The organism is Amycolatopsis sp. MJM2582, assembly GCF_000754115.1.
Classification (GTDB): Bacteria; Actinomycetota; Actinomycetes; order Mycobacteriales; family Pseudonocardiaceae; genus Amycolatopsis; species Amycolatopsis japonica.
Genome location: NZ_JPLW01000002.1, coordinates 1,054,822 through 1,111,725, shown reverse-complemented (window position 1 = coordinate 1,111,725; position 56,904 = coordinate 1,054,822). Strand labels below are relative to the sequence as shown.

The 56,904-nt window shown below is 68.3% G+C and carries 55 protein-coding genes and 1 pseudogene; 25 read left to right on the top strand and 31 right to left on the bottom strand.

What is annotated here, in order from left to right:
• Positions 1-396 precede the first annotated feature (396 nt).
• Complete coding sequence (locus ED92_RS15345) at positions 397-858, bottom strand: Lrp/AsnC family transcriptional regulator (protein ID WP_037338391.1); 462 nt, start codon at positions 856-858, stop codon at positions 397-399.
• An 82-nt stretch (positions 859-940) separates the two neighbouring features.
• On the opposite strand from ED92_RS15345, the gene ED92_RS15340 reads away from it, so the two are divergent.
• From ED92_RS15340 to ED92_RS15330, 4 genes are all read left to right on the top strand, one after another.
• Positions 941-1,552, top strand: coding sequence for a LysE family translocator (locus ED92_RS15340; RefSeq protein ID WP_037338388.1), 612 nt, complete (start codon positions 941-943; stop codon positions 1,550-1,552).
• Between the two features lie 99 nt (positions 1,553-1,651).
• Complete coding sequence (locus ED92_RS15335) at positions 1,652-2,569, top strand: hypothetical protein (protein WP_052120584.1); 918 nt, start codon at positions 1,652-1,654, stop codon at positions 2,567-2,569.
• Between the two features lie 64 nt (positions 2,570-2,633).
• Positions 2,634-3,053, top strand: a complete 420-nt coding sequence (locus tag ED92_RS41360; protein ID WP_052120583.1) for a hypothetical protein — start codon at positions 2,634-2,636, stop codon at positions 3,051-3,053.
• A gap of 103 nt (positions 3,054-3,156) precedes the next feature.
• Positions 3,157-3,618: a hypothetical protein gene (locus tag ED92_RS15330; RefSeq protein ID WP_037338385.1), complete on the top strand. Its 462-nt coding sequence runs from the start codon at positions 3,157-3,159 to the stop codon at positions 3,616-3,618.
• Here the strand turns inward: ED92_RS15330 and ED92_RS15325 are convergent.
• The gene (locus tag ED92_RS15325; protein WP_037338383.1) at positions 3,575-4,750 is read right to left on the bottom strand and encodes an ROK family transcriptional regulator; all 1,176 of its coding nucleotides are present in this window, start codon (positions 4,748-4,750) and stop codon (positions 3,575-3,577) included. The two genes, ED92_RS15330 and ED92_RS15325, sit on opposite strands and share 44 nt — an antisense overlap.
• Positions 4,751-4,842: 92 nt before the next feature.
• Here ED92_RS15325 and xylA point away from each other — a divergent pair, with 92 nt between their 5' ends.
• Positions 4,843-6,012 carry a xylose isomerase gene (gene xylA, locus ED92_RS15320; protein ID WP_037338380.1) on the top strand — a complete coding sequence of 390 codons (1,170 nt, stop codon included), beginning with the start codon at positions 4,843-4,845 and terminating at the stop codon, positions 6,010-6,012.
• Here xylA and ED92_RS15315 read toward each other — a convergent pair.
• Both ED92_RS15315 and ED92_RS15310 read right to left on the bottom strand, forming a co-directional pair.
• Positions 6,009-7,025, bottom strand: a complete 1,017-nt coding sequence (locus ED92_RS15315; protein WP_037338378.1) for an alpha/beta fold hydrolase — start codon at positions 7,023-7,025, stop codon at positions 6,009-6,011. The two genes, xylA and ED92_RS15315, sit on opposite strands and share 4 nt — an antisense overlap.
• Positions 7,026-7,121: 96 nt before the next feature.
• Positions 7,122-7,877 carry a thioesterase II family protein gene (locus ED92_RS15310; protein WP_037340070.1) on the bottom strand — a complete coding sequence of 252 codons (756 nt, stop codon included), beginning with the start codon at positions 7,875-7,877 and terminating at the stop codon, positions 7,122-7,124.
• Between the two features lie 162 nt (positions 7,878-8,039).
• On the opposite strand from ED92_RS15310, the gene ED92_RS15305 reads away from it, so the two are divergent.
• Positions 8,040-8,417, top strand: a complete 378-nt coding sequence (locus tag ED92_RS15305) for a hypothetical protein (protein WP_037338373.1) — start codon at positions 8,040-8,042, stop codon at positions 8,415-8,417.
• Here ED92_RS15305 and ED92_RS15300 read toward each other — a convergent pair.
• Positions 8,414-9,277 (bottom strand): alpha/beta fold hydrolase, encoded by an 864-nt coding sequence (locus ED92_RS15300; protein ID WP_037338370.1) that lies wholly within the window; start codon positions 9,275-9,277, stop codon positions 8,414-8,416. The two genes, ED92_RS15305 and ED92_RS15300, sit on opposite strands and share 4 nt — an antisense overlap.
• 57 nt (positions 9,278-9,334) lie before the next feature.
• On the opposite strand from ED92_RS15300, the gene ED92_RS15295 reads away from it, so the two are divergent.
• Entirely contained in the window at positions 9,335-10,162 is an 828-nt protein-coding gene (locus ED92_RS15295; protein WP_052120582.1) for a helix-turn-helix domain-containing protein, read from the top strand.
• On the opposite strand, the gene ED92_RS15290 is transcribed toward ED92_RS15295, so the two are convergent.
• Positions 10,133-10,825: a hypothetical protein gene (locus tag ED92_RS15290; protein ID WP_037338369.1), complete on the bottom strand. Its 693-nt coding sequence runs from the start codon at positions 10,823-10,825 to the stop codon at positions 10,133-10,135. The two genes, ED92_RS15295 and ED92_RS15290, sit on opposite strands and share 30 nt — an antisense overlap.
• A 99-nt stretch (positions 10,826-10,924) precedes the next feature.
• Here ED92_RS15290 and ED92_RS15285 point away from each other — a divergent pair, with 99 nt between their 5' ends.
• On the top strand, positions 10,925-11,773 hold the full coding sequence (locus tag ED92_RS15285; protein WP_037338367.1) for a fructosamine kinase family protein: 849 nt from the start codon (positions 10,925-10,927) through the stop codon (positions 11,771-11,773).
• Between the two features lies 1 nt (position 11,774).
• On the opposite strand, the gene ED92_RS15280 is transcribed toward ED92_RS15285, so the two are convergent.
• Complete coding sequence (locus ED92_RS15280) at positions 11,775-12,449, bottom strand: TetR/AcrR family transcriptional regulator (protein WP_037338366.1); 675 nt, start codon at positions 12,447-12,449, stop codon at positions 11,775-11,777.
• 92 nt (positions 12,450-12,541) lie between these two features.
• On the opposite strand from ED92_RS15280, the gene ED92_RS15275 reads away from it, so the two are divergent.
• On the top strand, positions 12,542-13,267 hold the full coding sequence (locus ED92_RS15275; RefSeq protein WP_037338364.1) for an SDR family oxidoreductase: 726 nt from the start codon (positions 12,542-12,544) through the stop codon (positions 13,265-13,267).
• A gap of 24 nt (positions 13,268-13,291) precedes the next feature.
• On the opposite strand, the gene ED92_RS15270 is transcribed toward ED92_RS15275, so the two are convergent.
• From ED92_RS15270 to ED92_RS15245, 7 genes and pseudogenes are all read right to left on the bottom strand, one after another.
• Complete coding sequence (locus ED92_RS15270; RefSeq protein ID WP_235213323.1) at positions 13,292-13,693, bottom strand: PH domain-containing protein; 402 nt, start codon at positions 13,691-13,693, stop codon at positions 13,292-13,294.
• A 63-nt stretch (positions 13,694-13,756) separates the two neighbouring features.
• Positions 13,757-13,894 (bottom strand): annotated as a pseudogene (locus ED92_RS43340) (DUF2510 domain-containing protein); the annotation flags it as partial.
• Positions 13,891-15,237, bottom strand: a complete 1,347-nt coding sequence (locus ED92_RS15265) for a DUF4041 domain-containing protein (protein ID WP_037338363.1) — start codon at positions 15,235-15,237, stop codon at positions 13,891-13,893. The gene ED92_RS15265 and the pseudogene ED92_RS43340, both read right to left, overlap by 4 nt.
• A 146-nt stretch (positions 15,238-15,383) precedes the next feature.
• Complete coding sequence (locus ED92_RS15260; protein WP_037338360.1) at positions 15,384-15,875, bottom strand: hypothetical protein; 492 nt, start codon at positions 15,873-15,875, stop codon at positions 15,384-15,386.
• Positions 15,876-15,950: 75 nt separating this feature from the next.
• Positions 15,951-16,214 carry an amphi-Trp domain-containing protein gene (locus ED92_RS15255; protein ID WP_016334492.1) on the bottom strand — a complete coding sequence of 88 codons (264 nt, stop codon included), beginning with the start codon at positions 16,212-16,214 and terminating at the stop codon, positions 15,951-15,953.
• 82 nt (positions 16,215-16,296) lie between these two features.
• Positions 16,297-16,893 (bottom strand): SUMF1/EgtB/PvdO family nonheme iron enzyme, encoded by a 597-nt coding sequence (locus ED92_RS15250; RefSeq protein WP_037338357.1) that lies wholly within the window; start codon positions 16,891-16,893, stop codon positions 16,297-16,299.
• Complete coding sequence (locus ED92_RS15245) at positions 16,884-18,044, bottom strand: Cmx/CmrA family chloramphenicol efflux MFS transporter (protein WP_037338355.1); 1,161 nt, start codon at positions 18,042-18,044, stop codon at positions 16,884-16,886. Before ED92_RS15245 ends, ED92_RS15250 begins: the two co-directional genes overlap by 10 nt.
• 375 nt (positions 18,045-18,419) lie before the next feature.
• On the opposite strand from ED92_RS15245, the gene ED92_RS15240 reads away from it, so the two are divergent.
• Positions 18,420-19,499 carry a dihydrodipicolinate reductase gene (locus ED92_RS15240; protein ID WP_037338352.1) on the top strand — a complete coding sequence of 360 codons (1,080 nt, stop codon included), beginning with the start codon at positions 18,420-18,422 and terminating at the stop codon, positions 19,497-19,499.
• Positions 19,496-19,975 (top strand): carboxymuconolactone decarboxylase family protein, encoded by a 480-nt coding sequence (locus ED92_RS15235; protein WP_037338350.1) that lies wholly within the window; start codon positions 19,496-19,498, stop codon positions 19,973-19,975. Before ED92_RS15240 ends, ED92_RS15235 begins: the two co-directional genes overlap by 4 nt.
• A gap of 42 nt (positions 19,976-20,017) precedes the next feature.
• Here ED92_RS15235 and ED92_RS15230 read toward each other — a convergent pair whose 3' ends face one another.
• Complete coding sequence (locus ED92_RS15230; RefSeq protein WP_037338347.1) at positions 20,018-21,559, bottom strand: GMC oxidoreductase; 1,542 nt, start codon at positions 21,557-21,559, stop codon at positions 20,018-20,020.
• 173 nt (positions 21,560-21,732) lie between these two features.
• On the opposite strand from ED92_RS15230, the gene ED92_RS15225 reads away from it, so the two are divergent.
• The 3 genes from ED92_RS15225 (at position 21,733) to ED92_RS15215 (ending at position 26,013) form a co-directional block, all read left to right on the top strand.
• Positions 21,733-22,098: an RNA-binding S4 domain-containing protein gene (locus ED92_RS15225; protein ID WP_007029562.1), complete on the top strand. Its 366-nt coding sequence runs from the start codon at positions 21,733-21,735 to the stop codon at positions 22,096-22,098.
• A gap of 121 nt (positions 22,099-22,219) precedes the next feature.
• Positions 22,220-24,562: a cellulose binding domain-containing protein gene (locus ED92_RS15220; protein WP_235213281.1), complete on the top strand. Its 2,343-nt coding sequence runs from the start codon at positions 22,220-22,222 to the stop codon at positions 24,560-24,562.
• The gene (locus ED92_RS15215; protein WP_081975801.1) at positions 24,559-26,013 is read left to right on the top strand and encodes a cellulose binding domain-containing protein; all 1,455 of its coding nucleotides are present in this window, start codon (positions 24,559-24,561) and stop codon (positions 26,011-26,013) included. Before ED92_RS15220 ends, ED92_RS15215 begins: the two co-directional genes overlap by 4 nt.
• A gap of 44 nt (positions 26,014-26,057) precedes the next feature.
• Here ED92_RS15215 and ED92_RS15210 read toward each other — a convergent pair whose 3' ends face one another.
• On the bottom strand, positions 26,058-26,798 hold the full coding sequence (locus tag ED92_RS15210; protein ID WP_037338339.1) for a class I SAM-dependent methyltransferase: 741 nt from the start codon (positions 26,796-26,798) through the stop codon (positions 26,058-26,060).
• Positions 26,799-26,911: 113 nt separating this feature from the next.
• Here ED92_RS15210 and ED92_RS15205 point away from each other — a divergent pair, with 113 nt between their 5' ends.
• Positions 26,912-27,484, top strand: coding sequence for a TetR/AcrR family transcriptional regulator (locus ED92_RS15205; RefSeq protein ID WP_037338336.1), 573 nt, complete (start codon positions 26,912-26,914; stop codon positions 27,482-27,484).
• 44 nt (positions 27,485-27,528) lie between these two features.
• Here ED92_RS15205 and ED92_RS15200 read toward each other — a convergent pair whose 3' ends face one another.
• From ED92_RS15200 to ED92_RS15185, 4 genes are all read right to left on the bottom strand, one after another.
• A complete protein-coding gene (locus tag ED92_RS15200; RefSeq protein WP_037338334.1) occupies positions 27,529-28,362 on the bottom strand; it encodes a bifunctional 5,10-methylenetetrahydrofolate dehydrogenase/5,10-methenyltetrahydrofolate cyclohydrolase in 834 nt (277 codons plus the stop codon).
• Entirely contained in the window at positions 28,359-28,982 is a 624-nt protein-coding gene (locus ED92_RS15195; protein ID WP_037338332.1) for a cyclodeaminase/cyclohydrolase family protein, read from the bottom strand. The genes ED92_RS15200 and ED92_RS15195 overlap by 4 nt, the downstream gene beginning before the upstream one ends.
• A 121-nt stretch (positions 28,983-29,103) precedes the next feature.
• Positions 29,104-29,928: a hypothetical protein gene (locus ED92_RS15190; protein WP_037338331.1), complete on the bottom strand. Its 825-nt coding sequence runs from the start codon at positions 29,926-29,928 to the stop codon at positions 29,104-29,106.
• Positions 29,929-30,007: 79 nt separating this feature from the next.
• Positions 30,008-30,982 (bottom strand): transcriptional regulator, encoded by a 975-nt coding sequence (locus tag ED92_RS15185; RefSeq protein ID WP_152610934.1) that lies wholly within the window; start codon positions 30,980-30,982, stop codon positions 30,008-30,010.
• 288 nt (positions 30,983-31,270) lie between these two features.
• Between ED92_RS15185 and ED92_RS15180 the strand changes: the two genes are divergently transcribed.
• The 4 genes from ED92_RS15180 (at position 31,271) to ED92_RS15165 (ending at position 38,351) form a co-directional block, all read left to right on the top strand.
• A complete protein-coding gene (locus ED92_RS15180) occupies positions 31,271-31,645 on the top strand; it encodes a hypothetical protein (protein WP_235213280.1) in 375 nt (124 codons plus the stop codon).
• Positions 31,646-31,722: 77 nt separating this feature from the next.
• On the top strand, positions 31,723-34,086 hold the full coding sequence (locus ED92_RS15175) for a LuxR C-terminal-related transcriptional regulator (RefSeq protein WP_063777593.1): 2,364 nt from the start codon (positions 31,723-31,725) through the stop codon (positions 34,084-34,086).
• Positions 34,087-34,210: 124 nt separating this feature from the next.
• Positions 34,211-36,544 carry a chitobiase/beta-hexosaminidase C-terminal domain-containing protein gene (locus tag ED92_RS15170; protein WP_037338327.1) on the top strand — a complete coding sequence of 778 codons (2,334 nt, stop codon included), beginning with the start codon at positions 34,211-34,213 and terminating at the stop codon, positions 36,542-36,544.
• Positions 36,545-37,025: 481 nt separating this feature from the next.
• Positions 37,026-38,351: an aldehyde dehydrogenase family protein gene (locus ED92_RS15165; protein WP_081975800.1), complete on the top strand. Its 1,326-nt coding sequence runs from the start codon at positions 37,026-37,028 to the stop codon at positions 38,349-38,351.
• Here the strand turns inward: ED92_RS15165 and ED92_RS15160 are convergent, their stop codons facing one another.
• Positions 38,352-39,020 carry a hypothetical protein gene (locus ED92_RS15160; RefSeq protein ID WP_037338323.1) on the bottom strand — a complete coding sequence of 223 codons (669 nt, stop codon included), beginning with the start codon at positions 39,018-39,020 and terminating at the stop codon, positions 38,352-38,354.
• A 167-nt stretch (positions 39,021-39,187) separates the two neighbouring features.
• On the opposite strand from ED92_RS15160, the gene ED92_RS15155 reads away from it, so the two are divergent.
• Together ED92_RS15155 and ED92_RS15150 are read left to right on the top strand one after the other, a co-directional pair.
• Positions 39,188-39,643, top strand: coding sequence for a DUF4383 domain-containing protein (locus ED92_RS15155; protein WP_037338321.1), 456 nt, complete (start codon positions 39,188-39,190; stop codon positions 39,641-39,643).
• Between the two features lie 33 nt (positions 39,644-39,676).
• Positions 39,677-40,558 (top strand): manganese catalase family protein, encoded by an 882-nt coding sequence (locus ED92_RS15150; protein WP_037338319.1) that lies wholly within the window; start codon positions 39,677-39,679, stop codon positions 40,556-40,558.
• Between the two features lie 257 nt (positions 40,559-40,815).
• On the opposite strand, the gene ED92_RS15145 is transcribed toward ED92_RS15150, so the two are convergent.
• The 5 genes from ED92_RS15145 to ED92_RS15125 form a co-directional block, all read right to left on the bottom strand.
• Entirely contained in the window at positions 40,816-41,031 is a 216-nt protein-coding gene (locus ED92_RS15145) for a hypothetical protein (protein ID WP_037338318.1), read from the bottom strand.
• The gene (locus tag ED92_RS15140) at positions 41,028-41,267 is read right to left on the bottom strand and encodes a glutaredoxin domain-containing protein (protein WP_037338316.1); all 240 of its coding nucleotides are present in this window, start codon (positions 41,265-41,267) and stop codon (positions 41,028-41,030) included. The genes ED92_RS15145 and ED92_RS15140 overlap by 4 nt, the downstream gene beginning before the upstream one ends.
• A 3-nt stretch (positions 41,268-41,270) precedes the next feature.
• Positions 41,271-44,159: a LuxR family transcriptional regulator gene (locus ED92_RS15135; RefSeq protein ID WP_037338314.1), complete on the bottom strand. Its 2,889-nt coding sequence runs from the start codon at positions 44,157-44,159 to the stop codon at positions 41,271-41,273.
• Between the two features lie 90 nt (positions 44,160-44,249).
• Complete coding sequence (locus ED92_RS15130; RefSeq protein ID WP_016334466.1) at positions 44,250-44,444, bottom strand: hypothetical protein; 195 nt, start codon at positions 44,442-44,444, stop codon at positions 44,250-44,252.
• 13 nt (positions 44,445-44,457) lie between these two features.
• Positions 44,458-47,328, bottom strand: coding sequence for a type 2 lanthipeptide synthetase LanM family protein (locus ED92_RS15125; protein ID WP_037338310.1), 2,871 nt, complete (start codon positions 47,326-47,328; stop codon positions 44,458-44,460).
• Between the two features lie 255 nt (positions 47,329-47,583).
• On the opposite strand from ED92_RS15125, the gene ED92_RS15120 reads away from it, so the two are divergent.
• Positions 47,584-48,816 carry an acetyl-CoA hydrolase/transferase family protein gene (locus ED92_RS15120; protein WP_037338308.1) on the top strand — a complete coding sequence of 411 codons (1,233 nt, stop codon included), beginning with the start codon at positions 47,584-47,586 and terminating at the stop codon, positions 48,814-48,816.
• 929 nt (positions 48,817-49,745) lie between these two features.
• On the opposite strand, the gene ED92_RS15115 is transcribed toward ED92_RS15120, so the two are convergent.
• Both ED92_RS15115 and ED92_RS43335 read right to left on the bottom strand, forming a co-directional pair.
• Positions 49,746-50,489, bottom strand: a complete 744-nt coding sequence (locus tag ED92_RS15115) for a hypothetical protein (RefSeq protein ID WP_235213279.1) — start codon at positions 50,487-50,489, stop codon at positions 49,746-49,748.
• Positions 50,490-50,690: 201 nt separating this feature from the next.
• Complete coding sequence (locus ED92_RS43335; protein WP_235213278.1) at positions 50,691-50,819, bottom strand: SMI1/KNR4 family protein; 129 nt, start codon at positions 50,817-50,819, stop codon at positions 50,691-50,693.
• A gap of 166 nt (positions 50,820-50,985) precedes the next feature.
• On the opposite strand from ED92_RS43335, the gene ED92_RS15105 reads away from it, so the two are divergent.
• Entirely contained in the window at positions 50,986-52,116 is a 1,131-nt protein-coding gene (locus ED92_RS15105) for a sensor histidine kinase (protein WP_052120578.1), read from the top strand.
• Positions 52,113-52,778: a response regulator transcription factor gene (locus tag ED92_RS15100; protein ID WP_200882707.1), complete on the top strand. Its 666-nt coding sequence runs from the start codon at positions 52,113-52,115 to the stop codon at positions 52,776-52,778. Before ED92_RS15105 ends, ED92_RS15100 begins: the two co-directional genes overlap by 4 nt.
• A gap of 36 nt (positions 52,779-52,814) precedes the next feature.
• Here the strand turns inward: ED92_RS15100 and ED92_RS15095 are convergent, their stop codons facing one another.
• Positions 52,815-53,948, bottom strand: a complete 1,134-nt coding sequence (locus ED92_RS15095; RefSeq protein ID WP_037338302.1) for a peptidoglycan-binding protein — start codon at positions 53,946-53,948, stop codon at positions 52,815-52,817.
• 32 nt (positions 53,949-53,980) lie between these two features.
• On the bottom strand, positions 53,981-54,979 hold the full coding sequence (locus ED92_RS15090; protein ID WP_052120574.1) for a peptidoglycan-binding protein: 999 nt from the start codon (positions 54,977-54,979) through the stop codon (positions 53,981-53,983).
• 250 nt (positions 54,980-55,229) lie between these two features.
• Between ED92_RS15090 and ED92_RS42770 the strand changes: the two genes are divergently transcribed.
• Positions 55,230-56,192 carry a helix-turn-helix transcriptional regulator gene (locus ED92_RS42770; RefSeq protein WP_037340052.1) on the top strand — a complete coding sequence of 321 codons (963 nt, stop codon included), beginning with the start codon at positions 55,230-55,232 and terminating at the stop codon, positions 56,190-56,192.
• Positions 56,193-56,243: 51 nt separating this feature from the next.
• Here the strand turns inward: ED92_RS42770 and ED92_RS15080 are convergent.
• Positions 56,244-56,904 (bottom strand): alkaline phosphatase (locus ED92_RS15080; protein ID WP_200882706.1); only part of this gene is annotated, 661 nt, incomplete at its 5' end.

Genomic DNA, 56,904 nt, shown 5'->3' with positions numbered 1-56,904 from the left:
GATCAGCGGCGGAACATCCGAGTGCGGCCTCCAGTCACGCGAGTCACGTCCCTGATCACGCCGCGTCTGGGTGCCCAAGTCCGTGAAGGCCTCCTTGAGGGACTTGTCTTGTTTACCCAGTGGTGTGGGTCGAGCCTGAGGGGTTCGGGGCGTGGAACGTCCTGGCTCCTCTACATGGATTCGTTGATGAAGGATTTGGGACGGTGAACGTCCCAAATCCTTCATGGACAACGCTCGACCCTGTCTGGAACGGAGCGAATCCCGCCTACGCACAGGTCAGACGTAGATCAACGAATACCGGTCCGTGAAGGCCTCCTTGAGGGACACTGGGTCCCTCAAGGAGGCCTTCACGGACTTCGGGCTAGCAGGTACAAAGAGGACGGTTCGCCCCGCCGCTCACGAGGCCGTGGTGGGCAGTGGCCGGTCGTTGACCACCTGCTTCATCACGAGCGTCGAGTTCAGCCGCTGCACCCCGGGCAACGCGGACAACACGTCGTCCTCAAGCCGCTGATACGCGGCGAGGTCGGCGGTGACGATGCGCAGCAGGTAGTCGGGATCGCCGAAAAGCCGCTGCGCGAGCAGGACGTTCGGGATCCGCGTGACGGCGTCTTCGAAGCTCAGCAACGTCTCGCGGTCCTCTTGCCGCATGGTGACGAACACGAGCGCCTCGAAGTTCAGCCCCAGCGCGGCGGGATCGACCACCGCCCGGTACGCGCTGATCGTGCCGTTCCGTTCGAGCGCGCGCAGCCGGCGGTGGCACGGCGACGCGCTCAACTGGACTCGCTCGGCCAGTTCGGTGAGCGTCAGACGCCCCTCTTCCTGGAGGATGGCAAGAATCTTGCGGTCGACAGCGTCCATGGGGAAGATTCTTCCACGCTTGCGGCCCAAAGGGACAGAAGTTGGAAGCACCTTCGGGCGGATCGCGAATAGCTTTTCGAACATGCCTCTCGGATCCGTTCTCGCCTTCTGGGGCGTCGCGGCATTGCTCATCGCGGTGCCCGGCGCCGACTGGGCTTTCGCGATCAGCGCCGGACTTCGTCGCCAGGTCCTGCCGGCCGCCGGCGGCATCGTTCTCGGCTACTTGGCCATGACGCTGGTGGTCGCCGCGGGACTGGGTGTCCTCGTCGCCTCGAAGCCGATCGCCTTGCTCGCGCTCACCGTCGCCGGTGGGCTCTACCTGATCTGGCTCGGCTTCAAGACGGTGCGCCATCCATCGACGCTGGGTAGCGCTCCCAAGGAAGTCGGGAGCAGGGGTGGCACGCTGCTGGAAGGGATGGCGGTCAGCGGACTGAACCCCAAGGGACTGCTGGTCTTCGTCGCGATGCTGCCGCAGTTCACCGACCCGGCCGCGCGCTGGCCGATCCCGGTCCAGCTGGCCGTGCTCGGGCTGACCTTCGTCGGCACCTGTGCGATGGTCTACCCCTGCGTCGGCGTGGGAGCACAGGCCCTGCTGCGCGCCCGCCCCGCCGTTTCCCGTGTCGTTTCCCGGATTTCCGGTGCCTCGATGATGGTGGTGGGAGCACTCCTGGTCGTCGAGCGACTGGTGGCGTGAGCCGAATGGTCCATTCCACCGGACAGGTCGCCGAACAAACCTGGCCGCACCGTTGGAAAATCTCATACCCTCCGAAGCAGGCCGAAGGGAGCTGACCTGATGCGGTGGACCTGGGTGCGTACCGCGGTGGCCTTGGTGGTCGCCGCGTCGATCGTCCAAACGAGTCAATCGGATACTGCCGAAGCGCAGGTGATCCCCGCCGCGGCCGGCCGGTCCGCGATCTACGGCGGGGGACCGTTCTATCAGGACGGTCAGGGTGTCATGGACGTCCTGCGGTCGTCGGGTTTCACCACGGTCATCCTGTGGAGCATCCATGTCCACGACAACGGCGATCTGTACTACAACGACCACCTCGTGGTGAAAGACGGCCAGTACGTCGGCGACGCGGGATGGCCGGCCCGGCTGCGGACGCTGAAGCAGGCACCGACCTCGGTCGATCGCATCGAGGTGTCCGTCGGTGCCTGGGGCACACCGGACTGGGAAGCCATCGACAACCTGATCACGCGCGACGGCACCGGCAGCGGCACCGTGCTCTACCGCAACTTCCTGGCGCTGAAGAACGCCACCGGCGCGGACGCGATCAACAACGACGACGAAGCGCATTACGACGTCGACTCCACCGTCACCTTCGCGCGAATGGCGAACGCGATGGGCTACCGGAACTTCACGCTCACTCCGTACACCGCGGTGTCGTACTGGCAAGGCGTGAAGAACGGACTCGGCGGCCTGGTCGATCGCGTGTACCTGCAGGCATACGCGGGTGGCAGCGGCAACGACCCGGCGACCTGGACGCGGTCACTCGGCATGCCGGTGGATCCGGGACTCTGGAGCAAGAACGGCTCCGGCTGCACAGCGGGGGATTCGCCCGCCCAGGTGGAGAGCAAGATGCGGGCCTGGAAGTCGTCCGCGGGGATTCCGGGCGGCTTCATGTGGCTGTACGACGACATCAAGAAGTGTTCGGCGCAAGGCACGGCCGCCGACTACGCGCGGGCGATCAACACCGCCACCACGAGCTGACGCTGTAACGCTCTCCGCGCTTCCGCCGAATACAGGCGGGTTCGATGGCGGAGGCGGAGGAATCGTGGCGCGTGTGCTGATCCTGTTCGCGGTCGCCGCAGTCTTTCTCGCGGCGCCTGCCTGCGCGCGTACGGAACCGGCGTCACGTCCCGCCGTCACTGTGACGACGAGCGTCGTGCCGGCGACGACCGACCCGCCGAGCACCGACGTGACCACGACGGTCGTGACGACGTCGGTCGCTGTCGTGCCGACCACGAGCAAGGCGCCCGTCAAGTCGAAGGCGGACCAGCGGAGAGCGGCGTGCCGCAAGGACGAGAATCAGTGCTACGAGCCAGGGACGAACACCAAATGCCAGACCGGCGGCTGCGTCAACGCCGGACGCGGAATGACGCAGCGCGACGTCGGGAAACAGCGCGACAAGTGGCTCCGCGAGCATCCGGGTTGGTGCCCCGCGGGCGAGACCGGAGCGGTGGCACCCTGTTGACCGACACACGCCATTCGGGTGATAACGGTTCGGCATTCGATGTATCTGCCGTACACCCCATTGACACCTTCCTGCGATCACGGCGACTGGGTGGAGGAATGCGGTGACGGTGGAGGACGCGGGTCAGGACTACCTGACGCGGCAGATCGGGGCGCTGCTCGAAGCGATTCGCGAGGAGGGGCCGGTCGGCGAGGGCAGACGCAGTTTCCGGATCGCCGGGCATCTCGCCGCGGAGGGCGGGTTCCACCTCGGCGACATCCTCGCCGCGACCGCGCAACTGCTGGCGGTCCACGCTTGGAACAACGGCTACCTCGCCGCGGCGGAGCTGCTGACGCGCCGCATGCGGGAGTTCGGCGCCGAATCGGCGGAGTTGGTGCGCTACCTCGTGCGGCTGGAGACCGGCTGCGAGCAGGGCTGGCTCCCGCACGCGGATCGCGACGAACTCATCGCCTACGCGCGGCGTGTCCAGCGCGCGGACATCGAGGAGCGCGCGCAGGCCATCGAAGCGTCGTTGCCCGGCGTCACCGATCCCGAGCGTCCTGATCGGATGGCGAGTGAGTCGTGAGATGGTGCTCGGGGTCCGCGAGGATACCGCGGATCACCGAGCCGGCGGCGCCGCGGACGGCGGCGCCCGTGCCCAGCGCCGAGCGGACGACGCGCACCGGCGACCACGCCGTGCTGGGCACGCGGCGTTCCAGCTCGGCGAGGAGTGGCTCACGCAGCCACGGCTCCAGCCGCGCGTAGGTTCCGCCTAGCACCACCGCCGGAACGTCCATCAGGTTGACCACAGTGGACAGTCCGACGCCGAGGTGTCCCGCGGCGACGGTCACCGCGGAAAGCGCGGCGGCGTCGCCGGATTCCAGCGAGGTAACCAGCTCGTCCACCGTTCCCGCGCCCGCGAGCCGCAGGATCTCTTCCTGACCGGCCATTCGTTCCAGGCAGCCGTTCGCGCCGCAGGAACACGGCGGGCCGTCGGGTGCCACGGGCAGGTGGCCGATCTCGCCGCCCGCGCCGCGGACGCCTTCGAACAGGGCGCGATCCAGCACGATGCCCGCCCCGATCCCGATCTCGCCCGACACGTGGACGAAATCCGGCAACGCCGAGCCGTGCCAGAGTTCGGCGAGCGCCGCGAAGTTCGCCTCGTTGGCGACGGTGAACGTCCCGCCGAGCCGGTCGGCGAGGTCGACGTCGCGCCAGCCCAGGTTGGGGGCGAGCCGCACGAGGCCGGATTCGACCAGGCCCGGCACCGCGATCCCGACGCCGCCGACCGGGACACCCAGCGCGTCCGCCTGCTTCCGGGCTTTACGCAGGAACGCCGACACGCGCTGGAAAACCCGCGGGGTCCGGTTGTCCGCATATCGGACTTCCTGCGCCCGGACGGCGCCGGTCAGATCGACGAGACAGGACGCCAGGTAGTCGACGCCGATCTCGATGCCGAGTCCGTGCGGGCCGGTGGGGGAGAGCGAAACGACGGTGCCACGCCGCCCGGGGCCGACGCGTTGCTCCGGTTCGCCTTCGGCCACGAGATCCGCCGCGATCAACCGGTCGACCACGCTCGACACGGTCGCCTTCGTGAGTCCGGTGGCGGCCGCCAGGCCCGCCCGGGACGTGCCGGGACCGTCCGCGATCGCCCCGAGGACGAGCGCGGCGTTGTGCTGCCGCACGGTGTGCTGTCCCGCCGGGCGCGTGCCGATCATCGCGCGATTGTATTCGTTCGATGCCTGAACGAAAGCCTTGACCCGCCGGGTCGGGCGTCGATAAGTTCAGGCATCAAACTAATGGAGGCGAGATGGCTCAGGCACCGACGCGTGAGGACAAGTTCAGCTTCGGGCTGTGGACCGTGGGCTGGCAGGCGAACGACATGTTCGGCCCGGCGAGCCGTCCGCCGCTCGACCCGGTCGAAGCCGTGCACCGCCTCTCGGACCTCGGCGCCTGGGGGATCACCTTCCACGACGACGACCTCGTCCCGTTCGGTTCGGCCGACGACGACCGCGCGCGGCAGCTGAAACGTTTCCAGGGCGCGCTCGCCGAGACCGGTCTCGTGGTCCCGATGGTGACCACGAACCTGTTCAGCCACCCCGTCTTCAAGGACGGCGGCCTGACCAGCAACGATCGTGACGTCCGCCGCTACGCGCTGCGGAAGGTGCTGCGGAATCTCGACGTCGCCGCCGAACTCGGCGCGTCGACGTTCGTGCTGTGGGGCGGCCGCGAAGGCAGCGAGACGGACGCCGCGAAGGACGTCCGCGCGGCGATGGACCGCTACCGCGAAGGCATCGACTTCCTCGCCCAGTACGTCCTCGACCAGGGCTACGGCCTCCGGCTCGCGCTCGAACCGAAGCCGAACGAACCGCGCGGCGACATCCTGTTGCCGACCATCGGCCACGCGCTCGCGTTCATCTCCACCCTCGACAACCACGAGATCGTCGGCGTGAACCCCGAGGTCGGGCACGAGCAGATGGCCGGGCTCAACATCGTCCACGGCATCGGGCAGGCGCTGTGGCAGGGCAAGCTGTTCCACATCGACCTCAACGGCCAGCGCGGCCCGCGGTTCGACCAGGACCTCGTGTTCGGCCACGGCGACGTGCTGTCGTCGTTCTTCCTGGTCGACCTGCTGGAGCACGGCGGCTACGACGGGCCGCGTCACTTCGACTACAAGCCGCTGCGCACGGAGAACATGGACGGCGTGTGGGCCAGCGCCGAGGCCAACATGGCCAGCTATCTGCTGTTCGCCGAGCGTTCCCGCGCGTTCCGGGCCGATCCCGAGGTGCGAGCCGCCCTGGACGCCGCCCTTGTACCCGAGTTGGCGACGCCGACGCTGAACGAGGGCGAGACGGCGGCGGATCTGCTGGCGGACCGGTCGGCGTTCGAGGACTTCGACCCGGAGAAGGCGGCGGAACGCGGTTACGGCTTCATCCGCCTGTCCCAGCTGGCCCTCGAACACCTCACCGGAGCCCGCTAGAAGCGGTCGACGTCGATGACGGCCTTGGCGAACTCCTCCGGTGCCTCCTGCGGCACGTTGTGGCCGATGCCGTTCAGGACGCGGTGCTCGTACTTGCCGGAGAACTTCGACCGGTAGGCCTTGCCGTCGGTGTTCGGGCCGTCGAAGTCGCTGCCGATCGTGATGGTGGGCACGGAAACCGCCGGTCCCTGCGCGAGCTTCTGTTCGAGGGCGTCGAGTTTCGGGTCGCCCTCGGCGAGACTCAGCCGCCACCGGTAGTTGTGGATCACGATGGCCACGTGGTCCGGGTTGTCGAAGCAGGCGGCCGAACGGTCGTAGGTCGCGTCGTCGAAGGTCCACTTCGGCGACGCGATCTTCCAGATCAGCTTGTTGAAGTCGTGCCGGTTCTTCGTGTAGCCGAGGATGCCGCGCTCGGTGGCGAAGTAATACTGATACCACCAGCCGAGCTCGGCGGTGGGCGAGAGCGGCTGCTTGTTCGTCTCCCGGTTGGTCACCAGGTAGCCGCTCACCGACACGAGCGCCTTGCATCGCTCGGGCCACAGCGCGGCGATGATCACGGCCGTGCGGGCGCCCCAGTCGAAGCCGCCGAGGACGGCCTTCTCGATCTTCAGCGCGTCCAGCAGCGCGACGATGTCGGCGGCGATCGCTGACTGCTGGCCGTTGCGGAACGTGTCCTTCGACAGGAACCGCGTCGGCCCGTAGCCGCGCAGGAACGGCACGATCACCCGGTACCCGGCCGCGACCAGGCGTGGGGTGACGTCGACGTAGCTGTGGATGTCGTAGGGCCAGCCGTGCAGGAGGACCACCACCGGGCCGTCGGCAGGGCCGGCTTCGGCATAACCGATGCTCAGCTCCCCGGCGTCGATCTGCTTGAGCGGGCCGAACGAGGTGTTCCCGCCGGTCGTGGCGGGCGCCGCCACCGGTGCCGCCGCGGGCTGGGCCGAGCAGCCCGCCACGGTGGCACCCGCTGTCGCGGCGATGACGGCCTGCGCGAACCTTCTCCTGCTGAGCATCCTGATTCCTCCCGCGAAACGCCTGGTACGGGACGAAATTAAGGGGACGGCTCCGGACGCGGCGACCGTCGGACGACGTCACCGGTGTAAGTCGCCCTAGGCCACCTCGGGGTGGGCGGTCACGAAGGCCGCTTCCAACCGGTGGATCCGAGCCCAGAACTCGGCTTCCCGGCCGGATTCGAGCACGCCCAGGTAGCCGCCGGGGACGACGCGGCCCACGAACGGCCCGGACGTCCACACCCGCCAGCCGACCGTGGCGTCGTCGCCCGAAGCGGACGCGGGATCGTCGGTGCCGCGGATCGCCGCGATCGGGCACGAGAGCTGGGTCCTGGCGGGCCCGCGGTAGGCGTTCAGCAGCTGGAGATCGCCGAGCAGCAGGTCCAGGGCGTACTCCCAGCTTTCGGGCGAATCGCGGTAGCCCGCGACGGGGGTGAGCCCGGTGCGGCCGAACACCCGTCCCATCGCCGAGGCGCCCGCCTTGGCGTTCTTGTCCGGTGAACGCCGTTGCGGGGCGCACGCGTCCACGACGATCAGCGCGCGAGGCGAAACACCCAGCCGTTGAGCCGTTTCCAATGCGACGAAGGCGCCCATGCCGAATCCGATCGTCACGGAACGGCTGAACCAGGCCGCCGGCATCGCGGCGGCCGACTGCGCGGCGAGTTCTTCGACAGTGGAAGCCGGTGGATCCGCGAGCCTTTCCCCGTGTCCGGGGTATTCGACGCCTCGAACGTCCGCATCGGCCGCGCCGGCGAGCGGGCCGAACGCGCGCAGCGTGCCGCCGGCGGGCGGAAACACCAGGTAGCCGCGGCCACGACTGTCTGATGTGGACAGTGAAACGAGTGTGGCCGTCATGATCCGAAAGATACGCGCCATTAACCCGAATGGGGTAACGGTTCGGATTCGACCAAGATCAAATTCACCCACGAGGGGGAGCTCTTCGGGAAAAGATGCCCGGCCGTGTCGTATCTGGCACTCCCTGTTCGACGTCTTGATAAGAGCCGGAAGGAGAAAGCGATGAACACCACGACACTGGCCTCGACCACGCGGCTGAACCCGGTGAGCCGCACCCTGCCGGTTCTGCTGGCGATGGAGGACGACGCGGAAGACGTCGGTCGCCTGTCCCCGGACGACCGGCTGACCTGTCACGTGCACGGCCGCTGGATCCACCAATGCGTGGCTTCGCCGCTGCACGTCAACCCGATCACACGGCACCGCTGGTGTCGTTCGTGCGCGACCGCGCTGACCGTCTCCATCGACGAACTGTCCGGCGACGTCACGATGTTCTGCCCGCGGTGTGGCCACGGCGAAAGCGCCGCCTCCGCCCGGTTGATCGCCGCGTGCCGGGCCAGCCTGGCCGCCGCGCGCCGCCGTTTCGGTGTGCGTGCCGCTTAACCGGCCCGGCCGAGGACGCGCTCGATGATCCGGTCGCGATCCGGCGGGCGGAGATAGAGATAGTGACCGGCGTCCGGCAGGATCTGGACGTCGGCATGGGGGATAAGGCTTTCGAGTCGTCTGGCGGCGGTGACCGGATCGTGCACGACGCTGCGTCCGCCGAACAGGGCGAACGTGGGCACTTCGATGGACCTTAGGGCGGCATCACTCGGGCGAACCTGGAACGGCACCCGGGCGCGATAGCACCGGATCCCGGCGAGGATCAGCCGGGCAGCGGGCTGGTCGAGGACGTCCTCCCCGGCGGTCCACGCGACGAACCGCCGCCACAGGCGATCGTTGTCGAGTACGGCCACGGGCAAGCCGTACCAGGACACGCGCCGGGAGAACGGCGCCGAAACGGTGGTGGCGTCCAGCAAGCCGATGGACGCGAGTCTTCCGGGCGCGTGGATCGCCTGGTTGACCGCGTGCCAGCCGCCGGTCGAACCGCCCACGAGATGCACATCGGTCAGTCCCAGGCGCTCGAAGACGTGGTCGAGAGCGCTCGCCCTGTCACGGATGTCCTTGAACGGGACCTTGTGCACGCTTCGGCCCGCTTCGCCGAGGGTGTCGATCGCATAGACCGGGTGCCGCTCAGCCAAAGCGGGGATCAGGGTCGCGAAACACGCGGAAGTGGCCATGAGTCCCGGCAGGAGGGCGATCGGGCTGCCGCCGTCGCCGTAGCGGTAGACCCGCGTGATGCCATGGTGCGTTTCGACGTCGAAGACCGCGTCCGGGTCCGGACACTCGGCGATGGCGCGGTCATAGGCGGCGAAGTAGTGCTTCTCGGCCGCCGGACTTTTGAAACTCCCGATTTTCCGCATGAGCGGAACGCTAGGCAAAGCCGCGTTTCCGGTCTTGAACGAAAGTAAGGTGAAGGCATGGGCGGGTGGGGTCTCGTGGTGCCGCGGCGGGATATCGCCCGCGCACCCGGCGAGCGGGTTCTCCGGTGGCCCCATCCCGCGCTGGCCGCCCACGTGGCGAGTTACGTCGCGCACGATCTTCCCGACGCGGGCGCGAACTCCTGGCAGATCACCCCGTTGTCCGTGCTCACCTGGGTGATCGACCTCGACGCCCCGGCCCGCGGTGCCGGGGTCCCCTCTTCGCCGGTGCTTGGGCTGCGAGACCGGCCGTTGCGTGTCGAACAGACCGGAGCTTCACGCGGGATCGTGGTCACCCTGACCCCGCTCGGTGCGTACGCGTTGTTCGGGATTCCGTTGCGGGAACTGACGAATTCAGTGGTCGCGGCATCCGAGACGCTGCCGGCCGGGTCGTTGACCGAACGGCTGGCCGAGGCGACGGACTGGGCGGAGAGGTTCCGGCTGCTCGACGAATATCTCGCGGCGAAGGTGGCTCGCGGCCCCGTGCTGGCCGCCCCGGTCCGGCACGCGTGGGACCGGCTTTCGGCGGGCCCGGTCCGCGTCGACGCTCTCGCGGACGAGATCGGCTGGAGCAGGCAGCATCTCAACGCCCGGTTCCGTGAACAGATCGGGCTGAACCCCCGCACGGCCGGGCGGATCGCCCGGCTCAATCGGGTGCTGGCGTTGATGAGCCGGGCGTCGTCCCTTCCGTGGGCCGAGGTCGCGCACCTGGGCGGCTACAGCGATCAGGCGCATCTCGTCCGGGAGTTCCGGGCGTTGACCGGATGCAGCCCGACCGAGGCCGGGAAACCGGCTGGGCTATTTGTTCCGCCACGTGACGGCGCGTGAATCGGCGCTTTCGTATGGCTGAGAGGTGTACGACAGCGAGGTGATCGGATCGGACGCGACCCCGAAGTGCAGACGGCAGGACTCGAAGACCGCGCCCTTGGTCGAGAAGTCCTTCGGCGCGAAATTCTGGTCCTCGCACCCGGTGACGTCGGCGTCGCCCATGCCCAGAAGCGAACCCGGCCAGCCGCCGCTCTTGGTCTTCGCGCTGAGGATCGGGGTGTACACCTCGGCCATGTTGGAGCCGTCGACGTTGGTGAGCTTTTCGCGGACGAAGAAGAAGTTCTTGCCCCGCAGCTTCGCCTTGTCCTCGTCCTTGAGCGGCAGGCCGTCGATGTCGGCGTCGGGCGCTTTGACCGATTCCACGGTGACCGTCAGCCCGATGACGCCCTTCGCGTAGTGACTGTAGAACGGGATGATCGCCTGCTCGCCGAATTTGAGCTTCGTACCCGGTTTGACCGCCTCGCCGGTGACCTCCAGGGTCGGCGTGGTGGTGAGATACGGCTTCGGCGTCGTCGTCGGTTCACTGGCCGACGTCTGTCCGGAAGTGGTGGTGGCGCCGGCACTCCGGGCCTGACCGACGTTCTGCGGTGCTGTGCAGCCGACCAGCGCGGCGCCGAGCATCGCGGTGACGACGGCATGACGAACTCTCGGACGTGTGGGCACGACCGATCTCCCCTCGGAAAAGTGAAAACACTTGGATTTCCCCCGAAGTGCACTTTAGCCAACGAGCGTTCACCCGATCGGTGGAGGTAGGTTGCGGACATGACCCAGGTTTCGCCGCCTGCCGAGGCCGCCACGAGGATCACCGGACGCGCTGTCTCCGAGCAGAGAAGCCTCTCGGGCGGGGTGACCGAAGTGGTGCTGGACAGCGGCGACACCGTGGTCGTCAAACGGGGCCATGCCCGGAACGCGATACCCGCGGAGGCCGCGGGCCTGCGATGGCTGGGGGAGCCCGGTGCCGTGCGGGTACCCGAGGTGCGCGGCCACGACGACGAGTGGCTGGTCACGGATCTGGTCGGCGGAGGGCGGCCGACGCATCACGCCGCGGAGCGGCTGGGGCGGGGGCTCGCGGCACTGCACGCGGCGGGCGCGCCCGCGTTCGGCGCGGCGCCGCCGGACGGCCCCGCCGACGCGTGGATCGGCCTGGCTCCGATGAAGAACACGCCAGGGGAGGACTGGTCGCGGTGGTACGCCGAGTATCGAGTCCTGCCCTATGTCCGTCGCGCGGTCGACGAGGGCACCTTGAACATTGACGAGGCCGCAGTCATCGAGCGAGCCTGCGCGCGGCTTCCGGAAGTGTCGGAACCTCCGGCGCGTCTGCACGGTGACCTGTGGAACGGCAATGTGCTGTGGGGCCCTGTCGAAGCCTCGCTCATCGATCCGGCGGCGCACGGCGGCCATCGCGAAACCGATCTCGCCATGCTGCAGTTGTTCGGCTGCCCGTTGCTCGACCGGGTGCTCGCCGCCTACCAGGAGGTCGCCCCGCTCGCCGACGGCTGGACCGACCGGATCGGTGCGCACCAGCTGTTCCCGCTCCTGGTCCACACCGTCCTTTTCGGACGGTCGTACGCCGGTCAGGCGGTCGCGGCGGCGAAGGCCGTCGGCCAGTAGGTCACCGGGCGAGGCGGTCGAGCCATTCGGCGAGCATCGCGTGCTCGGCGGGGGTCAGCGCGTCCCCGGGTTCCTTCTCCAGCGCGGCTTTGAGCGCGATCGCACGGCTGGGGATGTCCGACACCTCCTCCGCGCTGTCGGTGGTGATGGCCGCGATGACATGTTCGCGCGCGGCGACGATCAGGTCCGGGTCGCGTTGTTCGGGCGGGCTGGCGAGGAACGAGAGGATCACGCCCATCCCGGTCGCGTGCACCAGCTGCGCGGCCTGTTCGACCGGGACACGCAGCCTGCTGGCCTCGGCGATACGGCCGACGATCCGGCGGAGGATCGCGTCCGCCTCACGGCGGGCTTCGCGGACGCGGGGCTCGCCGTACATGAGCATGTAGAAGGCGGGCTGCTGCAGGCCGAACTCGACGTGCAGGTCCCAGCCCCGCCGCAGATCGCCCACCGGGTCGTCGGTCTCGCCGAGGGCGTGCTTCCCCTCCAAGTAGCTCTTGAAGCCATACGTGGCGACGGCGTCGAGCAGCCCGTCCTTGTCGCCGAAGGTCCGGTAGAGCGTGGGCGCCTGCACTCCGGCGGCGGCGCTGACCGCACGCGTCGACAACGCCTCGCGCCCGCCCTCCCGCAGAAGCTCCGCGGCCGCGCGGACCAACCGGTCTTTCGTCGTCAACGTCATGTATCGACGATAACACCCAGCCGGTAGCAGTGGTTCGGTATCAGTGATACCGTGATCTCGTTACCAATGGAAACGCCTGATGGGAGCAAGTCATGGCACGCGTAGCGATCGTCACCGGCGGGTCGCGGGGCATCGGCAGGGAATCCGCGGAGCGGCTCGCGTCGGACGGGTTCGCGGTCGTCGTCGTGTACGGCGGCAACAAGGACGAGGCGCAGGCCGCGGTCGACGCGATCACCGGCAGGGGTGGCCAGGCGATCGCGGCCCAGGCCGACGTCGCCGACGAGCAAGCCGTCGCGGCCGTTTTCGACACCGCGGAGAAGACCTTCGGCGGTGTCGACGTCGTGGTCCACGCGGCGGGCATCATGTATCTCGCGCCGGTGGCGGAGCTGGATCTCGACCGGCTGGACCGATTGCACCGCACCAACATCCGCGGCACCTTCGTGGTCGACCAGCAGGCCGCCCGCCGCGTACGCGACGGCGGCGCGATCATCAACTTCTCCACGTCGGTGCTCGGCCTCGCCCTGCCGGGATACGCCGCCTATGCCGCCACGAAGGGCGCCGTCGAAGCCGTCACCCTGGTCCTCGCCCGTGAACTGCGCGGCCGCGACATCACCGTGAACGCGGTCGCCCCCGGCCCGACCGCCACGGCGCTGTTCCTCGACGGCAAGGACGAGGCGACGATCGCGAGCATGGCGGCGCAGCCCCCGCTCGAACGCCTCGGCACCCCGTCCGACATCGCCGAGGTCGTCTCGTTCCTCGCCGGTCCGGCGCGGTGGGTCAACGGGCAGGTCCTTCGCGCCAACGGCGGCATCGTCTGACGCCCTCGTGAGTGGTGAAGACGGTTAGACGACGTCCAGTCGAGGTGCCGCGGCAGCGGACTGGGCGGCGTGGGCGATGGCATTGGCGTCGTTGAGGTTGTTGACCCGGACGGTGAAGGCGGGAACGGCCCGTTTGGTGAATTTCACCGTGTAGACCGAGAAGGTCTTGGCGGTCTGGGAGTAGAAGATGTGCTTCGTCTGATTCCAGTCGACCTCGAGGAATTGGCGGCGTACGACCCCGACGAAGAGGAACAGCAGCCGGCGATTCGTGCAGGCGAGCACGCCCTGGCCTTCGCCCTGTGCGGCGGTGAGCGCGAGTACCCGCTCTTCCGGCCGGAGGTAACCGGGGAGGAGGTTGACCTCCTTCATCGAGCCCACGAGGACTCCGCGCACGTTCTGCAACGCGGCGACGATGTCAGGGCGCATCGCCGGAACGGGAGCGGGTTGCGGCGCCTGTCGGGGCCGTTCGGCCACTGAAGGCGTGGGGGCCGGGCGAACGGCGGTGTGGAATGTCCAGCGGTGTCCGTCCCAGTAGCGCAGCAGGGCGTCGTCCAAAGGATCCGGAAACCACGAAGGAGGACGTTGAGGCGTTGGAGAGGGTGCGGGCGGTTGAGGTGCGTGTGTCATGTCAGGTCGCCGTCCGAAGACAGGTCACCGTCATCACCCGCGTCGGTGTTCGAGGCACCGGCCGGTGCGTGCGGAGAATCGGTGTCGCGTCGGGATGCTCGCCACTCGACGGCATCCGCGGTGTCCTTGTACTCGAGGATGTGGTCGTCACCGAGTTCGGTGAGGAGCTCCTTGACCCGCGCCGGTGTGGCGTAGAAGAACTCCCGGCGCGGGTTCACCATGTTGACGCGGTCCGCTGCCAGTCGCTGGTGTAGGGCCGTTTCGAGAGCGACGGCGTCTTCGGAGAAGAAGAGCCCGTGGACGTCGAACCGGAACGGAACGGACGCATCGCCGAGTTCTCGGACCCGGTCCATCGGTTCGAGCCGTCGGGTCATCCCGATCTTCACGACGTCGGGCCCGAACGCGCCCAGGTTCGAGATGACGTAGACATAGCCGGCGCGGATGTTGGCCGCCCGCTGCTCCACTCCGGCTAGGGCGTCGTCGACCGCCGCCAACTGCTCCTTCGCACGGATCTGGCCTTCGGTATCCCCCTTGGCCTCAAGTCGCGCGAGGACCGTGGCGTAGTGAGCACGCTCCTTGGCCAGCCGCGCACGCTCCCGCTCGACCTCCTTCATGACCTTCGCCTCTTCGCGCAGCCTGGCACGTTCTTCCCGCGCGGCTTCGCGTTCGACCTCGACCTTCATCAAGTAGTCGGCGGTCAGGTCGATCTCTTTGAGCCTGAGCCGGTGGTAGTCGCTGGAGATGACGATGCGCATCAGCGCGCCGAGCTTGCCGATCGTGTCCCGTGTGGTCGTCAGCCGGGTCTTGACGGATTCCACAGTGTGCGGCTTGACCACGCGGACCGCGTTGTCGGCTTCGGCGTTGTACGCCCGGAGCATCAACTTGGCCATGTCGCGGCCCAGTTTCTGGCCCTCTTTGACGGAGCCGTTGACCGCCCAATCGACCTGACAGGTCACTGCGTCGGTTTTCGCGGCGGTCTTGATCCGCGCCCGCAACTCGGTGAGCGCGTCCTTGTAGGCCAGCGCGTCTTCGAGCGGATGGGCGTATTCGTAGATGCCCACCTCCTGCAGCAACGCGAGTTCACGGGTCTCCACGAGCCGGGTCTGCAAGGACTCCAGCTCGGCCGCCAACTGCTGCCGGGCGGCCGTTTGCGTCGACTGTTCGGCCTTGGCCTGCTCGACCGTTGCTTTCAACCGGCGAAGGTCGGCTTCCAGCACGGCGGTCTCGGTGCCTCGAAGGTGGCCGACCCAATTCCTCAGTTCGGCGATCGTGGCGTGGGCCGCGGCGAGTTGCTGGTGAAGAGCGGCGACCTCCGCGCTCTGATTGTTGCCGAACAACGCCACGGTGCTTCCTCCCGGATCGGCGCCGGCCAAGATCGCCGGTTCCAGTGCTACTTCCGAATCTTGGAGAGAGCACGCGGTGTTACGCAGATCGGCGTGGGAGCCTCTGGTTCACTGAACCGGAGTAACGACTCTGGTCTGGTGGCGACTCACCACTCACGAGGTTCGGTGTCATCCACGCCGATCCCGCGAAGGTCGGCCGAAGTGAACACAGCGTCCGCCCGCTCGCCGAGCAGGATGCCGAGCACCAGTTCCATGGTGTCGACGTAGGACGCCCACAGCCTGTCTCGCAGTTCGTTGCTCCGGCTCATCGACGCGAGCACGGGCCCGTCCTGTCCGGCCCGTTCCAGCACCTTGACGAGCAGTCCGCCTTCGAGGAAGCCCGATGCCTTGACCCCCAGATGATTCCGGGCGGCACTGCTGAACAGCATGAACAGGACCGAGCCGTCGGCCCGGTCGGAGACGCCGTCCCAGGTCAGTTCGAGACCGAAGAGTGATTCCAGCCCTTTGAGCAGCCGTTCCCGATAAGCCTTGAGAGCGTCGTTGAACTCGCCCACGTCGTCGCTGAACCCGTGCGAGTAGTCAGGCTGGGCCGCGAGATACGCGAGGACGAACGCCCGGCGGTCATAACGCTTGATCACAGGCGAACGGTAACGAAGACAAGGGCGGGCCCGCCAACGAATACGGACCCGCCCTGTCCTTTGTGGACAGAAAGATCAGACGACGGTGCCCTCGGCGTCGTCGTCCGAGTCGGTCTCCTCGATCTTCCACTTCAGCTGGAACTCGACCTCTTCCTCACCGTCACCGCGCTCGTGCTCGATCGAGAACTGCGCACGCGCGGGGACGCGGAACCGCTCCCCGGCGATCTGGATGCGGAACGAGGTCTCGGACTCGAGCGCGTCGGCGAGCCTGCGCAGTTTCGCGACGACGTCGGCGGTGGAGTAGACGCGTTCGACGTCTCGGGGAGCGGTTCCGGTCACGGTTTCCTCCAGAGGTCCGACACCCTGGCCGGGTGTCCTGGCGTCATTCAATCGGGTGATCGACACCTGCGAGAGGCCGGGGTCACAGTGACCGGGCGAGCCGGAAGCCGACGTCGTCGACACGGAACGTGGGATGGCTGCGACGTCGCACCGAGGCCCGGCAGCTCCACTGCTCGTCGAACCAGCCACCGCCCTTCAGCACCCGGTACTCGCCGTACACCTCGGCGTCGTAGACGTCCCAGCACCACTCCCAGACATTGCCGAGCATGTCGTGCAGGCCCCACGCGTTGGGCGCCTTCCCGCCGACGTCGTGCACGGATTCCGCCGAGTTCTCCCGGTACCAGGCGATCTCGTCGAGCGGTCCGTAACGGGGGCCGGTCGTGCCGGCGCGGCAGGCGTGTTCCCATTCCGCTTCGGTGGGCAGGCGGTAGCCGTTCGCGGACCGGTCCCAGGTCGGCGAATCCAGCTCATAGACGGGAGTCAGCCCCTCGCGTTCGGACAAGGTGTTACAGAACAGGAGTGCGTCCTGCCAGGAGACGTCGACGAGGGGAAGCCGTCCGGTCTTCTGGGTGACCGGAACGGGGGCGAGCAGGAACGACGCGACATCGACGGTCCAGCTCCGCTGCGTCCGCCGGTCCGCCAGCGTCGCCCGGCCAGCCGGGACGGTGATCATTTCCATGGTCCGGCCGATGTTACCCAGCCCGCCTTCCGCAGAACGAACGGAAGCGGGACAAGTGCGATCGCCGCACTGATCCAGATGGCGTAGCGGTAGTCGGCCGTCGACTCCGTGACGAAACCGGCGAGCACCGGCCCGAGGAACGCGCCGACGTTGAGCGCGACCGTCGCGAACGAACCTCCGAGCGTCGGAGCTCCGGGAGTCACGTGCATGACCCGGGCCACGAGCGCGGAACCGCAGCCGAACGACAGTCCACCTTGGACGGTCGCCAGGACGAACAACGCGATCGGTTGCGCGCCGGTGGCCGCGAGTGCGGCCCAGCCCACCGGCAAGGCGCACAACGCGAGCACCAGACCGCGCCGGAGTTCGCCGTCTCCCGTCTGGCCCGCCACCGTGACACCGAGGAAAGCGCCGACGCCGAACGCCGCCAGGAGTCCGGAAACCGCTCCGCCGGGAAGGCGAGCGACGTCCGTCGCGATGACCGCGAGGAAGGCGAACGTCGCGAAGGTCGCGCCATTGACCAACGCGGCCAAGAGCATCGCCTGGCGGACAGGAGGTGTCTTCAGTTCGCGCGCTTCACGCTTGATCGAGACCTCGGGCGGAGTCGCCGCACTGGTGGGTGCCGAACGGAACACCAGCACCAGTGCGGGAAGGCACAACGCGGCCACCGCCCAGAACGCGGAGCGCCAGCCGGCGAGATCGCCGAGCACGGCGCCCGCGGGAACTCCGGCCACACACGACAACGTGATGCCCGCCAACAGGATCGCGGTCGCCCGCGCCTGTTTCCCTTGTGGCGCCAGAGCGGTCGCGACCGGCATCGCCACGGCGAGGAATCCCGCGTTGACCACCGCCGCGACGACCCGGGTGCCGAACAGCAGCGGGAAGCTCGTCGTGACCGCGCCGATGACGTGCACGACGACGAAAGCGGCCAGGAACCCGGCCAACGCCCGGCGCCGGGGCCAGCGCGCGCTGAGCACGGCCATCGCGGGAGCGCCGACGATCATTCCGACGGCGTAGGCCGAGGTCAGCGTGGCGGCCGCGCCCACCGGTACGTGCAGCTCGCCGGCGATCCCCGTTACGAGACCGGAGGCCATGAATTCAGAGGTGCCTTGCGCGAAAACGGCAAGGCCGAGGACATAGACGAACAGGGGCAACGGACGACTCCCATGGGAAAGGTGAGCAGGAGGAGCCGTGCGCTGGACAGGGTGGAACCCGGCCGGACGCACGGAACAGCGCTCCGGTCACCGGGAGGCGAGAGGACCTAACGGCAGGACACGACGACTCGCCGCCGGATGACCGGCGGCGGGGTTCTGTCCGACTCGGGGCTCGTCACGAGAGCGCACATTACACAGACGTCGCGCGACCGGTCCAACGGGTATTGCCGGACGCGGGGAAAACGGTGCTCGTTCCGCGTACCGGAACGGTTTCGTTGCCCGCTCGAATGAACCCGAGTAATGCGGTTTGACCTGCGGTTTTCGTGATTGTTTCGGTACTGGGAACCGCACTTGGATTCGGTTAACCTCGACTTCATGATTCCCACGGTTGTCTGGGGTACGGGCAACATCGGCCGTGCCTCCATCCGGGCCGTCGACGCGCATCCGGCGCTGGAACTCACCGGAGTGCTCGTGTACGATCCCGCGAAGGTCGGCTGTGACGCGGCCGCGCTCGCGGGGATCGACGGCGAACTGGGTGTGGCGGCGACCGATGACGTCGAAGCCGTCATGGCGGCGGGGCCACGGGCGGTGGTGTACGCGGCGTCCGGTGACATCCGGCCCGCCGAAGCGCTGGCCGACATCGTCCGCGCGGTCCAGGCAGGGGCGGTCGTGGTGACGCCCGCGCTCTACGCGCTGTACGACCAGCGCAACGCGCCGGACGAGCTACGTGAGCCGGTGCTCGCGGCGATCGCCGAGGGCGGCGGTTCGCTGTTCGTCTCCGGGGTGGATCCCGGCTGGGGCAACGACATCCTGCCGTTGCTGATCAGCGGGCTCGGCACCACCGTGGACGCGGTCCGCTGCCAGGAGATCTTCGACTACTCCACCTACGACCAGCCGGATTCCGTCCGCTATCTGGTCGGGATGGGGCAGCCGATGGACTATCAGCCGCCGATGCTGGCCCCGTCGGTGCCCACGATGGTGTGGGGCGGGCAGGTGCGGCTCATCGCCCGCGGTCTGGGCGTCGAACTGGACGAGATCCGCGAGACGCTCGAGCGCCGCCCGCTCGAGGAAACCGTGACCACGCGGGCGATGGGCGAGTTCGAGGCGCGTACGCAGGGCGCCGTCCGGTTCGAGGTGCAGGGGATCGTGGACGGCGAACCCCGCATCGTCGTCGAGCACGTCACCCGGATCCACGCCTCGTGCGCGCCGGACTGGCCGATGCCGCCCAGCGGCGACGGCGCGCACAAGGTGATCATCGAAGGCCGTCCCAGGATCGAGGTCTCCGTCGAGGCCACCGACGAGGGCGAGAACCGGTCCGCCGGCGGCAACGCGACCGCGGTCGGCAGGCTGGTCGGTGCCATCGACTGGCTCGTGGACGCGAAACCGGGCCTTTACGACGCACTCGACGTCCCCTTGCGACCGGCTACCGGCAAGCTCGGAAGGAGCGCGCGATGAACATCGACATTCCCGAGGGTAAGGACCCCATCGGCTACGTGTGGGGCGAGATGGTGCCCGGGATCGGCGTCGCGGCGTCGAATCTCTCGCTCGCGGTGTACTCGCACACCACACTGGGGCTGCGCGAGTTCGAGGCGGCCCGGCTGCGGATCGCGCAGATCAACGGCTGCGTGTTCTGCCTGGACTGGCGGACCGAACGCGACGGGGTGAAGGTCGAGGAGGAGTTCGCGGACGCGGTCACCGAGTGGCGCACCACCGACGCGTTCGACGAGCGGACCCGGCTGGCCGCCGAGTACGCCGAACGCTACGCGCTCGACCACCACGGTATCGACGACGAATTCTGGAAGCGGATGGCCGAGTATTACAGCCAGAAGGAGATCGTCGAACTGAGCATGAGCATCGGTTCTTGGCTCGCCTTCGGACGGCTGAACCACGTTCTGGGCATCGACACCGTCTGCGTTCTTCCGAAGATATGAGAATAGGCCGGGGTGGCGGCCCCGGCCTATTAGGGATCGTCGTCACAGATCGGTGGCGACGATCTTTTCGATGTTCCTTTCCGCCAATGCGGTAATGGTGACGAACGGGTTCACCGACGTATTGCCCGGAATCAACGCGCCGTCGATCACGTAAAGGCCCGGATAGCCGTGGAGCCTGCCGTAATTGTCGGTCGCCTTGCCGAGTACCGCGCCGCCGAGCGGGTGGTAGGTGAGGTGGTCGCCCCAGATCTTGTACGTGCCGAAGAGGTCGGTCCGGTAGATCGTGCCTTCCTTCGCGTTGATCTTGTCGAAGATCGTCTTCGCCATCTCGATCGAGGGCTGTTTCCAGGCGGTCTGCCAGTTCAGGTCGACCTTGTTCGCGCTCGGGTTCCAGGAGAACGTCGCGCGGTTGAGGTTCTTGGTGATCGACAGGTAGAACGAGGCGTAGGTCTCGATACCGGTCGGCAGCGGCGCGACCTCGGCGAACGCCCCGCCCGCCGCCCAGTTGTCGATCCCCGCGGTGGGGATGGACGACTGCAGGGCCCCGGTGGCGTCCCACATGTGGTTCGCCCGGCCGCACATGACGTTTCCGTTGTCGCCCCAGCCTTTTCCGACCTCGTTGTTGAGGTTGGGCAGGGCGCCGGTCGCCTTCAGCTTGACCAGGAGTTTGCTCGTGCCGACGCTGCCTGCGGCGAAGAAGACCTTGTCCGCGGTGACCGACTTCGTCGCCGTCACCGTGCCTCCGGTGTCGAGTTGTTCCATCGTCACGGTGTATCCGCCGCCGGACGCGGGCGTGACCGACGTGACGCGGTGCAGCGCCGAGATCGTCACCCGCCCGGTCGCCTTGATCCGCGGGAGATAGGTCTGCTGCAACGACTTCTTGCCCGCATTGTTGCCGTAGAGGATCTCCCCGGCCAGCGCGGACCTCGGAACGGTGCCCGCCTGTTCCTTCTTCATGTAGTCCCAGTCGTACACGTCCGGGACGAACAGGAACGGGAAACCCGACCGCTGCGCGTGTTTCCGGCCGACTCGCGCGTACTGGTAGCACTCGGCGGTCTCGAACCAGTCCGGGTCGATGGTGGCCACACCGAGACCCGCGTTGGCGCGCGGGTAGTAGACGCCGTACATCTCGTCCGCGTTGACCGTCGGTAGAACCGACCCGAAGTTCTCGCGCTTCGGCGTGACGGCCATCCCGCCGTTGACCAGTGAGCCGCCGCCGACACCCCGGCCCTGGTAGACGGTGATGCCACTGAACTCTTCGGCGTCGAGGATCCCGGTGTGGCGCGGGACGTCCTTGTCGAGCGGGAAGCCGAGGAAGTTGCTCAACGGCTGCTTGGTCCTCGTCCGCAGCCAGAAGGAGCGATAGTCGGGCTTGGTGGTGTTGGCGAAGATCTTGCCGTCCGTGCCCGGGGTGTCCCAGGCCATGCCGAGTTCGACGAGGTGGACGTCGACGCCGGCTTCGGCGAGCCGGAGTGCGGCGACACAGCCGCCGTATCCGGAGCCGATGACGAGTGCCGGGATTCGGGCGGCGTCGGCGATCGAACTTTTCGCGGAAGCCGTCCCACCGAGGGCGGCGGCCCCCAAGATAGAACCAGTTCCAGCAATAAAGAGGCGACGCGATAACTGTCCGGAAGCGCTTCTCCACATGGTTTCGTCGCTCACGTGATCTTCCTCACCGTTGAGGGATTTAGAACAAGTTATACCTGCGTCTATACCGAGTGGCAATAACGTCGGCCGATAGGCCACTATGTACTGCTGTGGAGTCCACTCGAGTTGATCGTTGGCTGTGGGCCGTCCGGCTGACCAAGACGCGTCCGGACGCCGCAGCGGCCTGCCGTGGCGGCCATGTCCGCGTGAACGGCAAACCCGCCAAACCGGCGACCACCGTCGTGGCGGGCGACGAGGTCCGTGCGCGGGTTCACGACACGACGCGGATCTTGGAAGTCACGCGGGTGATCCAGAAGCGGGTCGGTGCCGCCGACGCGGCGACCTGTTTCATCGACCGGACTCCGGCCCCGCCGCCCGAGGCCGCCGTGCCGGTCGCGCGGCGGGAGCGCGGCGCGGGGCGTCCGACCAAACGGGAACGTCGCGTGCTCGATCGCTTCCGCTCAGGAGAGCGCTGACCGTTCACATACGTGGACGTGATTCACATCCGTTGACGGACGCCAGGGACGTGAACTATAAAGACGGGGTCCGGGTGTACACGCCGCAACACCTTCCGTCAGTCCGTCACGGAGGTTTCGGGTGTCCCGAAAAAGTCCTCTTCGTCGTGCCGTCCTACCGGCGGTCGCCGCCGTGGTCGCCACCGTCGCGCTCCTGCAGGTACCGCCCCCGGCGGCGGACGCGGCGCCGGGACCAGGCGCGCTGACCGGCCTCGACCTCGGCGCGGCCAATCGCCGCGCGCCGGTCGCCGGCCTCTACGACTGGTCCAAAGCCGGATATCGCGGTGGCGCCGCGCTACCCGGCGCCGGTGAAGTGAATCCGAACGCCGCCTGCCAGGTCACCGCGGCCGAGCTGGCGAGCCAGTACAACGTCAAACCGGACGACGGCGCCGACGACACGAACGGGATCCAGGCTGCGATCGACGAGATCAAGAGCGCGTGCTCGCCGTCCGGGAGCTACACGAAGCTGAGCACGATTACCTTCCCGGCCGGCCGGTTCGACGTCACGCACGAGATCCACGTCGACGCCGACTACCTGATCCTGCGCGGCGCGGGCAAGGACACCACGAAGTTCGTCTACAAGCCGGACGCGAACACCCTGTACGACGCCCTCACCCCGGACGGTTCCGACTGGGACGAGGATGGGATGACCTCGGGTGCGGGCAAGGGCGGCTGGCTGTGGCCCGGCCGCGGGCTGTTCCGCGTCCAGTCCAGGGGAGTGCACACGTCCTACGCGAGCGACTACGCCGCCGCGCCCGCGAACCGCAAGGACATCTTCGAGGGCACGATCAACGTCCACTGGAAGGCCGGGGTGAAGCTGCGGGGCAAGCCGGGTGACACGGCGTTCGCCGCGCGGACGGGGGACAAGGTCGTCCACCTGGCGAGCAGCGGCGCGCTGACCTCGCTCGCCGCCGGCAACCTGGTCAACATCCGGGCGGCCAACTCGCAGAAGTTCTACGAGCAGCAGCAGGCGACGCCGACCACGTTCCCCTTGCTGAACATGCACATGCGCCAGCAGATCTTCACGATCGCCGCGCTCGACACCACGGCACGCACCATCACCCTCGACAAACCGCTCGAGTACGACGTCCCGGTGAACTCCACTTCGGACGGTTCGGCCCCGATCGACGGCGCCACCTACGACTCGAAGGCGGCGCCGCTGGTCGACCCGGTGCTCGGCGTCGGGTTCGAGGACCTCGGGTTCACCCAGGACATGCCGGGCCTGAACCCCGCGGACGCGAACAACAACTACGGCAACATGGCGCCCGCCGCGGAGATGCACGGGATCGTGTTCAAATGGGCGGCGAACTCCTGGGTCCGCGGTATCCGCGCGGACATGACCGGTTCGCACCCGATCGTCACCGAGGAGGCCAAGAACCTCCAGATCGTCGACAACGAGCTCAACGGTTCGTGGAACAAGGGCAAGGGCGGCAACGGCTACTTCCGCGGCTCCCGCGTCTGGGATTCGCTCTACGCGGGCAACACCTCGACCCTGCTGCGGCATTTCACCTTCCAGTGGTCCGCGGCGGGCAACGTGGTGATCGGCAACTCGTTCGACTCCGACCTGAACCTCCACGGCGGCTGGGAACGCAACAACCTCTTCGAGCTCAACACGGTCAAGGTCCCGTATGCGCACCGGTCCGGGAACTGCCGCGCCAACTGCGGCGAGGAGGGCGGCGGCGGTGCCGACGACTCGAACTGGTTCCCGATCTGGTGGGGCGCGGGCAAGAAGGCCGTCAAGTGGTCGGGCGGCTCCGGCTACCGCAACGTGTTCTTCAACAACGCCATGACCAAACAGCTCGCGGACAACGGCCCGTATAACGACTTCTACGCCGACCGTCACCGCGTCTACTCCTTCGGGTGGGACGGCACGGCCTACAAGCACCTCGACGTCGGCGGGACTCCGATCGCCGACTGGGCGAAGAACGAGCAGCGGGATTACACCGGTGGGCACGGGGTGGATGCGTCCAAGACGGATGCCGCGTCGTCGCTGTTCCTGAAGTCCGTCGACGGGACGCCGCCGTCTTCTCCGACCAGCCAGAGCCCGACCAGCCAGAGCCCCACGACGACCACGACCACGTCCGCCACGACGACGACACAGAATCCCACTGCCTGCCTGAACGCGACCTTCACCCGCAAATCGGTGTGGGACAGCGGCTACGGCGCCGGCTTCACGATCAGCAACACGTGCTCGGCCTCCGTGGGTTCGTGGGCGGTCGAGTTCGACCTGCCCGCCGGGACGACGATCACGAGTTCCTGGAGTTCGGTGCTGACCAAGAGCGGGCAGCACTACCGATTCGGGAACGCCACGTACAACGGGAGCGTCCAACCCGGCGGCACGGCGACATTCGGCTTCAACACCGCCGGTCAGGGGCTGCCACTCGCCTGCTCGATCGCCGGAACCAAATGCGGAGGCACGGAATGACGAGGAAACGACTGCTCGCCGCGATCGCGGCCACGGCGTCGGCGGCGGGACTGTTCGGCGCCGTCGTCACGGCCGAAGCCGCCGCCCCGAGCCTGACCGCGACGTTCGCCCAAAGCTCGGCCTGGGACAGCGGATACGGCGGAAAGTACACGTTGACCAACGCCGGCGACGCGAACAGTACACAGTGGACGATCGAGTTCGATCTGCCCGAGGGCACCGCGATCACCACGTCGTGGAGCTCGGTGCTCACCAGGAGCGGGCAGCACTACAAGGTCACCAACGCCGCCTTCAACGGCACGATCAAACCCGGCGCCACGGCGTCCTTCGGGTTCAACACCACGGGCCTGGGCCTGCCGACCGGATGCACGGTCAACGGCAGCCCGTGCGGGGGAGGAGTTCCGACCACGACGACCGCTCCGCCGTCGCCGACCAGCACGAGCACTTCGCCGACGACCACCACGACCAGCGTGCCGTCCGGGGACGTCGTCGACGTCGGCACCGCCGCGGAACTGCAAGCCGCGCTGGCCGGGGCGATCCCCGGCCGGACCATCCGGCTGGCGCCGGGAACGTATCGGGGTTCGTTCGTCGCGACGAAACCCGGCACGGCGGACGCACCGATCACGGTGACCGGACCGTCGACGGCGGTCCTGATCAACGACGGCCCGTCCGGTGAGGCACCGTCCTGCCCGGCCCCGACGGCGGGCTGGGATTCCGGGTACGGGTTCTGGCTGTACGGCGCGCCGTATTGGCACCTCCAGGGCTTCACCGTGCAGGAAGCCAAGAAGGGGATCGTGGCCGACAACTCGCACCACACGGTGATCGAAGGGGTGCGGGTGCACCGGATCGACGAGGAGGCCGTGCACTTCCGCCGTTCCTCGGCCGACAGCGTCATCCGTGACTCGACGATCAGCCACACCGGGCTCGTGCAGGCCGGGTACGGCGAGGGCGTCTACCTCGGCTCGGCGAACTCGAACTGGGCCTGCCACGGGAACTCCGGTGGGGTCGACCGAAGCGACCGGATCCAGGTGCTCAATAACCACATCGGACCGTACGTGGCCGCGGAGGGCATCGATGTCAAGGAGGGCACCGAAGGCGGCGTGATCCGCGGCAACACCTTCGACGGTCAAGGGATTTCCGGGCAGAACTCGGCCGATTCCTGGATCGACGTCAAGGGATTCGGATACGTCATCGAGGGGAACACCGGCACCTTCGCCTCGCCGGGAACCTTCGCGAACGGCTACGAGACGCACAATCCCGCCACCACCCTGTCGTTCCCGAACGGCTGCGGGAACGTCTGGCGGGACAACAAGTCCGATCTCGGCGGCGTCGGCCAGTACGCCATCAAGATCACGTCGGCGTCGAAATGCTCGGAACGGCCGAACGTCGTCTACGCGTCCAACACCGTGTCCAGGGCGGTGAACGGGCTGACCAACGTCCCCGTCACGCCTTGACGGACGCCGGTGACGGGAGCGGCGCGGCTCCCGTCACCGGCGGGTCAGTCCCGGACAGCGGTGATCGCGACGGTGGCGTAGCGCGCGGTGAACCGGCCGCCCATCCTGTCGACCGCCGCCCCGACTTCAGCGAGGATCTCTTGTCGCACTGTGGATTCGACCCAGGTCAGCGAGCCGAACGTCGGCAGCTGGTCCAGCCATTCGTCACGGGTGTAGACCCGGTCCCAGTCGTAACGGCTTCGTTCCGGCTCGCCGAACCCGCCCGCTTCGCGCAGACCGTCGGCGACCTTCACGATGAGTGGCCCGTACGGGTCAGAGGGCTGTTTCGGCACGCTCTTGAGGTCGATCGGGGCGTCCGGCACGAGCCGCCGGTAAGCGTCCGCCAAGGCGTCCGCGACCTCTTCCGGCGGTTCGGGTACGTGCCAGAACGCGGCGAAGAGTCCGCCGGGCCGTAGGACTTCGGCGGCCTTGGCGGCGCCGGCCACGGGGTCGACCCAATGCCAGGCCTGTCCGGAGACGAGCAGGTCGAATCGGCGTCCGGCGGGCTCCCAATCCTCGAACCTCGCGACTTCGACGTCGATTCCGCTCTGCCGGGCGAAGTCTGCCATCCTCGCGTCCGGCTCGACGCCCAGCACGTGACAGCCCGCGGCGTGGAACTGTCGCGCTTCGATGCCGGTGCCGACACCGACGTCGAGGGTCTCGCGGCCGGGCGCGGCGGCGATGAGGTGTTCGACGAGTTCCGGGGGATAGGCGGGCCGGGTCCGGTCGTAGCGTTCGACGTCCACGCCGAAGGATTCCGCGGCCTGTCGATGGCGATGAGGCTCTTGCCCCGAAGGTAGAGTGGGCATGCGCCCACCTTAAGTGGGCACTTGCCCACTCGTCAACGCAAGGGAGCCGAATGCCGACAGGAGTGGCTTTGCGCGCCGTCCGCGCGCAGTTGTTCGACGCCGCCGAACGCGTCCTGCTGCGGGACGGGCCGAGCGGGCTCACCAGCCGGGCGGTGACCACGGAGGCGGACTGCGCGAAAGGCGTACTGCACCGGCATTTCGACGATTTCGACGGTTTTCTCGCCGAGTTCGTGCTGGACCGGATCGAGAAGCTCGACGAGAAGGGGCTGAGGGAGTCCGTCGGCACCGGGACGGTGGTGGACAACCTCACCACGGCGCTCACGGCGGTGTTCGAGTCGGTCGCGGTCGCGATCGTCCCGCTCGTGATCTTCCGTGACGAGCTTCGTGCCCGGTTACGCCGAGAATGGCCCGCCGGGGTTCCGGTGCTGACCCAGGCCGCCGTCATGATCGGCGGCTACCTCGAGGCGGAGCGGGATCTGGGCCGGGTCGCCGAGGACGCCGACGTCGAGACTTTGGCCGCCACGCTCATCGGTGCCACGCATCTGCTGTACGCGGACCGCACCGCGCCCGCACCGGAGATCGCGCAGGTGCGGAAGGTGGTGGAGACGGTGATCGGGACCTGAAAAGGCGGCGAGTCCTCAGAGGACTCGCCGCCTCCCTCGGTGGATCAGGACTGCGCGGCGGTGACGGTGTGCCGCAGCAACAGCGACGTCGTGACGGGGCCGACGCCACCGGGGACCGGCGTGATCGAACCCGCGATCTCCTCGACCGCGGCCTGGTCGACGTCGCCGACGAGGCCGCCTTCGGGAGTCGGGTTCGTGCCGACGTCGATCACCACGGCACCGGGTTTGACGTGGTCCGCGCCGATGAAATGCGCGCGGCCGACGGCCACGACCAGGACGTCCGCGGCCTTGGTGACCGCCGCGAGGTCCTTGGTGCGCGAGTGGCAGACGGTCACCGTCGCGTGCTCGCCGAGCAGCAGCAGCGCGGCGGGCTTGCCGACGATGGTCGAACGGCCCACGACGGCGACCTGGGCGCCGGACAGGGCGACCTGTTCGCGCTTCAGGATCTCCAGCACCGCGGCGGCGGTGGCGGGAGCGTAGGTCGGGAGGCCGGCGGTGAGGCGGCCGAGGCTGACCGGGTTGGCGCCGTCGACGTCCTTGCGCGGGTCGATATGCGCGCCGACGTCGTCGAGCGTCACGCCTTCGGGCAGCGGAGTCTGGCAGATGATGCCGTGGACCGACGGGTCCGCGGACAGTTCGTCGAGCTCGCGGGTGACGTCCGCACCGGTCGGCTTCTCGAGCTGGACCACGCGGCAGTCGACGCCGACCTTCTTCGCGGCACGCTCGATCGAGCGCACGTACCAGGCGGTGGCGTCGTCGTCGGTCGGCACGAGCACGGCCAGCGTCGGGGCGGTGCCCGATTCGCGGAGCTTGGCGGCGGTCTCGGTGACCTCGGCGGTGATGGCGGCGGCGATCGCGCGCCCGTCGATCAGGGTCATCGGGCGAGCCTTTCGCGAACCTGGGCGATCAGGGCGTCGGCGCGCCCGGCCGCGGGGGTGTACTCGGTGAGGCGGGCCTCGGTCTCCTTGCGGAGCTGCTCGTCGGACATGGACGCGAGGTTGACCTCGACGTTGACCACTCCCGATTCAAGCGCGGACTTCGCGGACGAGGCCGCGACCGCGATGTCGGAGATGACGTTGGTGTTGGCGCCTTCGAGGATCGAGGCGGCGACGTCGATGACCTCGGCGGCGAGGGCGGCCGTGCGCAGCGGCACCTCGGCGGCGCCGACCAGCGCGGCCTGGATCGCGGCCGTGCGGGCCTGCTTCTCCTCGTCGGTGGCCTTGGGGAGCTTGTACGCGGCAACCACGGCGTCGAACGCGGCGGCGTCGTCGGCGGCGAGGCCGAGAGCCCGCGCGCGGAGGTCTTCGGCCTTGGCGAGCGCCTCGGTCATGGTGGCCTCGTGCTCGGCGTACTTCGGCTTGCCGATGGTCAGGTTGCACACCATGGAGACCAGGGCGGCACCGACCGCGGCGTTCATCGCGGCACCCGCGCCACCACCGGGCGTCGAGGCCTTCGATGCCAGCTCGTCGAGCCACTGACCGACCGGTTGAGCCTCCACGCGATGTTCCCTTCCCGCTGGTTTTGCCGTCGCGTCGAAGCCTACCCGTGCGTGCCCGGACAGCCCGAAGGCCACCTTCGCGACGATCAATGTCGGCGAAGGTGGCCTTCGGTGAAGGTGTTCAGGAACGCAGGTACTCCTCCCAAGTGAGCTTCGGCGACACGGCGGGGCCGTCGTCGGCACCGCGACCGGCGAGGCCGTTGTAGCCGAGGTAGTAGTCGCCCGCCTGGTGCTGCGCGCCGGACGACAGGTCCGGATCGGACAGTGCGATGGCGTGGATGTGGTAAGCGAAGCCCTGGTCCGGGGTCCGGACCCAAGCCGCGAAGCCGACCTGGCGCAGCTTCCGCGCGACGTCGGTCCGCGTGGTCGAGGACATGCCCTCGACACCGATGTCGAGCGCGCCGCCACCGTCGTGCGTCCCGGCCGAAGCACCGACGCCGCCGGGGTTGTACGAGCCCTGCGTGATGGTGAGCTGCCTGCCGAGCAGACCTTCGGCCTTCACCAGCATCGCCTTGGTCCGGGTGTTCATCGTCTTGCCGTGGTAGGTCAGGCGGCTACCCGCCGAGACCACCGCGGTGACGGTGTAACGGTTCTCGCCCAGCTTCTCGAGCGACGTCTTTCCCGGCAGGCCGGAGGCGTCGATCCCGGTGTAGCCCAGCGACTTCTGGTAGCTGGAGTACGCCGTGATCGTCGATGTGCCGAAATGGCCGTCGACGTATTGCTGGTCGAGCAACCCCTTGGCGGCCAGCGCCTGCTCCACCAGCAGCACACTGTCCTTGGCGCCGGGGGTCAGCGCGCTGTCCGCCCGGCGCGGGTCGATCTGCGCGGCCTTGAGCACCGCTTCCATGCTGGCCGTCGGCAACGCGGTCACTTCGGCGCCGGCCGGTGCGGCCACGCCGAAGGAGAGCGCGGTCGCTGTCGCGAGCACGGCTACCTTGGTCAACAATTCCTGCCTCCTGAACGGATCCGGTTGGTCCGGGCAGCATGGGCAGCGGGAGTACAAGGTCCGTACAAACGGATCTTCTTCAGGTTTGGTCGCGGCCGGTGACGAACAAGGTCACCGCCTCGGACAAAGTCCGGCAAGCCGGGTCATCGGGGTGTTTGGCGGCTTCTCGCTCGAGTGGGCGCAGCCGGTCTTTCGTGCGGACCGATTTGACCGTTTCGGCGCTTTCGATCGCTTGGATGCCGACGGACAGCGCCTGGTCGCCGTCCCCGCCGAGAACGTGTCCCGTGGCCAGCATGGCCAGGCACAGGGAACGGCTGCGCGCCATTTCCGGACCGTATCCGCGTACGGCGTCGGTGAGCGCGGCGATCGCCTGTCCGACATGGCGGCCACCCCGGCGCAAAGCCAGGTCGGTGTGCACCGAGCCCGCCATCGCGGAAACGTCGACCTCGGTGAAGAACCTCGCCCAGTCGGGTGACTCGGTGTCACCCTTCTCGGCGAATTCCTCGCCTGCTTGATCCATCAGCCCGATGGCGAGGTTCGCGTCGCCCTTCTTGGCGTAGGCCCAGCCCTGGTTCGCGCTCAGGATGCTCGCGGCCAGCTTCGAACCGGCTCGCTTCGCGGCGAGCCTGCCCAGCTCGAATTGCGCGAGGGCTTCGTCCATCACTCCGTAATGCAGATCGATCCGGCCTCGCCGGTAATGGATGTTCGCGATCAATTCGGCGTTTTCGCCGTCGGCGGCGAGCTCTAGCGCGACATCGAGATGATGGTGCGCGGCGCCGACGTGACCGCTGTCGAAACACGTCCATCCGGCGAGGTTGTGCAGATCCGCGACCGCGGAGAAAAGCCTGGCCCGCAACGGTTCGGAGATCGGCATCGCGAGCATTCGATGACCGCGCCGGATCCGGACCACGACCGCGTCGCGGCACATTCCGCCCCCGCATTGGTAGTCGACGGCGCGGAGCGCTTTCGTCTGTTTTTCCAGCGCCTCGACATCATGGTCCCGCACCCGGTCCGGAATGAGGTGGCGGCGGGAGGCGGCTTCAGGATCTGTCATGGTCGTTAACCCCTGACGTAACCCCAGCGCGATTTCGTGGCTCAAAGCGTAGCTCGGCCGAAGCGCCGCCGCGACTGTCTCACCTCGAAACTCAAAGTGCGCTCAGGTAAGAAGACAGGTAGTTGTACGGGTGTCGTCCAGGCGGAACGAGAGCAACCTGGTAGGACTTCCAGTGGATGCCGAAAGGTCGAGACCCACATGGTGCTAAGTGCTACACCGCCTTCGCGAGCCCGTCTCCGGTTGGTCTCCTCGGAGGACGCGCGTACGCCACCCCGGGCGGGTGGTCGTGTGGACCGGTACGGCGAGCTCGCCGACCGCCGGCTGGCCGCGATCCTCGCCGCCGAAGACGTGGCGGAGGAACACGGGTTGAGCGCACACGCGCGCACGACCTGCTACGTGCACCGGTGCTGGGTACACCAGTGCATCTCCGATCCGTTGCACGTGCTGGTCGTCACCGGCCATCGCTGGTGCCGGCGCTGCGACCGCACGGTCGACGTCGAGATCGACGAGACCTTTCCCGGATCGGTCGAACTCTCCTGCGACGGCTGTGGTGTCCCGCCGGACACGGTCGCGAACCGCGAGGTGCTCTTCGCTTGCCGGACCAGCCTCGTGGCCATGCACGGAGGCGAAGTGTCGACGCTTTATGTGGTGCCGGACCACTGAATCCGGACTGGGCTGACCGAGCGAACGGGCCACCGGCCTCGTTGACCGCCGGTCGCGGGCGTCCGTAGGGTTCTGGGGTGGGCACCGCGGCCGCAGCAGGCCGGCCGGGCAGCCTCCCCGCCGGGACCACGAGTTTCGTAGGTCGGAAAAGGGACGTCGCCGAGGTCAAAAGACTGCTGTCCAAGGCGAGGCTCGTGACCCTGACCGGGGTCGGCGGCGTCGGCAAGACGACGCTGGCCCTGCACGCCGCCGCCGAACTGCGCCGGGCCTTCCCCGACGGTGTCTGGTTCGTCGAACTCGCGGATCTGACCGACCCTGATTTGCTGGCTCACACGGTGCTGGAGGCGCTGGGAGTCCGCGACGACACGGGCCGTGACCAGGTGGACGTGCTCGCGGATCACCTGCGGGAGCGCCGGATCCTGGTGATCCTGGACAACTGCGAGCACCTGATCGAGGTCTGTGCGGCGTCGGTGGATCGGCTGCTGAGGGTGTCGCCGGGACTCCGTTTCCTCGTCACCAGCAGGGAACGGCTCGGAATCCGGGGAGAGCACCTCTGGCAGGTCGCGCCGTTGTCGCTGCCCGAGCCCCGGATCCCGCTGCGATCGGGGGCGTGGCGTGGCTATCCGGCGATGGCGTTGTTCGCCGAACGGGCGGCCGCGGTCGAGCCGGGCTTCGTCGTCACCGACGAAAACCAGGCTTTGGTCGCGAACGTGTGCCGGATGCTCGCGGGCATACCGCTGGCGATCGAACTGGCCGCGGTCCGGGTCCGGGCGCTGTCGCTCGACGACCTGGCGAACCGGCTGGCGGACAACTTCCACCTGCTCGCCAAGGGGGAACGCGGCGGACTGCCCAGGCACCAGACGCTGCTGGCGGCGGTGGAATGGAGCCACGACCTGTGCGGAGCCGCCGAGCGGATCCTCTGGGCTCGGGCGTCGGTCTTCGGGGGTGGGTTCAGCTTGTCCGCGGCCGAATCCGTCTGCGCCGGGGAGGGGCTGTCCGCTCGGTCGGTGCTCGGGCACCTGGCCGGGCTGGTGGACAAGTCGGTCCTGCTCGTCGAACGCGACGGCGACCGGACGCGGTACCGGCTGCTGGAGCCGCTTCGTCAGTTCGGCAGGGCGAAGCTGCACAGAATGGGTGATGAGGACACGGTCCTGCGCCGTCATCGGGACTACTACCTCGCGCAAGCCGAGCGGAGCGAGCGGGACTGGTTCGGGCCGAAGCAGGCGGAGATCTGCGCGCGGACCAAACTGGAGCACGCGAACCTGCGTGCCGCACTCGACTACTGCCTCGCCACGCCGTCCGAAGGCAGGACCGGGTTGAAGCTCGCGGGCACGCTGTGGTTCTACTGGGCGGGCTGCGGTGTGCTGGGGGAGGGGAGGCACTGGCTCGACCACGCGCTCGAAGCCGTCCGCGAAGGCGGCAAAGACCGACTGAAAGCTTTGTGGGTCAACGGATACGTGTCAACGCTGCAGGGTGACGTCGCGCGTGCGGTGACTCTGTTGGGGGAGTGCCGCACCGAAGCGGGCAGGGTCGGGGACGAGGCGGCGCTCGCCTACGCGATCCACCGCCTGGGTTGCAACGCGCTGGTCGGCGACGACGTCGGCTACGCGAAGGACCTGTTCCAGGACGCCCGGATCCGCTATCGACGGCTGGGCGAGATGAACGGCAACGTGATGCTGGCCGGAATCGAGATGGCGATCGCGTCGATATTCCTCGGCGAGTTGGAGGAGGCCGCGGAGCTGTGTGAAGAGGCGCGCGCGATCGGCGCCGCGCATGGCGAGGAATGGGCCTACGCCTACGCGATCTACGTGCTGGCGCTCGTGGCGCTGAACCGGGGCGAGCTCGAGCCGGCGATCGGTTACGCGCGCACCTGCCTGAGGATCAAGCGCACCTTCAACGATCTGCTCGGCATGGTGTTGTCGATCGAGGTGCTCGCGTGGATCGAGTCGTCGCTGCGGCATTGGGTGCGTGCGGCGACCCTGCTCGGCTGCGCCGGGCGGATCTGGCAATCGGTCGGCTACCCGATGTTCGGCTCGAAGTATTTCGGTGCCCCGCACGGTGACTGTGAGGCGCGGACCCGCGAAGCGCTCGGTGACAGCCGGTACGCGGCCATGTCGCGGCACGGGAGCGAGTTCACGTTGGAAGAGGCCGTCGCCTTCGCGCTCGACGAAGCCGAGGGCACGGAGAGCGGTCCCGCCGCCGAGGTCGAGACGGTGCTCACCGACCGAGAGCACGAGGTCGCGCTCTTGATCACCGACGGCCTGTCCAATCGGGAGATCGCCGATCGCCTGGTGATCTCCCGCCGCACCGCCGAGGGCCACGTCCAGCGCATCCTGCGGAAGCTGGACTTCGATTCCCGTGCGCAGATCGCGGCCTGGGTGACCCGAACGGCGGTGCGAGGCGATCGGAACGGCGGTACTTCGAGGGGCCGTCCGGCGTAGTCAGTGGTTTGGACCACCAGTGTTACTGAAGCGTGATCTGGACATATCGCACGGACGGCTACTTTGTTGTGGCGCGCAACGAATTGCTTCGCCCGTGGATTTCCAACGCCGGAGGTGTCACGACGTGAACCGGATCTTTGTGCAGCCCGAACGGCGGAAAGGGTTCCGGGGCGCGCTCGCCCTCGGCCTTTCCGCACTCCTGATCGCGGCGGGAATCGGCGGTGCCACCGCCGCGGCCGCCGACTACAGCCAGAGCGCCGCGTCGTTGAACGCGACCCAGGCGCAGTTCTCCTTCACGCCGGCGAGCCCCGCGCGCTACGTCGACATCCACTACACCGGCGTTCCGGGAGTGGGGCAGCAGAACGTCCGCATGACCGACAACGGGGGCACGTGGCGGCACACCGTCGGCTCGCTGTCGGCCGGCACGGTGCTCGACTACTGGTTCACCTACGAGAAGAACGGGCCGCAGTACGACACCCCGCACTTCACGTACACCCACGGCGGCAGCGGCACGACGGTCGCGTCACCGACCTTCGATCCGCCGGGCGGCAGTTACCCGAGCGCCCGTTCGGTGACGCTGTCGAGCGCGACCTCCGGCGCGACGATCCGATACACAGTGGACGGTTCCACGCCGACGGCGTCGTCCACTTTGTACACCGGGCCGATCACGGTCTCCGCGTCCTCGACGATCTCCGCGATCGCCCTCAAAGCTGGCTCGGCGAGCTCCCCGGTGGCGTCGGCGAGCTACACGATCGGATCGACACAGGCGACCTGCCCGGCTCAGGCCGAGGTGCCGGACTTCGGCCCGAACGTGCGGATCTTCGACCCGGGGATGTCCGCGGCGTCGATCCAGTCCCGGCTCGACGCGGACTTCAACGCGCAGAAGGACACCCTGACCGCGCAGTTCACCGAGCGCCGGTACGCGCACCTGTTCAAGCCCGGTGTGTACAACGGCATCCACGACAACGTCGGCTACTACACCTCGGTCGCGGGCCTCGGGCAGAACCCGGGCGACGTGGTGATCAACGGTGACGTGACCGTCGACGCGTTCAACGAGTCGGACAAGGGTGTGGCGCTGCAGAACTTCTGGCGCTCGGCGGAGAACCTCGCCGTCGTCCCGAGCAGCGGCTCGACCCGCTGGGCCGTCGCGCAGGCCGCGCCGTTCCGCCGGATGGACATCCGAGGAGGACTCCAGCTCTACCCGGCCAGCTACGGGTTCGCGAGCGGCGGCTACACCGCCGACACCAAGGTCTCCGGACAGGCCGCGTCGATCTCGCAGCAGCAGTGGTACACCCGGGACAGCAGCTACGGCAGCTGGGACGGCGGTGTCTGGAACATGGTCTTCTCCGGAACGAGCGGCGCTCCCGCGAACACCTTCCCGAACCCGCCGGAGACGACGCTCGGCACCACTCCGGTGTCCCGCGACGTCCCGTACCTCTACCTCGACGGCTCCGGCAAGTACCGGGTGTTCCTGCCCTCCTTGCGTACCAACGCTTCCGGACCGAGCTGGGCCAACGGCGGTACCCAGGGTTCTTCGCTGCCGATGAGCCAGTTCTACGTCGTGAAGGCGGGGGACACGGCGTCGTCGATCAACACCGCGCTTTCCCAGGGCTGCAACCTGTTCTTCACGCCGGGCGTCTATCACCTGAACCAGACGCTGAACGTGACCAAGGCGAACACCGTTGTCCTCGGTGTCGGCTACCCGACGCTGGTGCCGGACAACGGCGTCGACGCCATGAAGGTCGCCGACGTGGACGGCGTCCGGCTCAAGGGGCTGCTGTTCGACGCGGGAACGACCAACTCGCAGTCGCTGCTCACGGTCGGACAGGCGGGCTCGACCGCGAACCACGCGGCGAACCCGACGACCTTGCAGGACGTGTTCTTCCGGATCGGCGGCCAGATCGCGGGGAAGGCGTCGAACAGCCTGATCGTCAACAGCCGTGACACGATCATCGACCACATCTGGGCCTGGCGGGCCGACCACGGCAACGCGGGCACCTACGGCTGGACGATCAACACCGGCGACACCGGCGTGATCGTCAACGGCGACAACGTGCTGGCGACCGGCCTGTTCGTCGAGCATTACCAGAAGTACCAGGTGATCTGGAACGGCCAGAACGGCAGGACGATCTTCTTTCAGAACGAGATCCCGTACGACGTTCCGGACCAGGCGGGCTGGAAGAGTCCCAACGGGCTCAACGGATACGCGGCCTACAAGGTGGGGGACACCGTGACCACGCACGAGGCGTGGGGCCTGGGCAGCTACTGCTTCTTCAACGACAACCCGTCGGTGAACCTGTATCACGCGTTCGAGGTGCCGAACCGCTCCGGCGTCCGGTTCCACAATCTGGTGACGGTCTCGTTGAACTACAAGGGGACCATCACCCACGTGATCAACGACGCCGGGGCGGTGACGCCGCCGGACACGCGGCCGAGCAACCTGGTGAGCTACCCGTAACTCCCGGGCGCGGCACCGCACTCACGTGAGTCACGCCTTCGCGCACGCCGCGCCTGTGGTCCAGTCCGTGAAGGCCTCCTTGAGGGACTCAGAGTCCCTCAAGGAGGCCTTCATGTACTTGGGAAGGTGTGAAGGTCGAGTTTCCTCGGCTGAGCCGAGGGAAGGAGGCCTTCACGCGCCGTCGTGGTGATTGCTGTGGTTGCTGGTGTAGGCGGGCTGCAGGTGGCGGTCTCTGAAGGTAGTGAAGGCCTCCTTCACTACCTTCAGGGTAGGTAAGGAGGCCTTCACGGACTTTCGACCAGCAGGAACAGAGTCGTGGCACCGCACTCATGTGATCGAAGACGGAACTCGCGTGATCAAAGGCGGAACACCCGAGTGCGGCCTCCAATCACGCGAGTCACGTCCCTGATCACGCGAGTCACGCTTTCGGCTTCTTGTATAACGCCCTATACCGCCCAGCGCTGGGCATCCGTCAGCATCCATGGTTAGGCTCAAAGCCATGACCAGCAGCGATGCCTCCGCCGTCGTCGAAGAACTGCGCACCCTCTTCCGTTCCGGCGTCACGAAACCGGTGGAGTGGCGGCGGACGCAGCTCGCGGGCCTGCGGAAGCTCCTGTCCGAGCAGTCGGACGTCTTCCTCAAGGCGCTCTACGCCGACCTGCGCAAGAACGCCGCCGAGGCGAAGCGCGCGGAGATCGCGCTCGTGCGGAACGAGATCGATCACACGCTGGAGAATCTCGACTCCTGGCTGAACCCGGAGCCCGCCGGCCTGCCGTATCCGCTGCGACCGGCCGACGGCCGCGTCGTTCGCGAGCCGCTCGGCGTCGCGCTGATCATCGGGCCGTGGAACTACCCGCTGCAACTGGTGCTCGCGCCGCTGGTCGGCGCGCTGGCGGCGGGCAACTGCGCGGTCGTCAAGCCGAGTGAGCTGTCGCCGAACACCTCGGCCGCGATCGCGGAGCATCTGCCGAACTACGTCGAGGGCGTCCGTGTCGTCGAAGGCGCGATCCCCGAGACGACGGCGTTGCTGGAGCAGAAGTTCGACACCATCTTCTACACCGGCAACGGGACGGTCGGGCGGATCGTCATGGCCGCGGCGGCGAAGCATCTCACGCCGGTCACGCTGGAGCTGGGCGGGAAGAGCCCGGCGATCGTCGAGCCGGGGGCGGACCTCGCCGTGACCGCCCAGCGGCTGGCCTACGGCAAGTTCGCCAACGCGGGTCAGACCTGCGTCGCGCCCGACTACGTCCTCGCGATCGGCGACACCGGCCCGAAGCTGGCGGAACACCTGGCCGAGACCGTCCGAGCGATGTTCGGCGACGACCCGGCCACCAGCGAAGCCTACGGCCGGATCATCTCGACCCGGCACCATGACCGGCTCGCCGCCTTGCTCGACAACGGAACCGTGGTCGTCGGCGGTCAGGCCGACCGCGACGAGAAGTACATCGCGCCGACCGTGCTCACCGATGTCCCACCGGACGCCCCGGTGATGCGGGACGAGATCTTCGGCCCGATCCTGCCGATCATCGATGTACCAGACGTCGACGCCGCGCTGGCGTTCGTCAACGAACGCGACAAGCCGCTGGCGCTGTACGCCTTCACCGAATCGGAGGAAACCAAGCGCAGGATCGAGACGGAGACCTCGTCGGGCGGGCTCGTGTTCGGCGCGGCGATCATCCACCTCGCGGCGCCGGAACTGCCGTTCGGCGGGGTGGGGGAGAGCGGAATGGGCCGCTATCACGGGCGTTATTCGATCGAGAACTTCAGCCACGTGAAGGCGGTGCTGGACAAGCCGCTCGCGGGATGATCAGCGTCCTTCGCGGCTGCCCTCGTAGGCGTGCTCGCGCAACCCGGTGAGCCAGCGGGGCCGCAGCTCCCAGCCGGGGGGAGCGTTCAGCATCGGATCGAAGGCGGGGCGCGGGGCGTCTTCGTTCACCTCATGGAGGGTGAGCGTCGCGCAGGGCTTCCGGTGCCCGTTCGCGCGGACGGTCTCGACGAGGTAGGTCACCGGTCCTTCCTTCACCAGTCGGCTCAAGGCGTCGAGTGATGCCTCGGCACGCCGCGGCGTTTCCGCGCGGGCCGACAGCCAGACCAGTTCACCGTTCACGCGATAGGGCAACAACGAGCTGAAGCGGCCGGTGGTCCAGGATCGCGCCGGCCGCGGCACCACCCGGACAGCCGAAGTGGTCAAGGTGAGGTCCCACGGATCGCCGTCGGCGGCGGGAACGCGGACCGCCAGCCCCAGCGCGTCGGGTATACGACCCGGGAGACCGGCACCTTTGGACATTCGCACGGTGACGGTCACCGGTTCCGGCGGCAGCGCGAGGTCGTCGCGGCTCAAAGCGTGAAGCTCGCCTTTGAGCAGTAGGCCGTTCGGGTGGAACGCTCGCGCTCCGCGCAGTGCGGAGAGGGCGTGGAAGCCGGCCCGGAAAAGCCTGCCGAACGGCCCTGCCTGCGATGCGTCGTGCTCGGCCACGATTTTCGTCCTCCTTGCCAGATGAGTACCTGGCGGTGGCTACCCCGGCGGCCCTGGATTACACGGGAATTCCCACGAATTCGAAAACACCGATTCCCCGGTGTGACCGGCTCCGGCACGGGTACTCGACGTTCCAGAAGCTCATTCCACCTGGATCGGAGGAAATCATGACTGCATCGCCGGCCACCGTTCGGCGGGCTCCGCGCCAGCTCATCGCTCTCGGCGTGGGCGCGGTCTTCCTGCTCGTCGGCATTCTCGGCTTCATTCCCGGCATCACGACGAACTACGAGCAGCTGAGCGGGGCCGGACACGAGTCCGGCGCCTTGCTGCTGGGCGTGTTCCAGGTGTCGATCCTGCACAACATCGTCCATCTGGCGTTCGGCGTCGCGGGCATTCTGCTGGCCCGGACGGCGAGCGGCGCGAAGGCGTTCCTCGTCGGCGGCGGGGTGATCTACCTCGTGCTGTGGCTGTACGGACTGCTGATCGACCATGGGTCGGCTGCGAATTTCGTGCCCGTCAACAGCGCGGACAACTGGCTGCACCTCGGACTGGCCGTCGGGATGATCGCACTCGGGCTCATTCCGCTTTCCGGTTCGAAGGCGCCGATCGCCGACTCCCGCTGATCCGTTCTTTCCCCAAGTATTCGGAGGTAATCAGTGTTCCGTCACACCAAATCGCTCCAGTTCGAGGCCAAGCCGGAAAAGCCGGACGCTTTGTACGCGCGAAAGCTGCAGGAACTCATCGGCGGCGCCTACGGCGAAATGACCGTGACCATGCAGTACCTCTTCCAAGGCTGGAATTGCCGGATCGAGGGCAAGTACAAGGATTTGATCATGGACACGGCGACCGAGGAGATCGGGCACGTCGAGATGCTCGCGACGATGGTCGCCCGGCTGCTGGAAGGGGCACCCGCCACCACGGTGGCCGAGGCGGCGAAGGATCCAGCCACCGCGGCCATCCTGGGCGGGATGGACCCGCAGCAGGCGATCATCTCCGGTGGCGGGGCCACCCCGAGCGACAGCCAGGGCTACCCCTGGAACGGCCGCTACGTCGTCGCGTCGGGCAACCTGCTGGCCGACTTCCGGGCGAACGTCGCGGCCGAGGCGCAGGGCCGGTTGCAGACGGCCCGGCTGTACAACATGACCGACGACCCGGGCGTGAAGGCCATGCTGCAGTTCAACCTCGCCCGCGACACGGTGCACCAGAAGCAGTGGCTCGCTGCGATCGAGGAGCTCAAGGCCGACGGCCTGGAAAGCGACATCGCGCCGACGGCGTTGTTCGACGAAGAGAACCAGGACCACAACAACACCGTGTGGCATCTGTCCGATGGGCCGGACGGCGCGAAGGGCGGCTGGAGCTTCGGCGAAGACGGGATCGAGTACCTGATGGATCCGGAGCCGCTCGGCGGTCCGGGCACCGCTCCGAAGCCCGATCCCGCGCTGTTCGGCACCTATGCGCCGCTGCAGGACGCCGTCGGGACGGTCAAGGGCAAGGCCAAGGACGCGAAGAAGAAGGCCACGAAGTCACGGAAGAGCTAATCCCGTTCGCGATGGGGCTCACGGTCCGTGGAGTGCTGGAGATGTCGCGAAAGCCACTTTCGCAACCCCCGCGGCGACGGCCGAGGCCGAGTCTCGACCGTAGGCACCTAAGACCTCCACTCACGAGGCGTGCCCCCTGTAGTCCGTGAAGGCCTCCTTGCCTACCTTCAGGGTAGGGAAGGAGGCCTTCACGGACCTGCGGCCAACGGCCACCCGATTCAGTAGGTACCTAAGGCAGCCTTGGGTCCTAACCGTCCTTACCCCTCACGAGGTCTGCGTGGAGCCGGAGGCGGCGGAACCGTCTTAGCCAGGACGATGTCCGCCAGCCGGATCGTCGCGAGTCCGCGTTTGGTCTCCACCGTGCATTCCGTGTCGTCACGGGAGCGCAGGTAGCCGAGGGCGTCGGTGAATCCGCCTTCGATCCGGTACCGCACGACGACCCTCGTGCCGACCGGGACGTCCGGGAGGGTCACCGGTTCAGGTGCGCGGTGAGCTCGTCGTCGCTCGGCTCGACCAGGTGGGTGCCGTCCGGCCAGACGATGGTCGGGATCCGCCGCTCACCGTTCTGCAGCGCGCGGACCGTCTCCTCCGCGCCGGAGTCCGCTTCGACGTCGATGTAGTCGTACTCGACGCCTTTCGAGTCCAGCAGGGCCCGGCTGCGTTTGACGTCGGGGCACCAGCCGGCGCCGTACACGATGAGGTCGCTCATGGCTCACAGCATGCCAGGTCGCGGTCCGGCGGCGTGTTCGGCGAGGGCCGCGCGGTCGGCGAGCCCGGTCTTGGCGAGCAGGCTCGCGACATGCTTCTCGACCGTCCGGGGCGAGATGTGCAGGCGGGCGCCGATGTCCTTGTTCCCCATCCGCTCGGCGAGCAGCACGAGCACCTCGTATTCGCGCACGGTGACTCCGGCCGCGCGCAGGTCGCCGGGTACGCGGTCGACCCCGGAGCGCCGCTGCCGGACGGGCGCGCCGAGCTTGCGGAGCAGGGTCCGGCAGGCGGCCGCCACCGCTTGGATGTCCCTGCCGTGGAAGTACTCTTCGGCCTCCTTGAGCCAGCCTGCCGGATCGCCCCAGCCGTCGGCGGCGGCCGGCTCGGCGATGAGCCGGAGCCCGAGATGGCGGGCCAGGGGATAGGGCGACGACGTCTCCAGCGCGGAGGCCACCGCGCGTTCGGCTTCGGTCGCGTCACCGCGCCTGCCGTGTTCGACGGCGCGTGCGAATTCGACGAACTGCCGGTTCCACCGCATCCCGCTCACCGCGGAGCCGTCCTCCGGGCAGGGCGCGCCGCCGAGGGTGTCGACGAGCGTCCTGAGCCCGTGCTGGCCGGCGAGGTGGAACCGGCTCGGCCGCCGGTCCTCCAGCTCGACGACCTGGCCGAGTTCGCGGCGGGCCCGGTCGAAGTCCTCTTCGAGCAGCGAACAGAAGACCCGCGCCAGCCCGATGCTGAGCACCATCTCCTGCGCGTTCTCGCCGCCGCTCTCGCGGAAGTCGTCGAGTGCCTGCTCCATCGCGGGACGGTCCGCCCGGTGCCCGGCCGACATCGCCCTGGTCATATGCGCGTACTGCAGCAACGCGGTCAGCCGGAGCCTGCCCAGCACGGCGAGGTTCTCCGCGAGGAGCGAGTGCGCGGTGCCGAAATCGCAGCGCAGGATCGCGTGCATGGTGCGCACGGAATCGACCGCGCAGTGCAGCGTGATCGACCCGGTCCGCTGGGCGTCGGCGCGGGCGAGCAGCAGGGTCTGCTCGTCGCCGTTCATCAGCACGCGATGCCCGCCGAGCCGGACCAGTGCCTGGGTCCGCAGATGGTGCAGATGGTTGTCCTCGGCGGTCCGCCGCGCGAGTTGCATGTAGTGCTCGGATTCGCTGAGGTCCCGTGACAGCGCGAGCATCCCGAGCACCTGCAACGCCTGGCAGACGACGAACGGCTGCTCGGTCGCCTCGGCGACCTTCCACGCCTGACGCGCGAGCCGCTCGGCCGTGCCGGTCTTGCCGGGGACGTCGAGCCAGAGGTTCGCTTCGACGGCGTCGAGTGCCGCCTGCTGAGCTGGGGTGATCGCCGAGCCGAGCGGAGCACGGGCGCGTTCGATCTGGCCGAGGCATTCGTCGTGCCGTCCCGCGATGTAAGCGGCCCACGCCAGCTGGGTGCGCAGTTTCGCGGCCCTTTCGAGTGTGCCGATCTCGCCGAACGCCGCGGAAAGCTCGACGGCCCGGTCGAACTGACCGGTCTGCCCGAGCGCGTGCACCAGTGTCTCCAGCACCTCGGCCCGATCACCCGCGTCGGCCCCGGCGAGCAGGTCGAGGGCCTTGGTGAGCATCGTGACCGCGGAGTCCGCGGCACCCGCGTCGAGAGCGCGACGGCCGGTCTCCGCGAACAGCCTGCCCGCCGCCCGCTCGTCCAGGGCGGTCAGCCGGAGCGACGCGACGAGCGCGCACAGGTCGCCCGGCAGTCCCGGGTACAGCTCCTCGACGGCGTCGGCGGTCTGCCGGGCGAGTTCCGCCTTCCGCGCCGGTGACTGGCGCGCCAGCAACGCTTCCGCGGTCAGCGGATGGCGGAAGGCGTACCAGCCGGGCGTCATCTCGTCGGTGGTCACCAGGTTCGCGGAGACCGCGGCGCCCAGGTGGTTGTGCAGCGTCCGGTCGTTGGTCCCGGTGACCTGCTGCACCACCGTCAGCGGGAAGCGGCGGCCGATGATCGCCGCGACCGAAAGCAGTTCGCCCGCCTGCTCGCCGAGTTGCTCCATCCGGGCGCCGATACTGGTGACCAGCGCGGCGGGAACGCGGGCGCGGAGTTCGCCGATGACGCGCCAGCCGTCACGGCCTTCGACCAGCAGACCGTCGTTCACCATGCCGTGGAGCAGTTCCTCGACGATGAACGGAAGGCCGGCGCTGTTGCGCCACAACAGTTCCGTCGCGGTCGGTGGCAGCAGCCCAGGATCGGTCTCGAGGCAGGCGGCGGCGAGCGCGTGGGTGTCGGCGAGCCCGAGCCTGCCGAGTTCGACGACGGCGCAGCTCATCCGCTGCGCTCCGGAAGTCGCCAGGCGCAGCGCGTCGGAGGGCTCGTTGCGGAGCGTGCCGACGAACAGGGTCTGCGCCGCGGGCAGGTTGTCGACGAGGTATTCGAGGATGAACAGCGTCTCGGCGTCGGCGTCCTGGAGGTCGTCGAGGACCAGGAGCGCGCCGCGGTCGCGACTGGTGACGGCCAGCAGCCGGAACACCGCTTCGGCGAGCACCATCAGGGAGCCCGACTCCCGGGGCCGGTCTCCTCGGCTCCAATCGGGGATGAGCTGGGCGAGCACGGGGATGAACGGGTCGAGTTCGGTCGCCTCCGGCGGGCCCCCGCCGCGGAAATGCGAAAGCAATGCCTGGGTGAGCGGACGGAACGGGACGAGCGGGCCGATCGAACTGGCCCTGCCCTGCAGCACCGGGATGTCGGCGGCGACCGCCCGCGAGGCGGCTTCGACGGCGAGCCGGGATTTGCCGATGCCGCCTTCGCCCACGAGGAAGATCGCGCCGCCGCGACCCGCGATGGCGCGATCGAGAGCCCCGGAGAGCTCGGCCAGTTCGGCGTCGCGGCCGATCACCCGCGACGAACGGATACCCACCGCCGTGACTATAGCGAGCGGATTCCGCCGTCACGGCCAAAAGTTGATCACGAAGGCGGGCGGCGCGAGCCCGCCTCCGTGAGCCTGTCTTTAAATCCAGCCGCCGGTGAAGACGCTGACGACGGACGGCGAACCGGTGTCCGTGGACAGGGTGGCGAGCGGGTTGGCGCTCAGCCGCGGCTTGCTGCCCGCCAGCGCGTGGTTGCGCGAGCCGACCTCGAGGGCGCGCGGCAGGTTCACGGCGCCGAGGACGTCTTCGGTGGCGGGCAGATCTCTTTCGTACATGTGGTTCTTCTCCTCATACTCGGTTTACCGGCGGAAAAACGGTGGCCGCGGGATGCGGCCGGTCGGGGCGGAGCAGGAGCGCGGAAGGGACCCGGTCGCCGAATCCCAGCCGCAGCAGGCCGTAGCCGATCCCCGCCAGGCCACTCAGCAGCCCTGGCGAGGGGACCGCGCCGGGTGTCCCGCAGCGGGCACCGCGCTGGTCGATGGCGGCGAGCAGATGACCGGTCCGGCGGCGTACCGCGGCCGCGGCGCCAGTGTGCCCGTTCTCCGCCAGCACGCACAACACGTCCAGCACTCCGGACTCGCCGTGGCACAGGCTGAGATCCTTGAGCGGTGCCCCGTCGGTCAGCCGTCTGATCGTCCGGTCCAGGTCCCTGGCGTGTTCGGGCTCGGGCAGGTGCGCGGCCATTCCGAGGGCGTCGCCCGCGAGTCCGTCGCACCAGCCTCCGGTGCTTTCCGCCCGATCGTCCGCCTTTCCGGGTGGTTCTTCGCCGGGACGGTCGTGTGCCCGCAGGACCCAGTCGATCCCGGCCGAACCGCGGGCGAAGGCCCTCTCCGACGGACGTTCGCGTTCGAGCAGTTGTGCGGCGTAGCGGTCGGCTCGCGCCAGCGCCGTCTCCAGTCCTGTTTGGACATACACCGAACGCATCGAGGCGACACCGCCCGCGAGTCCGGTCGTGAACCCGGATGGCGTTTCGGAGGTCGCCTCGGGCATCAGCTCGACGGCCTGCTCGATGAGGTCACCCGCGGGAAGCCCGACCAGGGTGCTGAGCCGGGCGATCGTGTACGCGACACCGCCGAGCCCGAGAAGCCCGCCGCAGCCGGCGGTGGCGGCCAGCTCGCGATCGGCGCGGAGCGTGGCGAAGAGGCCAGGAAGCGGGCTGATTGCGTACGCGGCCAGATCGCGGTATCGCGCGATCCCGGTCAGCTCGGCGAGCTGGGCGAGGAACAACGCCACACCGCAGTAGCCCTCGCCGAGGCCCGCGCCCATCGGGAGAACGGTCCAGTAACGGTCGTCGACGAGCTCGATGCCGAGCCAGTTGGAGCGGTGTTCGTCGGAGAAGGCGTTGGCGACGATCTGGTCGGCGATCCCGCACGCGGTGACCAGCAGCCGTTCCGCGTCCGGCGCCTGATTCGGCACCGCCGTTTCCGCGGTCTCGCCGCCGCCGTGGTGGCCGTCGGCCGCCGTGCTGATGGCGAGGGTGGCCGAGATCAGCCATTCCTGGTCCCGCTGGTCGAGCGGATCCATGTCGGCGACCTTCGCCAGCACGGTGTCGAGCGACGGCTGTTCGACGACCCCTTCGACGCTTTCGCCACGTGAATCCAGCAGCGACGTCGAACCGGGGTTCGAGGTGAACATCGGCACGTCGCCCGCCCACAGATCGTCCCGCTCGTGCGGCACCAGCCGGAGCAGCTTCTCCTCCCGCACCGAGTCCTCTTCGAGCAGGTCGAACGCGCGGTCGCGGTCGGCGGCGTCGCGCAGCAGGTCGGGATGGGTGGTCTCGTCCAGCAGGCGGGAGTAGAAGTTCGTCGGCCGGATGAGTACCCGGATGGGGTCCTCGGCGCAGCGCCGGAGAAGCTCGGCGAGTTCGTCCCGTCCGGTGGAGATCACGTCGTAGCCGAGCCGGAATCCGGCCAGCAACGCCGCGCTGTGTTCGGCGGGGGCGACGTCGCGACCGTCGAGGCGGGGCAGGTTGTTGCTTCCGGCGAGTTCGCCGGGCACCCGGACCAGCCGCATCCGGTCGGTTCCCGCGTCGGCCCAATCGACCCGGTCGGTGGGCAGTTTTCCACCGCGGCCGGCGAGGCCGGAGATGTCGACGGCACCGTGCTCGCCGGCGAAGAGCTGGGGGAGCAGCAGCGTGCGCTGCACCGACCGCGCGAGCATCGCCGCCGCGGGATCGCCCTCCGGCGGGACGGGCGGGGACGGCTGGAACAGGGTCTCGATGTCGATCAGCACCGGCTGGTCGCCGCAGGCGATGATGTTCTCGTAGTGGACGTCGGTGGCGTCCAAGGCGTGCAGGAGCGCCAGCAGGATGCCCTGCCTGCGGTAAAAACGGTCGACGTCGCCGAGGTCGGCGCACGGCCGATGTTCGACGAACCGGAGCCAGCCGTATCCGTCACGCGTCAGCGCGTCGGCGGTGCGCAGTTCGAGCCCGGGCAGTCGTTTGTTGAGCTGTTCGACGACGTCGGTGAAGCGCTCGTGCAGGATCAGCGGGCGCGGTTTGTAGATCACCTTGGCGCCGCTGGAGAAGCGGAGCAGTTTGACCGAACGTCCGCGGGCGTGCGAGTCACCGAACCCGCCCGCGACCTCGACGAGCGTGCCGAGTTCGCCGTCGATGACCGAGCAGGGCAGCAAGGCCGCGTCGGCCGAGAACCGGGCGAGCGTTTCGGCGTGGCCTTCGGCGGCGTACAGGCAGGCCTGGGCCAGGAGCCGGGCCAGCACCGGGTACTCGCCGAACAACCGGACCAGCCCGGCCGGAGTGGATTGCCGGCGCACGAAATCCGAGAAGCGCTCTTCGGGCGTCTCGCCCTGGAGGACTCCGGCCTTGCGGGCGCGATGGAGTTCGAGGACCAGGGTGCGGACCGAGAGGTTGAGCAGGTGCTGGTCGAGTTGCGTGGCGAAACCCTGGCGAAGCGCATCGACATCGGCGCCGGGGAGATCGTCCGGTACCGCGTCACGCGAGGCCGCGTCGACGAGAGACCTGAAGACCCCGGCGAACTGCACACGCCAGTCACCGACTGGGGGGCGCTCCGGCAGAAGCGTGGTGACAGCGTGTTCGGCGAAGTCGGCCCAGAGGGGCTTGTCCGCTGTCCGTTCGCGCGGGGTCCGGCCGTGGTCCCACCACCTCGGCGGCAGGGACGTCGCCGATGGTGGGGGCGTCACGGCGGTAATGCTTTCAGCCCGGCGCGGTACGCACATGGGGGCGGCACCCCCACATTCAGCGCACACACGAAGATGTCCGGAGAGTGACCGCCGGGCACGGACGGTGGCCGTTCGACGCCGCACCGGAATATAGGGTCCCGGCACCCATGCGCGGGCACCGGTCCCGGTCGCACCATGGTCGGGCGGGGCCGGCGCGGGCCGGTTTCTGGGGGTCCGGCCCGCGCCGGCGAGGGGCTCCTCGGGCATGATCGGCTCATGCGCGTCTTGTCGGAGAGCCAGCTCGGTTCCGTTCTCGCGGGCGTGCCCGCTTCGCGGCCGCGAGTGGTGGTGAGCGGAAACTTCGCCACCCCGATGCGGGCGCTGAAGGTGCTCGACGCGGCACTGGCGGAGTACCGCTTGTTCGCGTTGAACGCGCAGGCCGGCATGCCGGACCGTGAGGGTGTCCTGCTGGAGACGCCGTTCGTGGGCGCGGGTATGCGCGGCCGTCCCGGACTGCAGTACTTCCCGTCGCGGCTGTCGCTGGTGCCGCAGCTGCTCAAGCACTCGCTGCCGCCGGACGTCGTCCTGCTGCACACCTCTGCCCCGGTGGACGGCGTGGTGTCGCTGGGTACGGAGGTGAACATCCTTCCGGCCGCCATCGAGGCGGTGCGGGCCCGCGGCGGCCTGGTCGTCGCGCAGCTCAACCCGGAGATGCCGTTCACCTACGGCGACGGTGTCGTGCCGGTCGACGAGATCGACTACGGCATCGAGGTGGTGGAGCCGCTGCTGTCGCCGGTCCCGCGGCCGGTGGGGGACACGGCGCGGACCATCGGTGAGCGGGTGGCCGGGCTGGTCGAGGACGGCGCGACCCTGCAACTGGGCATCGGCGGGATCCCCGACGCGACCTTGGCGGCGGTGACCGGACGGCGCGGGCTCGCGATCTGGTCGGAGATGTTCAGCGACGGCGTGCTCGCACTCGACCGAGCGGGGGCTCTCGATCCGGCGGAACCGGTGACGGCGTCGTTCGTGTTCGGCAGTGCGGAGCTGTACCGCTGGCTCGACCGCAATCCGCGGATCCGCCTGCTGCGTACGGAAAAGACGAACGATCCCGCCGTGATCGCCCGCCAGCGAGGTCTGGTCTCGGTGAACAGCGCCCTCGAAGTCGACCTGTACGCCCAGGCCAACGCGAGCCGGGTGCGAGGGGTGATCTACTCGGGGTTCGGCGGGCAGACCGACTTCGTGGTCGGGGCGCTGCATTCGCCCGGTGGCCGGGCGATCATCGCGCTGCCGTCGTGGCATCCGAAGGCCGACGTCTCGACGGTCGTGCCCCGGCTGACCGGTCCGGTGACGTCGTTCCAGCACAGTTTCGTGGTCAGTGAGCACGGTGTCGCGACCATCTGGGGCAACGACGCGAGCGAGCAGGCACGGCAGATCGTCGACCAGGTCGCGCATCCTTCGGCGCGGGAAGAACTCGTGGCGCGGGGCAGGGAACTGGGATTCGCGCTTTAGCGGTATTTCTTTCCGGCCGGAAAAACCGGAACCCGGTAAAGGGACACGATCGTGCCCCTTTACCGGGTCGCAAACACGAGGGGCCGACCCGCGCCAACAGATTGGCCCCCGTCAATCCCTGTGCTTAGAGCGTCAGACCAGCCATCCGAGCACGTGGGCCAGGTGCGCGAGCAGACCCGAAATGAGGTCGTGACCGTGGTGCACGTGCTGGGTGAACATCTGCATTGAGGGGCTCCTTGTTCGGATTTCGTGTTCGGTTGTGCTCTCGCGAGGAGCGATCGAAGATTTTCACCACGTTGGCGACCTGTCAAAAAACGATTTCCTGGGTGTTCGGCAAGTCGTGAATCTTCCTACGATAAACACGTAAGTCTTTCGTGTTTTGCGCCAGGGGTGGGTTTCGTGGGCGCTGACACCGTGCGTAGCGGGGCTGCGGGGCGCCGATGTGGACGTTGAGCCTCCGCTACGGCAAGTGGGCGGCGGCGTGACACGAACCGGTGATCCACATGCCACGAATGGTGAGTCGGTGAGAATCACCGGTACGGGTGACGGGTTCAGGGGAAGCGCGTTCTCATCGAGGCTCGTCGCGCGAGACGGTGCGTCTTGTGGATGTCCACCAGATCGGCGAAGCCTTCGACGAAGTTTTCGGCCAGGCGCTCCTCTTTCACGGGTTCACTTGCGGGATGTAACGCCTATGCGGCGTGAGTCTGGACGATTGATGCCTTCATGTCCGTTTCTGGACGAGGGTCGTGAGTGATAAAGAGCGTTAGAACCACCCAAATCACTCACGACCCCTGCGCAAAGCGACCAAATCGGGCATCTTGTCTCCGGCAAGTGTCCCTTGTGGACAGTCAAGAGCGTGCCGGGTCTCTGTGGCGAGCACGCTCTCGCCACCAACTCCATCACGCCCGCCTCAGCTGCCGAACCGGCTATCACGGATGGATGGGCGCGCCCCAGTCGTAGAGCTCCAAGGGAATGGCTTTAACCGCTCGGGCCTTGGAATCGAGGTAGCGGCACGAGATGCCGGGCACGTAGATCCACTCGCCGACGACTGACGACCCGGACGGCCGTCGCCGGGTGGAGTCGAATCCGAAGCGCACGTGGTCGGGCATGTCACAGGCCGCGTACTCGGTGCTGTTCTGGTAGCGCAGCACCGCCTCGACCTGGTCGCGGATGATCGGCCCGGCGGTGAGGTCCGCCTTGTAGGAAACGGTCCCTTGTTCGGTGCGGCCGTTGGTCAGTCCGGTGCCCTGGAACTTGATGTCGCGCAGGACGTAGTCGTAACCCTCGCCGAGATAGGTGACCGTGCAGGTCACCGTGGTGGTGCGGCCCGGGTCGAACGCGGGACACGACGAGCGCGCTGCGGGGTCGAGGCGATGCGCGAATCTGGTCACTTTTTGCAGTGCTTCCCAAGCGATCCGTTCCCGCAGCGGTGCGGAATCCGCGGGCTTGGGCGGCAACTTGCTCATATCCGGCTCGGGGTACTTCGCCGGGACCGCGCCTTGACGCAGCGACGAAAGATCGACCGTCGGCGTCGTGCTCGCGGGTGCGGTGGTCGCCGGAGACGAGGATGGCGCGCTGGGCGGGGGAGTCGTCGGAGAACTGCATGCTGCCGCGAACAGGAGCAGTGCCGCCCCCGCCGAGCGCCCGAGGACGGTGCCTTTCACGCCGGTCATCTCCGATCTCGCTGATTCGATGACCAGTTCCCCCGGTCCCTCCGGGAAGAAACTAGCGGGAAAGCAGCTGCGGAATGAGCGTAAAAATGCCGTTTCCCCACGGCCCTGGCGGGGATCGCTAGGAATCGAACCATCGATACCAGATCGGTTTGTCCACGCCCGCATCCCAGCGCTCGAAAGCGGGACGACGCTGTTCGGGGCTCACCAATGCCTCCTCATGGGTTCCCGCACCTGGCCGCCGGCGCTGACCCGCAACAGGTATCGGCGATAGTCCTCGAGGAACTCGAGACCGAAATGCGCTTCGGCCTGGCGCGCTTGGGCTTCGCTCAAGACCTCCGGGAGGCGTCGGCCGCCGAACCCGGGTCGCGCGTGGAGCGCGACGGCCGTCAACCTGTGCGGTAGGGAGGTAGTCCCGGCGCCGGACGCGCGATGATGGCTTCGACGGCTATCGTTCCGTGTGCGCCCACCGACCTGGCTGAGAAGGAACGCTCTCGAAGTGGGCGACGCGGTTCTCGCGGTGTTCATGATCGCGTTCACCATCGAGGCGGGTTTCGCCGTCGACCTCCCCGGCTTCCGGCCGTTCGACACGACCGGCGTCCTGCTGAGTGTGCTGGCCAACGCGCCGCTCGCGGTCCGGCGCCGTGCGCCGCTGACGGTGTTCGCCCTCGTGCTGGCCGGATGGGCCGGCTACCTGCTGCCGGGGTACTGGCCGGGTGTCAGCGCGCTGGCGCTGTTGCTCGGTCTGTACACCGTCGCCGCGTCCCGGTCTCTTCCGGTGACCGCGCTGTGCGCGGCGATCACGCTGGCGGGCGAAACCTACTCGGCCTGTCATTCGCAGCTGATCGGCTCGGTGTGGACAGCGGTGTTCCAGAGCGTGCTCCTGACCGGCGTCGCCTGGGGTTTCGGCGCGAACGCGGGCCGGCTGGCCCAGCGCAACGGCCAGCTGCGGGTGCTGACCGAGCAGCTGCGCCGGGAACAGGAGGACAGGGCGCGGCGTGCTGTCACGGAGGAACGGGTCCGCACCGCGCGAGAGCTGCACGACGTCGTGGCCCACCACATGTCGGTCATCGCGGTGCAGGCGGAGATGGCGCGGTACGTGTTCGAGTCGGATCCGGCGGCCAGCCGGGCGGCGCTGGACGTCATCGGCCGCACCGGCAGTGAGGGCCTGGACGAACTGCGGCGCATGCTGACGGTGCTGCGGTCCGGCGAGGACGACGACACCTACGTACCGGCTCCTGGGCTGGAGGGGTTGGAGGAACTGGCGGCGAGGGTCGGTGCCGCGGGGGTGCACGTCGAGGTTTCCGTGCGGGGAACGGTTCGCTCGTTACCGGACGGAGTGGGACTCTGCGTTTATCGCGTCGTGCAGGAGGCCTTGACCAACGTGGTCAAACACGCCCGTCCGGCCAGGGCGTGGGTGTCGCTGACGTACGGCGCGGAGGAAGTGACGGTCCGGATCGCCGACGACGGCCGCTCCGAACGGTTCCACGAGGGCGCCGGACACGGCATGATCGGCATGCGTGAGCGCGCCGAACTGTATGGGGGAACACTCCTGGCGGGCGCGGGCACGGAAGGGGGTTTCGTGGTGACGCTCGTGCTCCCGCTGGCGGCCGGGGGAGACGGTTCATGATCGAAGTGCTGGTCGTCGACGACCAGGATCTGGTCCGCGCCGGATTCGTCGCGCTGTTGCGGGCCGCGCCCGGGATCACCGTCGTCGGTGAGGCCGCCGACGGACAGGAGGCGGTGGACCTGGCGGAGCGGCTGCGGCCCGACGTCGTCCTGATGGACATCCGGATGCCGGGCACGAACGGTGTGGTCGCGACCGAGCGCATCCTCGCCGCGGAACGCGACCGGCCGACGCGCGTGCTGGTGCTGACGACGTTCGACCTGGACGAGTACGTGTACGCGGCCTTGCGGGCGGGGGCTTCGGGCTTCCTGTTCAAGGACGTCCGGGCGGAACGGCTGGTCGCCGCGATCCACACGATCGCGGCGGGGGAGCAGCTGTTCGCGCCCTCGGTCATGCGGCGGCTGATCGAGGCCTACGCGAACCGGCCGGGCGGCCCCACCGGCACTCCAGGACCGGAACTGGAGTGCCTCACCGCCCGGGAGACCGAGGTGCTCCGCCTGGTCGGTAAGGGCATGACCAACGGTGGCATCGCGGGCGAGCTGGTGGTGAGCGAATCCACGGTGAAGACGCACGTGAACCGCGCGATGACGAAACTCGGACTCTCCAGCCGCGCGCAGATCGTCGCGCTGGCCTACGAGTCCGGTCTCGTCACGCCGGGTGCCTGAGGCTTCCGGCGAAGAGCCCGGAAGCCTCAGGACATTTCATCGTCCGGCCTGCAGAGCCCGCCAGGTGTTCGCGCCGGCGATCCCGTCGGCGTCGAGTCCCCGCGAGGTTTGGTAGCTCTTGACGGCCGCGGTGGTCTTGGCGCCGAACTTGCCGTCGACGGTCAGGTTCGCCGAGATGGCGGCGTTGAGCGACCGTTGCAGCCGGAAGACGGCTTCACCGGACGAGCCGTCCTGAAGCTGCGGCGTGGCGCCGCGGGCCAGCAGCGCCGTCCAGGTGTGCGAGTCCACCGAGCCCGCCTCCGCGAGCCCCACCTGCGCCTGGAACCGCTTCACCGCGGACACCGTCGCCGGATCCAGGACACCGCTGGGGTCGCCCGCGCCCGTGTCCTGTCCGGCCGCACGGAGCAGGCATTGCGCCGCCTTCACCTCGGGCCGGGTCGCGCCGGCGTCGAGCCGCGGATAGGGGCCGTCGACACCGACGTTCGCGCACCCGCGGGCACGGGACACCAGCTCCGTCGCGGCCCGCTTGCCCTCGACGGCCGCGTCGGCGGCGTCGTGGATGGGCGAGGCCTTGACTCCGGGGAAGACGATGTAGTCGACGATCTTGCCGGACACCCCGCCCGAACGCGGATCGGGGTTGATGCCGAGCGCTTTGGCCAGCGCGTAAGAGCCTTCACCGATCGCCCCGGTCGGGCCGACGTCGCCTACGACGGCGTAGGCGACCCTGCCCTGATAGACGACCGCGGCGACCGTGGCACCCGTGATGCCGGAGCCGGAGTAGCTCCACGTCGAGCTGATCCCGGGTACCACGATGTAGGGCAGTTTCTCGGCGTTGAGTGGCTTGCCGTCCGGCTGTGCCCAGGCGGTCTGCCCCTGCCAGGAGGGATCGGTCGAGGCGTTGCACTTCTCGGTGCGCTGCCCGTCGCAGTCGATTGTCATCCCGGACCGCCAGTGCACCGCCCCGCCGGTCGCGCAGACGGGCACCGTGCGCGTACCGCCGCTGCGCTCGGCGTACTTCCCGGCCGACACCTGCTGCGCGCAGGTCGCGACCACCGCACTCAACTCGGCACCGGTCGGGTCACCGGCCGTGGTCGCCGTCGCCTGGTTCGCCGTCGCGAGGCCGAAGGCGACCATCACGGCCATTCCCAGCGCCGCCGTCTTCACCCGCATCGCATTCCTCTTCTCCGTCCACAGTGGATTTCTCATTTGCCGGCCTGCAACGCCGCCCAGGTCTTCGGCCCGGCGATTCCGTCGGAGGTGAGCCCTTGCGCGCTCTGATACCGCTTCACCGCGGCCGTGGTGTTCGCGCCGAACCGGCCGTCGAGTTCGAGTCCCGCGTCGAGGGCGGCGTTCAGCGCACGCTGAAGACGCAGGACCGCGTCTCCGGAGGCGCCGTCCTGGAGCTGTGGTGTCGTTCCCCTCGCCAGCAGCGCCGTCCACGTGTGCGAGTCCACCTTGCCGAGCGCCGGCAGGCCGAGACTCGCCTGGAACTGTTTCGTGGCGTCGGTGGTCGTCGTGTCGAAGGTGCCCGTGGGACCGTTCGCCCCGGTGGGGAATCCCGCCGCGGTGAGCAAGCATTGCGCCGTCTTGACCAGGGCCCCGGTCGCGGCGGCGGCGATCTCGGGATAGCGGGAGTGGTCGAGGCTCACCGCCGCGCAGGTCTTGGCGTCGCCTTCGACGACGTTGCGGTACCGGATCGCGCTGAATCCCGCCGTCCGGTCCGCCGACCAGGTGCGCTGTGACGCCACGGTTCCGGAGCGGTACTCCTCCCACACCACCGCCTGGGTCTTCGCGGCGTCCGCCCACCGGATGAACAGTGCCATGTGCTGGTGAGCGCTGGAATGCACCCACAGGCTGTCGCCCGGCAAGAGGTCCTTCTTGTCGATCCGGGTGGCGACCTGCATGATGTCGCCCGTCCAGCGGGCGGTCTTCAGGCCCCAGGCCATCGACACGTAGCCGGAGCAGTCCTGCCGGTAGGTGCCGAACTGGTTGGTGTGCTTCGCTTCCTGGCTGTAGGGCACTCTCTCGTCGAGCCAGCTCTTCGCTCTGGTCAGGATGTCGTCCCTGGTCAGTTTCAAATCGGCGGTGGGATGCCCTGCGGCGTGGAGATCCGGTTCCGCGTGGGCGAGCCGGGAAACCGGCTGGAGAAGTCCACAAAGGACCAATACGGCGGTGAGGACGCTCGCGGCTGTGGTTCGCATGGCCCCAGCATCGGAGGGGCGGCCGGACGAGGCAAAGGTTTTCGCCCACTCCAAAGGGGTGTTCGGCGGGTCAACCCTGGTGGTAGTCGAAACCCGGTCCTGTGCGGTATTTCCGCCCGTGATGGTGTCGGGGCACGCCGCGGATCCCCTAACATCGGGCGTCGCAAGGGGGGATTCATTCCAGGGGGGATGTCTTGTCGTTCGTTTTCGTTTCGGTTCAACGGAAGTGCGGTTCTCGTGGGAGACGGCCGTGCTGAGAATCCATTTCACTCCCGAAGACCTCGCCAGGACCCGGATCAGTGCGGCACCGCAGCCGATGTGGGAGATCCTGCTCAGCATGTACCGGCTGCGAGGCCGCGAAGGCGGGATCATCTTCGAAGAATGGCGAAGATCGGTGGCACAGGCGGCACACACCACCACCCGGTTGCTCGCCGACCTCGCTTCCCAGTCCGGCTACGCGGTCGATTTCCTCACGCCCACCCTGCGGGACCTGTCGCTGGCGGAGGGACTCGAAGCGCTGCGCCGAACCCCGAAGAAGCGGCTCCGGACCGACCTCACCGTTCTCGCCGGGAGCCGGCGGCTCCCATCTTGGACGGCAGGCCTCGCCGAGGGCAGACCGGAGACACTCACCCAGCTCGCCGACTCGGTCGAGCGGTACTTCACGGCCTGCCTCGCCCCGTACTGGGTGCGGGTGTGCGGCCGGGTCGAGCAGGTACGCGCCAGACAGGTCAAGACGATGACCGAAGAGGGATGTGAGACCTTGCTCGCCGAGGTGCATCCCACGGCGCGGTGGACCTATCCCGTGCTGGAGCTGGACTATCCGGTCGAGCACGAACTGCGCCTGAACGGGCGAGGGCTGTGTCTCACGCCGTCCTTCTTCTGCTGGGGGCTGCCCACGACGTTCCTGGCCGGTGAGCTGGAACCGACCTTGGTGTATCCGATCGAGCACAAGGTGGGCTGGTCGGCGAACGGGGCGGTGCACCGGCCGCTGACGTCCCTGCTCGGCCGGACAAGGGCCCGGGTCCTCGAAGCGATCGGGGAGTCGCCCGGCACCACCACCGAAGTGGCCACCCGGACGAAGACCAGCCTCCCGACGGCGAGTCAGCAGGCCGCCACCCTGCGCGCCGCCGGTCTGGTCACCAGCCGCCAGACCGGGCAGTCCGTGCTGCATTCGATCACCCCGCTCGGCCTCGCGCTCCTGGCCGAAGGCTGAGCGCCCGCAGCCCGGTCGCGAGAGAATCGCGGCCGGGCCCCGGACACCGGTTCACGGGGTCTGCAAGCCCGGACGGCCTTCTTCGATCACGTACGACTGCGCCGTCAAGGCCGCCTTGTTGCGCACGGTGACCTGCTCGACGTAGCGGAAGTCGACGTCCATCTTGGCCTGGCTCAGTTTCGTCCGGACGTAGCCTCGGTACTGGGAGTAGAACTTGAGGTGCGGATTCTCGGCCTGGTTGGGAACACTGCCGACTTTCGCGCCGTCGCCGCCGGAGGAGACGGAACTGGTGACCAGTTCCGTGCCGATCACCGGGGAGCCCGGATTGGTGTAGTCGGCCTTGAGTTCGTTCGCCCAGGCCCGGTGCACGTCGCCGGTGAGCACCACCGGGTTGCGGACACCGCGCTGCACCCAGCCTTTCTGGATCCGGTCACGGGACGCTGGGTATCCGTCCCAGCCGTCCATTCCCGACGCGCCGTTCTGGTCCGCCCGCCGCGCGAAGAACACCTGCTGGCCGATCACGTCCCAGGTCCCCTGCCGCTGCGAAAAGCCGTCCAGCAGCCAGTTCTCCTGTGCCATGCCGGGCAGGCTCCGCGCCGGATCACCGGCCTCGGGGCAGTACTTCCAGCCGTCGCCACAAGCCTGATCGCTCCGGTACTGGCGGGTGTCGAGCATGTGGAAGGTCGCGAGTTTCCCCCACCGCACCCCCCCG

What these genes read in the sequence shown, in the direction of transcription:
- ED92_RS15295 (WP_052120582.1), top strand. Translation starts at nt 9,335, where the DNA reads ATGGGCGGGTGGGGTCTCGTGGTGCCGCGGCGGGATATCGCCCGCGCA.
- ED92_RS15165 (WP_081975800.1), top strand. Translation starts at nt 37,026, where the DNA reads ATGGTTAGGCTCAAAGCCATGACCAGCAGCGATGCCTCCGCCGTCGTC.
- ED92_RS15335 (WP_052120584.1), top strand. Translation starts at nt 1,652, where the DNA reads ATGCGGTGGACCTGGGTGCGTACCGCGGTGGCCTTGGTGGTCGCCGCG.
- ED92_RS15325 (WP_037338383.1), bottom strand. Translation starts at nt 4,750, where the DNA reads ATGATCGGCACGCGCCCGGCGGGACAGCACACCGTGCGGCAGCACAAC.
- xylA (WP_037338380.1), top strand. Translation starts at nt 4,843, where the DNA reads ATGGCTCAGGCACCGACGCGTGAGGACAAGTTCAGCTTCGGGCTGTGG.
- ED92_RS15235 (WP_037338350.1), top strand. Translation starts at nt 19,496, where the DNA reads ATGAACATCGACATTCCCGAGGGTAAGGACCCCATCGGCTACGTGTGG.
- ED92_RS15090 (WP_052120574.1), bottom strand. Translation starts at nt 54,979, where the DNA reads ATGCGAACCACAGCCGCGAGCGTCCTCACCGCCGTATTGGTCCTTTGT.
- ED92_RS15300 (WP_037338370.1), bottom strand. Translation starts at nt 9,277, where the DNA reads ATGCGGAAAATCGGGAGTTTCAAAAGTCCGGCGGCCGAGAAGCACTAC.
- ED92_RS15315 (WP_037338378.1), bottom strand. Translation starts at nt 7,025, where the DNA reads ATGCTCAGCAGGAGAAGGTTCGCGCAGGCCGTCATCGCCGCGACAGCG.
- ED92_RS15275 (WP_037338364.1), top strand. Translation starts at nt 12,542, where the DNA reads ATGGCACGCGTAGCGATCGTCACCGGCGGGTCGCGGGGCATCGGCAGG.
- ED92_RS15120 (WP_037338308.1), top strand. Translation starts at nt 47,584, where the DNA reads ATGCGCGTCTTGTCGGAGAGCCAGCTCGGTTCCGTTCTCGCGGGCGTG.
- ED92_RS15310 (WP_037340070.1), bottom strand. Translation starts at nt 7,877, where the DNA reads ATGACGGCCACACTCGTTTCACTGTCCACATCAGACAGTCGTGGCCGC.
- ED92_RS15205 (WP_037338336.1), top strand. Translation starts at nt 26,912, where the DNA reads ATGCCGACAGGAGTGGCTTTGCGCGCCGTCCGCGCGCAGTTGTTCGAC.
- ED92_RS15345 (WP_037338391.1), bottom strand. Translation starts at nt 858, where the DNA reads ATGGACGCTGTCGACCGCAAGATTCTTGCCATCCTCCAGGAAGAGGGG.
- ED92_RS15280 (WP_037338366.1), bottom strand. Translation starts at nt 12,449, where the DNA reads ATGACGTTGACGACGAAAGACCGGTTGGTCCGCGCGGCCGCGGAGCTT.
- ED92_RS15140 (WP_037338316.1), bottom strand. Translation starts at nt 41,267, where the DNA reads ATGAGCGACCTCATCGTGTACGGCGCCGGCTGGTGCCCCGACGTCAAA.
- ED92_RS15100 (WP_200882707.1), top strand. Translation starts at nt 52,113, where the DNA reads ATGATCGAAGTGCTGGTCGTCGACGACCAGGATCTGGTCCGCGCCGGA.
- ED92_RS15270 (WP_235213323.1), bottom strand. Translation starts at nt 13,693, where the DNA reads ATGCGCCCTGACATCGTCGCCGCGTTGCAGAACGTGCGCGGAGTCCTC.
- ED92_RS15285 (WP_037338367.1), top strand. Translation starts at nt 10,925, where the DNA reads ATGACCCAGGTTTCGCCGCCTGCCGAGGCCGCCACGAGGATCACCGGA.
- ED92_RS15240 (WP_037338352.1), top strand. Translation starts at nt 18,420, where the DNA reads ATGATTCCCACGGTTGTCTGGGGTACGGGCAACATCGGCCGTGCCTCC.
- ED92_RS15200 (WP_037338334.1), bottom strand. Translation starts at nt 28,362, where the DNA reads ATGACCCTGATCGACGGGCGCGCGATCGCCGCCGCCATCACCGCCGAG.
- ED92_RS15340 (WP_037338388.1), top strand. Translation starts at nt 941, where the DNA reads ATGCCTCTCGGATCCGTTCTCGCCTTCTGGGGCGTCGCGGCATTGCTC.
- ED92_RS15155 (WP_037338321.1), top strand. Translation starts at nt 39,188, where the DNA reads ATGACTGCATCGCCGGCCACCGTTCGGCGGGCTCCGCGCCAGCTCATC.
- ED92_RS15250 (WP_037338357.1), bottom strand. Translation starts at nt 16,893, where the DNA reads ATGGAAATGATCACCGTCCCGGCTGGCCGGGCGACGCTGGCGGACCGG.
- ED92_RS15305 (WP_037338373.1), top strand. Translation starts at nt 8,040, where the DNA reads ATGAACACCACGACACTGGCCTCGACCACGCGGCTGAACCCGGTGAGC.
- ED92_RS15115 (WP_235213279.1), bottom strand. Translation starts at nt 50,489, where the DNA reads ATGACCGGCGTGAAAGGCACCGTCCTCGGGCGCTCGGCGGGGGCGGCA.
- ED92_RS15215 (WP_081975801.1), top strand. Translation starts at nt 24,559, where the DNA reads ATGACGAGGAAACGACTGCTCGCCGCGATCGCGGCCACGGCGTCGGCG.
- ED92_RS15130 (WP_016334466.1), bottom strand. Translation starts at nt 44,444, where the DNA reads ATGTACGAAAGAGATCTGCCCGCCACCGAAGACGTCCTCGGCGCCGTG.
- ED92_RS15185 (WP_152610934.1), bottom strand. Translation starts at nt 30,982, where the DNA reads ATGACAGATCCTGAAGCCGCCTCCCGCCGCCACCTCATTCCGGACCGG.
- ED92_RS15095 (WP_037338302.1), bottom strand. Translation starts at nt 53,948, where the DNA reads ATGCGGGTGAAGACGGCGGCGCTGGGAATGGCCGTGATGGTCGCCTTC.